This window comes from Streptomyces sp. NPDC014734, assembly GCF_043083325.1.
Lineage (GTDB): Bacteria > Actinomycetota > Actinomycetes > Streptomycetales > Streptomycetaceae > Streptomyces.
The window spans coordinates 59,748-115,861 of sequence record NZ_JBIBYN010000017.1; the positions used below are offsets into that span (position 1 = coordinate 59,748).

At 71.7% G+C, this 56,114-nt stretch carries 51 protein-coding genes (2 of these 51 cut by a window edge); 19 read left to right on the forward strand and 32 right to left on the reverse strand.

Features of this window, described 5'->3' with window-relative positions; all coding sequences use genetic code 11:
* On the reverse strand, positions 1-666 hold the 5' portion of the coding sequence (locus ACF1CT_RS24825) for a MurT ligase domain-containing protein (protein WP_391786137.1). The gene continues 573 nt to the left of window position 1, outside the view; the window shows 666 of its 1,239 coding nt (coding positions 1-666); it begins with the start codon at positions 664-666; its stop codon lies beyond the left edge, outside the window.
* 114 nt (positions 667-780) lie between these two features.
* Here ACF1CT_RS24825 and def point away from each other — a divergent pair, with 114 nt between their 5' ends.
* The gene (def, locus tag ACF1CT_RS24830; protein ID WP_391786138.1) at positions 781-1,326 is read left to right on the forward strand and encodes a peptide deformylase; all 546 of its coding nucleotides are present in this window, start codon (positions 781-783) and stop codon (positions 1,324-1,326) included.
* Positions 1,327-1,458: 132 nt separating this feature from the next.
* Here the strand turns inward: def and ACF1CT_RS24835 are convergent, their stop codons facing one another.
* On the reverse strand, positions 1,459-2,109 hold the full coding sequence (locus ACF1CT_RS24835) for a TetR family transcriptional regulator (RefSeq protein ID WP_391786139.1): 651 nt from the start codon (positions 2,107-2,109) through the stop codon (positions 1,459-1,461).
* Positions 2,110-2,283: 174 nt separating this feature from the next.
* On the opposite strand from ACF1CT_RS24835, the gene ACF1CT_RS24840 reads away from it, so the two are divergent.
* Positions 2,284-3,510 carry an acyl-CoA dehydrogenase family protein gene (locus ACF1CT_RS24840; protein WP_391786140.1) on the forward strand — a complete coding sequence of 409 codons (1,227 nt, stop codon included), beginning with the start codon at positions 2,284-2,286 and terminating at the stop codon, positions 3,508-3,510.
* Between the two features lie 59 nt (positions 3,511-3,569).
* On the opposite strand, the gene ACF1CT_RS24845 is transcribed toward ACF1CT_RS24840, so the two are convergent.
* On the reverse strand, positions 3,570-4,058 hold the full coding sequence (locus ACF1CT_RS24845; RefSeq protein ID WP_391786141.1) for a glutathione peroxidase: 489 nt from the start codon (positions 4,056-4,058) through the stop codon (positions 3,570-3,572).
* Positions 4,059-4,459: 401 nt separating this feature from the next.
* Between ACF1CT_RS24845 and ACF1CT_RS24850 the strand changes: the two genes are divergently transcribed.
* From ACF1CT_RS24850 to ACF1CT_RS24860, 3 genes are all read left to right on the forward strand, one after another.
* Positions 4,460-4,903, forward strand: coding sequence for a DUF6325 family protein (locus ACF1CT_RS24850; protein ID WP_391786142.1), 444 nt, complete (start codon positions 4,460-4,462; stop codon positions 4,901-4,903).
* 45 nt (positions 4,904-4,948) lie between these two features.
* On the forward strand, positions 4,949-5,239 hold the full coding sequence (locus tag ACF1CT_RS24855) for an SHOCT domain-containing protein (RefSeq protein WP_391786143.1): 291 nt from the start codon (positions 4,949-4,951) through the stop codon (positions 5,237-5,239).
* Positions 5,240-5,371: 132 nt separating this feature from the next.
* A complete protein-coding gene (locus tag ACF1CT_RS24860; RefSeq protein ID WP_391786144.1) occupies positions 5,372-5,614 on the forward strand; it encodes a DUF6011 domain-containing protein in 243 nt (80 codons plus the stop codon).
* A gap of 21 nt (positions 5,615-5,635) precedes the next feature.
* On the opposite strand, the gene ACF1CT_RS24865 is transcribed toward ACF1CT_RS24860, so the two are convergent.
* Both ACF1CT_RS24865 and ACF1CT_RS24870 read right to left on the reverse strand, forming a co-directional pair.
* Positions 5,636-6,508 carry an acyl-CoA thioesterase gene (locus tag ACF1CT_RS24865; protein ID WP_391786145.1) on the reverse strand — a complete coding sequence of 291 codons (873 nt, stop codon included), beginning with the start codon at positions 6,506-6,508 and terminating at the stop codon, positions 5,636-5,638.
* 49 nt (positions 6,509-6,557) lie between these two features.
* Positions 6,558-9,071 (reverse strand): DEAD/DEAH box helicase, encoded by a 2,514-nt coding sequence (locus ACF1CT_RS24870; RefSeq protein ID WP_391786146.1) that lies wholly within the window; start codon positions 9,069-9,071, stop codon positions 6,558-6,560.
* Between the two features lie 139 nt (positions 9,072-9,210).
* On the opposite strand from ACF1CT_RS24870, the gene ACF1CT_RS24875 reads away from it, so the two are divergent.
* Complete coding sequence (locus ACF1CT_RS24875) at positions 9,211-10,002, forward strand: metal-dependent hydrolase (protein ID WP_391786147.1); 792 nt, start codon at positions 9,211-9,213, stop codon at positions 10,000-10,002.
* Positions 10,003-10,261: 259 nt separating this feature from the next.
* Here the strand turns inward: ACF1CT_RS24875 and ACF1CT_RS24880 are convergent, their stop codons facing one another.
* From ACF1CT_RS24880 to ACF1CT_RS24900, 5 genes are all read right to left on the reverse strand, one after another.
* Complete coding sequence (locus ACF1CT_RS24880) at positions 10,262-12,043, reverse strand: ABC transporter ATP-binding protein (RefSeq protein WP_391786148.1); 1,782 nt, start codon at positions 12,041-12,043, stop codon at positions 10,262-10,264.
* Entirely contained in the window at positions 12,040-13,929 is a 1,890-nt protein-coding gene (locus ACF1CT_RS24885; protein WP_391786149.1) for an ABC transporter transmembrane domain-containing protein, read from the reverse strand. The genes ACF1CT_RS24880 and ACF1CT_RS24885 overlap by 4 nt, the downstream gene beginning before the upstream one ends.
* Positions 13,930-14,168: 239 nt before the next feature.
* Complete coding sequence (locus tag ACF1CT_RS24890) at positions 14,169-14,327, reverse strand: hypothetical protein (protein WP_391786257.1); 159 nt, start codon at positions 14,325-14,327, stop codon at positions 14,169-14,171.
* Positions 14,328-14,463: 136 nt separating this feature from the next.
* Positions 14,464-17,415, reverse strand: a complete 2,952-nt coding sequence (locus tag ACF1CT_RS24895; protein ID WP_391786150.1) for an FAD-binding and (Fe-S)-binding domain-containing protein — start codon at positions 17,413-17,415, stop codon at positions 14,464-14,466.
* A 95-nt stretch (positions 17,416-17,510) separates the two neighbouring features.
* Positions 17,511-17,954 (reverse strand): MarR family winged helix-turn-helix transcriptional regulator, encoded by a 444-nt coding sequence (locus ACF1CT_RS24900; protein WP_391786151.1) that lies wholly within the window; start codon positions 17,952-17,954, stop codon positions 17,511-17,513.
* A gap of 196 nt (positions 17,955-18,150) precedes the next feature.
* Here ACF1CT_RS24900 and ACF1CT_RS24905 point away from each other — a divergent pair, with 196 nt between their 5' ends.
* Complete coding sequence (locus tag ACF1CT_RS24905) at positions 18,151-19,956, forward strand: ABC transporter ATP-binding protein (protein ID WP_391786152.1); 1,806 nt, start codon at positions 18,151-18,153, stop codon at positions 19,954-19,956.
* Between the two features lie 451 nt (positions 19,957-20,407).
* Here the strand turns inward: ACF1CT_RS24905 and ACF1CT_RS24910 are convergent, their stop codons facing one another.
* Together ACF1CT_RS24910 and ACF1CT_RS24915 are read right to left on the reverse strand one after the other, a co-directional pair.
* Positions 20,408-21,532, reverse strand: coding sequence for an NAD(P)-binding domain-containing protein (locus ACF1CT_RS24910; RefSeq protein WP_391786153.1), 1,125 nt, complete (start codon positions 21,530-21,532; stop codon positions 20,408-20,410).
* A 305-nt stretch (positions 21,533-21,837) separates the two neighbouring features.
* Positions 21,838-21,960: a hypothetical protein gene (locus tag ACF1CT_RS24915; RefSeq protein ID WP_391786154.1), complete on the reverse strand. Its 123-nt coding sequence runs from the start codon at positions 21,958-21,960 to the stop codon at positions 21,838-21,840.
* A gap of 462 nt (positions 21,961-22,422) precedes the next feature.
* Between ACF1CT_RS24915 and ACF1CT_RS24920 the strand changes: the two genes are divergently transcribed.
* The 4 genes from ACF1CT_RS24920 (at position 22,423) to ACF1CT_RS24935 (ending at position 25,866) form a co-directional block, all read left to right on the forward strand.
* Positions 22,423-22,845, forward strand: a complete 423-nt coding sequence (locus ACF1CT_RS24920) for a secondary thiamine-phosphate synthase enzyme YjbQ (RefSeq protein ID WP_391786155.1) — start codon at positions 22,423-22,425, stop codon at positions 22,843-22,845.
* Between the two features lie 69 nt (positions 22,846-22,914).
* Positions 22,915-23,451, forward strand: a complete 537-nt coding sequence (locus tag ACF1CT_RS24925; protein WP_391786156.1) for an O-acetyl-ADP-ribose deacetylase — start codon at positions 22,915-22,917, stop codon at positions 23,449-23,451.
* Between the two features lie 376 nt (positions 23,452-23,827).
* Positions 23,828-25,300, forward strand: a complete 1,473-nt coding sequence (locus ACF1CT_RS24930) for an AlkA N-terminal domain-containing protein (protein ID WP_391786157.1) — start codon at positions 23,828-23,830, stop codon at positions 25,298-25,300.
* A gap of 20 nt (positions 25,301-25,320) precedes the next feature.
* Positions 25,321-25,866 carry a methylated-DNA--[protein]-cysteine S-methyltransferase gene (locus tag ACF1CT_RS24935; RefSeq protein WP_391786158.1) on the forward strand — a complete coding sequence of 182 codons (546 nt, stop codon included), beginning with the start codon at positions 25,321-25,323 and terminating at the stop codon, positions 25,864-25,866.
* Between the two features lie 176 nt (positions 25,867-26,042).
* Here ACF1CT_RS24935 and ACF1CT_RS24940 read toward each other — a convergent pair whose 3' ends face one another.
* Positions 26,043-26,627, reverse strand: a complete 585-nt coding sequence (locus tag ACF1CT_RS24940) for a TMEM165/GDT1 family protein (RefSeq protein WP_391786159.1) — start codon at positions 26,625-26,627, stop codon at positions 26,043-26,045.
* Between the two features lie 335 nt (positions 26,628-26,962).
* Here ACF1CT_RS24940 and ACF1CT_RS24945 point away from each other — a divergent pair, with 335 nt between their 5' ends.
* Positions 26,963-27,367 carry a (2Fe-2S) ferredoxin domain-containing protein gene (locus ACF1CT_RS24945; protein WP_391786160.1) on the forward strand — a complete coding sequence of 135 codons (405 nt, stop codon included), beginning with the start codon at positions 26,963-26,965 and terminating at the stop codon, positions 27,365-27,367.
* Positions 27,368-27,397: 30 nt separating this feature from the next.
* On the opposite strand, the gene ACF1CT_RS24950 is transcribed toward ACF1CT_RS24945, so the two are convergent.
* Together ACF1CT_RS24950 and ACF1CT_RS24955 are read right to left on the reverse strand one after the other, a co-directional pair.
* Positions 27,398-28,147 carry an NAD-dependent deacetylase gene (locus ACF1CT_RS24950; RefSeq protein ID WP_391786161.1) on the reverse strand — a complete coding sequence of 250 codons (750 nt, stop codon included), beginning with the start codon at positions 28,145-28,147 and terminating at the stop codon, positions 27,398-27,400.
* Positions 28,148-28,214: 67 nt separating this feature from the next.
* Positions 28,215-28,709, reverse strand: coding sequence for an NUDIX domain-containing protein (locus ACF1CT_RS24955; RefSeq protein WP_391786162.1), 495 nt, complete (start codon positions 28,707-28,709; stop codon positions 28,215-28,217).
* Between the two features lie 130 nt (positions 28,710-28,839).
* Between ACF1CT_RS24955 and ACF1CT_RS24960 the strand changes: the two genes are divergently transcribed.
* A complete protein-coding gene (locus tag ACF1CT_RS24960) occupies positions 28,840-29,955 on the forward strand; it encodes a glycerate kinase (protein ID WP_391786163.1) in 1,116 nt (371 codons plus the stop codon).
* A gap of 164 nt (positions 29,956-30,119) precedes the next feature.
* Here the strand turns inward: ACF1CT_RS24960 and ACF1CT_RS24965 are convergent, their stop codons facing one another.
* Positions 30,120-30,674 carry an SRPBCC family protein gene (locus ACF1CT_RS24965; protein ID WP_391786164.1) on the reverse strand — a complete coding sequence of 185 codons (555 nt, stop codon included), beginning with the start codon at positions 30,672-30,674 and terminating at the stop codon, positions 30,120-30,122.
* Between the two features lie 287 nt (positions 30,675-30,961).
* On the opposite strand from ACF1CT_RS24965, the gene ACF1CT_RS24970 reads away from it, so the two are divergent.
* Positions 30,962-31,993 (forward strand): zinc-binding alcohol dehydrogenase family protein, encoded by a 1,032-nt coding sequence (locus tag ACF1CT_RS24970; protein ID WP_391786165.1) that lies wholly within the window; start codon positions 30,962-30,964, stop codon positions 31,991-31,993.
* 101 nt (positions 31,994-32,094) lie between these two features.
* On the opposite strand, the gene pssA is transcribed toward ACF1CT_RS24970, so the two are convergent.
* The 10 genes from pssA to ACF1CT_RS25020 form a co-directional block, all read right to left on the reverse strand.
* On the reverse strand, positions 32,095-32,916 hold the full coding sequence (pssA, locus tag ACF1CT_RS24975; protein ID WP_391786253.1) for a CDP-diacylglycerol--serine O-phosphatidyltransferase: 822 nt from the start codon (positions 32,914-32,916) through the stop codon (positions 32,095-32,097).
* Positions 32,917-32,938: 22 nt separating this feature from the next.
* Positions 32,939-33,586 carry a phosphatidylserine decarboxylase gene (locus tag ACF1CT_RS24980; RefSeq protein ID WP_391786166.1) on the reverse strand — a complete coding sequence of 216 codons (648 nt, stop codon included), beginning with the start codon at positions 33,584-33,586 and terminating at the stop codon, positions 32,939-32,941.
* Between the two features lie 181 nt (positions 33,587-33,767).
* Entirely contained in the window at positions 33,768-34,973 is a 1,206-nt protein-coding gene (locus tag ACF1CT_RS24985) for an acyl-CoA dehydrogenase family protein (RefSeq protein ID WP_391786167.1), read from the reverse strand.
* Positions 34,970-35,503 carry a MaoC family dehydratase gene (locus ACF1CT_RS24990; protein WP_391786168.1) on the reverse strand — a complete coding sequence of 178 codons (534 nt, stop codon included), beginning with the start codon at positions 35,501-35,503 and terminating at the stop codon, positions 34,970-34,972. Before ACF1CT_RS24990 ends, ACF1CT_RS24985 begins: the two co-directional genes overlap by 4 nt.
* Before the next feature lies 1 nt (position 35,504).
* Positions 35,505-36,524, reverse strand: a complete 1,020-nt coding sequence (locus ACF1CT_RS24995) for an HpcH/HpaI aldolase/citrate lyase family protein (RefSeq protein WP_391786169.1) — start codon at positions 36,522-36,524, stop codon at positions 35,505-35,507.
* Positions 36,521-38,533 carry a protein meaA gene (locus tag ACF1CT_RS25000; RefSeq protein WP_391786170.1) on the reverse strand — a complete coding sequence of 671 codons (2,013 nt, stop codon included), beginning with the start codon at positions 38,531-38,533 and terminating at the stop codon, positions 36,521-36,523. Before ACF1CT_RS25000 ends, ACF1CT_RS24995 begins: the two co-directional genes overlap by 4 nt.
* A 9-nt stretch (positions 38,534-38,542) precedes the next feature.
* The gene (ccrA, locus tag ACF1CT_RS25005) at positions 38,543-39,940 is read right to left on the reverse strand and encodes a crotonyl-CoA carboxylase/reductase (protein WP_391786171.1); all 1,398 of its coding nucleotides are present in this window, start codon (positions 39,938-39,940) and stop codon (positions 38,543-38,545) included.
* A gap of 359 nt (positions 39,941-40,299) precedes the next feature.
* Positions 40,300-41,109 (reverse strand): GNAT family N-acetyltransferase, encoded by an 810-nt coding sequence (locus tag ACF1CT_RS25010; RefSeq protein ID WP_391786172.1) that lies wholly within the window; start codon positions 41,107-41,109, stop codon positions 40,300-40,302.
* Between the two features lie 86 nt (positions 41,110-41,195).
* On the reverse strand, positions 41,196-42,011 hold the full coding sequence (locus ACF1CT_RS25015; protein ID WP_391786173.1) for a TetR family transcriptional regulator: 816 nt from the start codon (positions 42,009-42,011) through the stop codon (positions 41,196-41,198).
* Positions 42,012-42,208: 197 nt separating this feature from the next.
* Positions 42,209-43,990 carry a 3-hydroxyacyl-CoA dehydrogenase family protein gene (locus ACF1CT_RS25020; RefSeq protein ID WP_391786174.1) on the reverse strand — a complete coding sequence of 594 codons (1,782 nt, stop codon included), beginning with the start codon at positions 43,988-43,990 and terminating at the stop codon, positions 42,209-42,211.
* A gap of 388 nt (positions 43,991-44,378) precedes the next feature.
* On the opposite strand from ACF1CT_RS25020, the gene ACF1CT_RS25025 reads away from it, so the two are divergent.
* Complete coding sequence (locus tag ACF1CT_RS25025; protein WP_391786175.1) at positions 44,379-44,960, forward strand: HEAT repeat domain-containing protein; 582 nt, start codon at positions 44,379-44,381, stop codon at positions 44,958-44,960.
* 101 nt (positions 44,961-45,061) lie between these two features.
* On the opposite strand, the gene ACF1CT_RS25030 is transcribed toward ACF1CT_RS25025, so the two are convergent.
* Together ACF1CT_RS25030 and ACF1CT_RS25035 are read right to left on the reverse strand one after the other, a co-directional pair.
* Positions 45,062-46,663: an alpha/beta hydrolase gene (locus tag ACF1CT_RS25030; RefSeq protein WP_391786176.1), complete on the reverse strand. Its 1,602-nt coding sequence runs from the start codon at positions 46,661-46,663 to the stop codon at positions 45,062-45,064.
* A 182-nt stretch (positions 46,664-46,845) separates the two neighbouring features.
* A complete protein-coding gene (locus ACF1CT_RS25035; RefSeq protein WP_391786177.1) occupies positions 46,846-47,886 on the reverse strand; it encodes an Rv2578c family radical SAM protein in 1,041 nt (346 codons plus the stop codon).
* 195 nt (positions 47,887-48,081) lie between these two features.
* On the opposite strand from ACF1CT_RS25035, the gene ACF1CT_RS25040 reads away from it, so the two are divergent.
* On the forward strand, positions 48,082-48,525 hold the full coding sequence (locus tag ACF1CT_RS25040; protein ID WP_391786178.1) for an SRPBCC family protein: 444 nt from the start codon (positions 48,082-48,084) through the stop codon (positions 48,523-48,525).
* 177 nt (positions 48,526-48,702) lie between these two features.
* Positions 48,703-51,255 (forward strand): MFS transporter, encoded by a 2,553-nt coding sequence (locus ACF1CT_RS25045; RefSeq protein ID WP_391786179.1) that lies wholly within the window; start codon positions 48,703-48,705, stop codon positions 51,253-51,255.
* A 92-nt stretch (positions 51,256-51,347) separates the two neighbouring features.
* Here the strand turns inward: ACF1CT_RS25045 and ACF1CT_RS25050 are convergent, their stop codons facing one another.
* Entirely contained in the window at positions 51,348-52,793 is a 1,446-nt protein-coding gene (locus ACF1CT_RS25050) for an amidase (RefSeq protein ID WP_391786180.1), read from the reverse strand.
* 47 nt (positions 52,794-52,840) lie between these two features.
* Here ACF1CT_RS25050 and ACF1CT_RS25055 point away from each other — a divergent pair, with 47 nt between their 5' ends.
* Together ACF1CT_RS25055 and ACF1CT_RS25060 are read left to right on the forward strand one after the other, a co-directional pair.
* Entirely contained in the window at positions 52,841-53,506 is a 666-nt protein-coding gene (locus ACF1CT_RS25055; RefSeq protein WP_391786181.1) for a TetR/AcrR family transcriptional regulator, read from the forward strand.
* The gene (locus tag ACF1CT_RS25060) at positions 53,503-54,375 is read left to right on the forward strand and encodes an alpha/beta fold hydrolase (protein WP_391786182.1); all 873 of its coding nucleotides are present in this window, start codon (positions 53,503-53,505) and stop codon (positions 54,373-54,375) included. Before ACF1CT_RS25055 ends, ACF1CT_RS25060 begins: the two co-directional genes overlap by 4 nt.
* A 263-nt stretch (positions 54,376-54,638) precedes the next feature.
* Here ACF1CT_RS25060 and ACF1CT_RS25065 read toward each other — a convergent pair whose 3' ends face one another.
* The 3 genes in view from ACF1CT_RS25065 to ACF1CT_RS25075 are tightly spaced (at most 49 nt apart) and all read right to left on the reverse strand, a layout consistent with a single transcriptional unit that may run on beyond the window.
* On the reverse strand, positions 54,639-55,052 hold the full coding sequence (locus tag ACF1CT_RS25065) for a GntR family transcriptional regulator (RefSeq protein WP_391786183.1): 414 nt from the start codon (positions 55,050-55,052) through the stop codon (positions 54,639-54,641).
* Between the two features lie 49 nt (positions 55,053-55,101).
* Positions 55,102-56,082 (reverse strand): ABC transporter permease, encoded by a 981-nt coding sequence (locus tag ACF1CT_RS25070; protein ID WP_391786184.1) that lies wholly within the window; start codon positions 56,080-56,082, stop codon positions 55,102-55,104.
* Positions 56,079-56,114, reverse strand: partial view of an ABC transporter ATP-binding protein gene (locus ACF1CT_RS25075; protein WP_391786185.1) — the end only. 909 nt of this gene lie beyond the right edge of the window; 36 of the gene's 945 nt are visible here — the last part of the coding sequence; the start codon falls outside the window, past its right edge; its stop codon occupies positions 56,079-56,081. Before ACF1CT_RS25075 ends, ACF1CT_RS25070 begins: the two co-directional genes overlap by 4 nt.

Genomic DNA, 56,114 nt, shown 5'->3' on the forward strand with positions numbered 1-56,114 from the left:
GAACCCGCACTCGCCGCAGAACCAGTCGTCACCGGGGCGCTGCATCACACCGCCGCAGGACGGGCAGGACCAGGCGTCGTCCTTCCAGGCCTGACCGGCCGCCACCCACACCACGTTGGGGGAGGAGGACGCCGCCCAGACGATCAGGGGGTCGTCGGCGTTCGCGACGATCACTGCCTTCGAGCCGGACAGTCCCTCGCGCCACTTCTCGGCGAGCATCCGGGTCTCCGCGGCGCGGTCCAGCTGGTCCCGGGAGAGGTTGAGGAGCGCGATCACCTTGGGCGTCGTGTCGCGGGCGACCCCGGCGAGGTACTTCTCGTCGACCTCTATGACCCCGTACTGCGCGTCCGAGCCGCCCGCGAGCGCGGAGGTGATGCCCGCCGGCATGTTCGCGCCGAGCGCGTTGGACACGACCGGGCCCGCCGCGCGCAGCGCCTCGGCGATCAGCCGGGTCGTCGTCGTCTTGCCGTTCGTCGCCGACACGAGGATCACGTCCAGGTGTTGCGCCAGCCGCCCCAGCAGGTCGGGGTCGAGCTTGAGCGCCACCCGGCCGCCGATCACCGATCCGCTGCCGCGCCCCGCGGCGCGCGACACCGCCGCCGCGGCCTTACCCGCCGTCACGGCCAGCTTGGCCCGCGGCGACAGCGGCTCCGTGTTGCCTGCCATCGTCCTAGATCCTCCTTGCATCGGTCCACGCCCAGCCTATCGATGTCCGGCGGGGCGACCGCACCGCGGCACCTCCGGGGAGGGCGAGGGCCTGCGGAACGTACGATTACCACCATGCGAAACCGCCCGATCCCCGGCAGTTCCGGACTGATTCGTGCCATGAGTCTGCTCGGAGATCCGGTGCTGCACGATGCCTGTGAACCGGTCACGGACTTCGGCCCCGCCCTCGCCCGGCTCGTCGAGGACATGTACGCCACCATGTACGCGGCCGGGGGCGTGGGTCTCGCGGCCAATCAGATCGGCGTCCCGCTGCGGGTGTTCGTGTACGACTGCCCGGACGACGAGGACGTCCGGCACCTCGGTCATCTCGTCAACCCGGAGCTGGTCGAGGCGGACGGGGTCGTCGTGCGCGGCCCGGAGGGCTGTCTCTCGCTCCCCGGCATCGAGGCGGGCACCCCGCGCTTCGACCGGGCCGTCGTCGAGGGCGCGACCGTCACGGGCGAGCCGGTCCGGATCACCGGGACCGGTTTCTTCGCCCGCTGCCTCCAGCACGAGTGCGACCACCTGGAGGGCAGGGTCTACACGGACCGGCTGACCGGGCTGCGCCGGAGCAGGGCGCTGCGCGCGGCCCGCCGGGCCCCCTGGGCGCGGAGCGGCTGAGAGCCCGTCGCCGTGGTCCGGCGCAGCCCTCGGCGCGTCGCGCGACGGCACGGCCGGCGTCGCCGGTGCCGGGCCCCGTCCGGCACATCCCGCCCGGCCTCCGGCCGGACGGCGCCGCCTCCGGAACACGTGTCAGAACCCCGGACCGCCGGGCCGGTCGCCCGCGGCGGCCAGCCTGCCCCACAGCAGATCCGCCAGGCTGCGCACCAACTGCTCGCGGGAACAGGGGCGTTCGCCCAGCCACCAGTCACCCGCCGCGTGCATCATGCCGACGATGCCATGTCCCCAGATGCGGGCCGAGGCCTCGCCGTCCGGGCCCAGGTCCACCCGCTCGGCGATCACCGTGGCGAGTTCCTCTCCCAGGCGCCGGAGCAACGGGGCGGAATGCCGCCCGACGTCGAAGCCCTGCTCGGCGGAGTGGGCCGAATCGTCGGACGGGTGCATCAGGAAGCGGTAGACCTGCGGCCGGGCCTCGATCGCCGCGAGGTAGGTGTCGAGCGTGGATTCCACTCGTCGGCGGCGCTCCGCGGGCGCGTCGAGTGCGGCCCGCAGCGCGACCAGCAGGGCGTCGGTGTGGCGTTTGGCGAGAGCGCGGTAGAGGCCGCCCTTGTCGCCGAAGTGCCGGTAGAGGATGGGTTTGGTGATTCCGGCCTCCGCCGCGATGGCGTTCATCGAGGCGCCCGGACCGTCCCGGAGCACCACGCGGTCGGCGGCCTCCAGCAGTTCGCGCCGGCGGTTCTCGGCCGCTGTCCGCTGCCGTTCGGCCTGTTGTGTGGTCTGCATGTCGCCTCTCCCCGCCCTGCCCGTGCCCGTGCGTCCTGCCTGCGCAACGTAACACCCTGCCCGCGCGGTGCGCGGATCGGTGCCGGGCCGGTTGACATGGGCTACTTGTCGGTAACAGACTGCCGTTACCGCAAGTAACCAGTGGTTTTTTCAGGGCAGTACCTGGAGGGGACGATGGCCGAGTTCACGCTCGAACTCAACGACGACCAGAAGCAGGTCCGTGACTGGCTCCACGGCTTCGCCGCGGATGTGATCCGTCCGGCGGCTTCGGAGTGGGACGAGCGCGAGGAAACGCCGTGGCCCGTCATACAGGAGGCCGCCAAGGTCGGCATCTATTCCCTCGACTTCTACGCCCAGCAGTTCTTCGACCCGACGGGGCTCGGCATCCCGATGGCGATGGAGGAGCTGTTCTGGGGCGACGCGGGCATCGCGCTGTCGATCGTCGGCACGGGCCTGGCGGCCGTGGGCGTCCTCGCCAACGGCACCGAGGAGCAGATCGGCACCTGGATTCCGCAGATGTACGGCGACGTCGACGACGTCAAGGTCGCGGCCTTCTGCTCCTCCGAGCCGGACGCGGGCTCCGACGTCGCCTCGATGCGCACCCGCGCGGTGTACGACGGGGCGAAGGACGAGTGGGTGCTCAACGGGACCAAGACCTGGGCCACCAACGGCGGCATAGCCAACGTCCACGTGGTCGTCGCCGTGGTCGACCCGGAGCTCGGGTCCAAGGGGCACGCCTCGTTCATCGTCCCGCCGGACACGCCCGGTCTCTCCCAGGGCCAGAAGTTCAAGAAGCACGGAATCCGTGCCTCGCACACCGCCGAGGTCGTCCTGGAGGACGTGCGGATCCCCGGCCACTGCCTGCTCGGCGGCAAGGAGAAGCTCGACCAGCGTCTGGCAAGGGCCCGGGAACGCGCCGCCTCCGGCGGGGAGCGGGTGAAGAACGCGGCGATGGCCACCTTCGAGGCGTCCCGTCCCGCGGTCGGCGCCATGGCGGTCGGCACCGCCCGCGCCGCCTACGAGGTCGCGCTGGACTACGCGAAGACCCGTACCCAGTTCGGCCGCCCGATCATCGACAACCAGGGCGTCGCCTTCCAGCTGGCGGACATGCGCACACAGATCGACGCGGCCCGGCTGCTGGTCTGGCGCGCCTCCTGGATGGCCGCCACCGGCAAGCCGTTCACCTCGGCCGAGGGCTCCATGTCCAAGCTGTACGCGAGCGAGACGGCGAAGAAGGTCACCGCCCAGGCCGTGCAGATTCTCGGCGGCAACGGCTTCACGCGGGAGTACCCGGTGGAGCGGATGCACCGGGACGCCGCGATCTACACCATCTTCGAGGGCACGAGCGAGATCCAGCGCCTGGTGATCGCCCGCACCCTCTCGGGCATGCAGATCCGCTGACACCTGGGACGGGACGCGGCCCGTGGGGGGCGGCGTCCCGCACGCCACCCCCGGTCCGGTCAGGCGGGCAGTTGGGCCTCGATGGCGGCGACGAGCTCCGGGGCCTCCGGATCCGTGCCGGGCCGCAGCCGGGCGACCGGCTCGCCGGCCGACGAGATGAGGAACTTCTCGAAGTTCCACTGGACGTCACCGGCCTCGCCGTCCGCGTCCGCCAGTCCGGTCAGTTCGGCGTAGAGGGGGTGGCGCGCCTCCCCGTTCACGTCGGTCTTCTCCAGCAGCGGGAAGGTGACCCCGTACGTCGTCGAGCAGAACGTCCGGATCTCCTCCGCACCGCCCGGCTCCTGTCCGGCGAACTGGTTGCAGGGCACGCCGAGGACCGTGAAGCCGCGGTCCGCGTACGTCTTCTGGAGTCGTTCCAGGCCCGCGTACTGCGGAGTGAGTCCGCACTGGGACGCGACGTTCACCAACAGGACGGCACGGCCGCGGTAGTCGGCCAGGGACGTGGGCTCGCCGGAGAGAGTGCGCAGCGGAATGTCGTACAGCGTCATGAGGCGCTCCTTGTGAGGGTCGGCTTCCAACAGCCATTGTCCTGCCCGCGGGTTGACCTGTGCGAACTCGAACGCCCGGCCGCCCGCCGCCGTTGACCGTGACGTACCCCGATGGCGGCGCCGAGCGCTTGTCCGGGGCGTGTTCTCTGCCGGCCGCCCCGGTGGCGATAACCGGCGGGCGGCGGGACGGTGCCGCACGGCCGTGCGGGCGGATCGCCGACCGGACCGGCCGTGGACGGCCCGCGGCAGCGGGCCGCGGGGCGCGCCGTCCGCCGGATGGAGCAACCGGCCCGATTACCCGCCGCGGCCACGACCGAGATGCGTTCCGCCGTGCCCGCTGCTGCAATGGCGAGGGCGTGGCCCCGGCGGACCGGGGCGGGTCGAGATGCTGAGGAGCTGGCGTGAGCGGCGAGAGCGACGAGACGGGACCGATCGACTACCTGGTGGTGGAGTTCCCGGCGGGCAGCCGGACGGGGGAGGGGCTGCCCCTGCTGGTCGATCTGGTCGACCGGGGCATCATCCGGATCCTGGACCTGGCCTTTGTCAGGAAGCATCCGGACGGCACGGTCGAAGGCGTGGAACTCTCCGAAGTGGCCGCGGACGGCGGCACCGACATCGCCGTGTTCGAAGGAGCCTCGTCGGGCCTGCTCGGCCGTGACGACATCGGCGAGGCGAGCGAGGTTCTCGAACCGGGCAGCACCGCCGGGATCCTCGTCTACGAGAACGTGTGGGCGGGCCCGTTCGCCGCGGCCCTGCGCCGTTCGGGCGGACGCGTCGTCGCCGACGGGCGCATTCCGCTCCAGGAGGTCCTGGCCTCGCTCGACGCCGCAGAGGCAGGCGTCTGAACAGGTCGGCCCCGTTCCGCAGTGTCAGTCGAAAGGAGATGCACCATGCCGGGTCTGCTTCGCGGCGTCGCCCGTACGGCGGAGAGCACCGACACCCCCACCGCCGTGTCCGACCGGGTGTCCCGGCGCCAGGCGGGCCGCTGGGCGCGACAGGACACCGCCGGGACGCCACAGGCCGCCGGCCCCACGTCCGCGCCGCCCCCGACGACGCTCGCACCGGAGGAGGAGATGAGCAACAAGATCGCCCACCTCAAGGAACTCGGTGACCTCAGAAGCCGGGGCGTCCTGACCGGCGGCGAGTTCGAGGCCCAGAAGGCCAGGCTCCTCGCCTCCTGACCGGTCGCGGCTCCACCGCGCGGCTCCGCGCGCCGCGTCGCCGCCGTTCGGCACGCCGCCCGTCCGCGGACTCCACCGTCGTGCGCCGTCCGGCAGTCGCGGAGCGGACGGACGGCCTGAGACGATCGTGGCGTGGACCCCGCCGACTCCCTCTTCGCCCCGGAAACCGACGACGGGCCCGACGACGCCCCGCCCGACGACCGGACGCCCCGGCGGCCGATGGTGCGCTGTCGCCTGTGCGGCCGCCCGCTCACCGGGACGGAGTCGCGCCGCACCGGCCTCGGCCCCGCCTGTGACGCCAAACTCCATCCGGCGCCCCCGGACATCCGCACCCGCCGCCACGAGGCCGCGCAGGACCCACTGCCCGGCCTCTGAGGACACCCGGGCCTGCCCCGGCTACCCGTCCAGACGGCGGAACAGCCCCTCCTGCACCACGGACACCAGCAGATTGCCCGCGCGGTCGTAGATCCGGCCGCGCGCCAGCCCCCGTCCACCGGTTGCGATCGGCGACTCCTGGTCGTAGAGGAACCACTCGTCCGCCCTGAACGGCCTGTGAAACCACATGGCGTGATCCAGGGAGGCCATGTCGAAACCGCGCGGACCCCACAGCGGCTCGACCGGGATGCGGACCGCGTCGAGCAGCGTCATGTCACTCGCGTACGTCAACGCGCAGGTGTGAACCAGCGGATCATCGCCCAGCGGTCCGACCGCCCGCATCCAGACCGCACTGCGCGGATCCGCCCCCTTCACCTCGTCCCGCGTCCAGCGCAACCGGTCGACGTAGCGAATGTCGAAGGGCTGACGGCGGGCCATCCGCTCCAGCGCCTCCGGGAGCACCCCGAGATGCTCACGCACCTCATCGGCAACGGCCGGCAGCTCATCGGGGCCGGGAACCTCCCGGGCAGGCGGCAGCTGATGCTCGAAACCTGCCTCCTCCGGCCGGTGGAACGACGCCGTCAGGCTGAAGACCGTCCGCCCCTGCTGGACGGCCGTGACCCTGCGCGTGGTGAACGACCGCCCGTCCCGGATGCGCTCCACCTGGTAGACGATCGGCACCCCCGGACGACCCGGACGCAGGAAGTACGCGTGCAGCGAATGGACCGGCCGGTCCCCGTCGGTGGTCCGGCCGGCCGCGACCAGCGCCTGCCCGGCGACCTGCCCGCCGAACACGCGTTGCAGCGACTCCTGGGGACTGCGGCCCCGGAAGATGTCGACCTCGATCCGTTCCAGATCGAGCAGGTCCACCAGGCGCTCGGCGGGATTCGTCATGAGGCTCGTCTCCCCTCTCGCAACGGCGCCGCCCGCACGGCGTACGCCCTCACAGCTGACCGACGGAGGTGACCCGGACCACGGCCCGGCCCTCCTCGTCGGAGGCGGCAAGATCGACCTCCGCGTCGATGCCCCAGTCGTGGTCGCCGTTCGGGTCGGCGAACGCCTGCCGGACCCGCCACAGCCCGTGCGCCGCGTCCTCTTCGATCCTCAGCAGCTTCGGCCCGCGGGCGTCCGGACCGGTGCCCAGCTCGTCGTACTCGTCCCAGTAGGCGTCCATCGCCTCGCCCCACGCGTCCTCGTCCCAGCCCGCGTCGCCGTCCAGCTCGCCCAGCTCGGCGACCCTGTCCAGCGCGGCCAGCTCGACCCGGCGGAACATCGCGTTGCGCACCAGCACCCGGAACGCGCGGGCGTTGGCCGTGACCGGCTTCACCTCGTCGGCCTTCTCCTGCGCCTCCTCGGCGGTCTCCAGCTCCGGGTTGGCGAGCTGCTCCCACTCGTCGAGCAGACTGGAGTCCACCTGGCGCACCATCTCGCCGAGCCAGGCGATCAGGTCCTGGAGGTCCTCCGACTTGAGATCGTCCGGGACGGTGTGCTCCAGCGCCTTGTACGCGCTCGCGAGGTAGCGCAGCACGATGCCCTCGGTGCGGGCCAGCTCGTAGTGGGAGGTGAACTCCGTGAACGTCATGGCGCGTTCGTACATGTCCCGGATCACGGACTTCGGCGACACCGGATGGTCGCCGACCCACGGGTGGCTCCTGCGGTAGACGTCGTACGCGTGCCACAGCAGCTCGCTCAGCGGCTTCGGGTACGTGACCTCCTGGAGCAGCTCCATGCGCTCCTCGTACTCGACACCGTCCGCCTTCATCCGCCCGACCGCCTCGCCGCGCGCCTTGTTCTGCTGCGCGGCGAGGATCTGGCGAGGATCGTCCAGCGTCGACTCCACGACCGAGACCATGTCCAGGGCGTACGAGGGAGACTCGGGGTCCAGCAGGTCGAACGCGGCGAGCGCGAAGGTCGACAGCGGCTGGTTGAGCGCGAAGTGCTGCTGGAGATCGACGGTGAGCCGGACGATGCGGCCCTCCGCGTCCGGAGCGTCGAGCCGCTCCACCACACCGCCGTCCAGCAGCGAGCGGTAGATCGCGATGGCCCGGCGGATGTGCCGCAGCTGAGCCCTGCGCGGCTCGTGGTTGTCCTCCAGCAGGCGCCGCATCGCCTCGAAGGCGTTGCCGGGACGCGCGATCACGGACAGCAGCATGGTGTGAGTGACCCGGAACCGGGAGGTCAGCGGCTCGGGATCGGACTGGATCAGCTTGTCGAAGGTGGTCTCCGACCAGGCGACGAAGCCCTCCGGGGCCTTCTTGCGGACCACCTTCCGCTTCTTCTTGGGATCGTCGCCGGCCTTCCTGACCGCCTTCTCGTTCTCGATGACGTGCTCGGGGGCCTGCGCCACGACGAAGCCCGCCGTGTCGAAACCGGCCCGCCCCGCGCGGCCCGCGATCTGGTGGAACTCCCGGGCCCGCAGGGTGCGCACGCGGGTGCCGTCGTACTTGGTGAGGGCCGTGAACAGCACCGTGCGGATGGGCACGTTGACGCCGACGCCGAGGGTGTCCGTACCGCAGATCACCTTCAGCAGGCCGGCCTGGGCGAGCTTCTCCACCAGGCGCCGGTACTTCGGGAGCATGCCCGCGTGGTGCACCCCGATGCCGTGCCGGACGTAGCGGGAGAGGTTCTTGCCGAACTTGGTGGTGAAGCGGAAGCTGCCGATCAGATCGGCGATCTTCTCCTTCTCCTCCTTGGTGCACATGTTGATGCTCATCAGCGACTGCGCCCGCTCGACGGCCGCGGCCTGGGTGAAGTGCACGATGTAGACCGGCGACTGCCGGGTGTCCAGGAGCTCGGTGAGGGTCTCGGTGATCGGCGTCAGCCGGTACTCGTAACTGAGCGGGACCGGCCGGGTCGCCGAGCGGACCACGGAGGTGGGGCGGCCGGTGCGCCGGGTCAGATCCTCCTCGAACATCCTGACGTCGCCGAGCGTGGCCGACATCAGGACGAACTGGGCCTGGGGGAGCTCCAGCAACGGGATCTGCCAGGCCCAGCCGCGGTCCGGCTCGGCGTAGAAGTGGAACTCGTCCATCACGACCTGGCCGATGTCCGCGTACTTGCCGTCGCGCAGGGCGATGGAGGCCAGCACCTCGGCGGTGCAGCAGATCACCGGGGCGTCGGCGTTGACCGAGGCGTCGCCGGTGAGCATGCCGACGTTCTCCGTACCGAACAGTTTGCACAGGTCGAAGAACTTCTCCGAGACCAGCGCCTTGATCGGCGCGGTGTAGAACGTGACCTTGTCCTGCGCCAGGGCGGTGAAGTGCGCACCCGCCGCGACCAGGCTCTTCCCGGAGCCGGTCGGGGTGGAGAGGATCACGTTCGCGCCGGACACCACCTCGATCAGCGCCTCCTCCTGAGCCGGATAGAGGGTGATGCCCCGGGTCTCGGTCCATGACGAGAATGCCTCGAACAGGGCGTCGGGGTCGTCGGTCGGGGGCAGCTGATCGATAAGGGTCACGCCCCCCATCTTGCCTGTCTTCCGCCCGGATGAGGGAACCGGACGACCGTATGAAGATCATGGGCGATACGCTGCCCACTCAACTCGGCCGCCCCTGGGCGGTCATGGCGGCAGGACGACTCCGGGGGCGGGAAGCACCATGATGGGACCGGCACACTCACTGTCAGGGGCGGCGGCCTGGCTGGGGGTGGGGGCGGTGGCCGCGGCCACCGACCACGCGATGCCCTGGCCCGTCCTCGTCGTCGGGGCGCTGATCACCGCGGGGGCGGCGCTCGCCCCCGACCTCGACCACAAGTCGGCGACCATCTCGCGCGCCTTCGGACCGGTGTCCCGGGGGCTCTGCGAGATCGTCGACAAGCTCTCGCACGCCGTCTACAAGGCGACCCGGATGCGCGGCGACTCGCACCGCAACGGCGGCCACCGGACCCTGACACACACCTGGCTGTGGGCGGTCCTGATCGGAGCCGGGGCCTCGGCCGCCGCCGTCCTCGGCGGCCGGTGGGCGGTCCTGGGAATTCTCTTCGTCCACATGGTGCTGGCCGTCGAAGGGCTGCTGTGGCGGGCCGCCCGGATGTCCAGCGACGTCCTGGTGTGGCTGCTCGGAGCGACCAGCGCCTGGACACTCGCGGGCATCCTGGACCAGCCGGGGCACGGATCGGGCTGGCTGTTCACCGATCCCGGCCAGGAGTACCTGTGGCTCGGTCTGCCGATCGTGCTCGGCGCCCTCGTCCACGACATCGGCGACGCGCTGACCGTCTCCGGCTGCCCGATCCTGTGGCCGATCCCGGTGGGACGCAAGCGCTGGTACCCGATCGGTCCGCCGAAGGCCATGCGGTTCCGCGCCGGGAGCTGGGTGGAGCTGAAGGTGCTGATGCCCGCCTTCATGGTCCTCGGCGGCCTGGGCGGAGCGGTGGCGCTGAACGTCATCTGACCCGCCGCCCCGGGGCGGCCCGGGCGGTCGGCCGCGGGGGAAGGACCGACGCGGCGGCCCCTGTGCCGGTGGCATCCGGCGACGACCGCGCCGGGCGGACGCGCTGCACGGTGGCCCGGGCGCGGATCGCGTCCGGGCCACCGGCGTACGCCACGGCGGACGGGCGCGACGCCCGTCCGCCACCCGCCGCCACCACGCACACGCGGTGCCGGTGCGGCGGCCGACCGACGCGCACCACACACGTCCGACGGAATCGTCCTCAGCCGTGCCAGGACCGCCACAGCGCCGCGTACGCGCCGTCCGCGGCCACCAGCTCGTCGTGGCTGCCCAGTTCGCTGATCCGGCCGTCCTCCACCACCGCGATCACATCCGCGTCGTGCGCGGTGTGCAACCGGTGGGCGATCGCCACGACCGTCCGTCCGTCCAGCACCCGGGCCAGTGACCGCTCCAGATGCCTGGCGGCCCGAGGATCCAGCAGCGACGTCGCCTCGTCCAGCACCAGTGTGTGCGGATCGGCAAGGACCAGCCGGGCCAGGGCGATCTGCTGCGCCTGGGCCGGAGTCAGCGCCAGACCACCGGAACCGACCTCGGCGTCGAGCCCCTTCTCCAGCTCCCTCGCCCAGCCGTCCGCGTCGACCGCCGCGAGGGACGCCCACAGCTCGGCGTCCTCGGCGGTCGTCCGGGCCAGCAGCAGGTTGTCCCGCAACGACCCGGCGAACACATGGTGCTCCTGGTTGACCAGCGCCACGTGCGTGCGTACGTCCTCCGCCTTCATCCGAGACAACTCGGCGCCGCCGAGCGTGACCTCTCCCATGCGCGGAGCGTAGATCCCGGCCAGCAACCGGCCCAGCGTGGACTTGCCGGCCCCGGACGGGCCGACCAGCGCGATACGCGTACCCGGTGGGACGTCCAACGACACCTCGTGCAGGACGTCCAGCCCGGCACGGTAGCCGAAGCGCACCTCGTCGGCCCGGACGTCCCGGCCGTCCGGGACGATCCGCGCGTCGCCCGCCTCCGGCTCGATGTCCCGCACACCGACCAGCCGGGCCAGCGACACCTGTGCCACCTGCAACTCGTCGTACCAGCGCAGGATCAGTCCGATGGGATCGACCATCATCTGCGCCAGCAACGCGCCCGTCGTCAGTTGCCCGACCGTCAGCCAGCCCTCGATGACGAACCAGCCGCCGAGCATCAGTACCGCGCCGAGGATGACCACATAAGTGGTGTTGATGACGGGGAAGAGCACGGAACGCAGGAAGAGCGTGTACCGCTCCCACGCGGTCCACTCCTTGATCCGCCGGTCCGACAGCGCGACCCGGCGCGCACCCAGGCGGTGGGCCTCGACCGTCCGCCCCGCGTCCACGGTCTCCGCGAGCGTCGCCGCGACCGCCGCGTACCCGGCGGCCTCCGAACGGTACGCGGACGGCGCCCGCCGGAAATACCAGCGGCAGCCCAGGATCAGGACGGGCAGGGCGAGCAGGACCGCCAGGGCCAGGGGCGGGGCCGTCGCCGTGAGCGCGGCGACCAGCAGCCCGGCCCAGACCACGCCGATCGCCAGCTGCGGCACGGCCTCGCGCATCGCGTTGGCCAGCCGGTCGATGTCCGTGGTGATCCTGGACAGCAGGTCACCCGTCCCGGCCCGCTCCAGCACGCCCGGCGGCAACGCGACCGACCGTACGAGGAAGTCCTCGCGCAGATCGGCCAGCATCTCCTCGCCGAGCATCGCGCTGCGCAGCCGCATCATCCGGGTGAACACGGTCTGCACGACCAGCGCGAGCGCGAACACCGCGGCGGTGCGCCCCAGATGGAGGTCCTCGACGCCGTCGGAGAGGTCCTCGACCAGGCCGCCCAGCAGATACGGGCCGACGATCGAGGCGATCACCGCTGTCGCGTTGAACGCGATCAGCACGGTGAACGGTCTGCGGTGACGCCGCAGCAGCTCCCGCACATAGCTCCGTACGGTGGTGCGGGTGCCCACCGGCAATGTCGTCGCCGACTCCGGCGCCGCCGGGTCGTACGTCGGTTCCGCGACGCCGATCATGCCCGTTCCTCGACTTCCTCGATCGTCCTGGGCGCGTTCCCGCCGTTCGGGTCCGCGATCTCCTCGTCCGTCTCGCGCGTCACCACCGCCCGGTAGCGCGGTTCCCCGCGCAGCAGTTCCCGGTGGGTTCCGACCGCGACGACCGTGCCCCGGTGCACCAGAGCCACCCGGTCCGCCAGGTCGAGCAGCAGTGGCGAGGAGGCGAACACCACGGTGGTGCGGCCCCGGCGCAGCTCCTTGATCCCGGCGGCGACCCGCGACTCCGTGTGCGAGTCGACGGCCGAGGTCGGCTCGTCGAGAACCAGCGCCTCGGGGTCGGTCACCAGTGAGCGGGCCAGTGCGAGCCGCTGACGTTGGCCGCCGGAGAGCGAGCGGCCACGCTCGGTGATGCGCGCGGACATGGGGTCGCCGTCCGTGGCGACGGACGCCCGTGCCAACGAGGCCAGCACATCGCCGCACCGGGCGGCGGACAGGGCCTCCTCGGCGGACACCCGGCCGGACGACGGCACGTCCAGCAGGTCCCGCAGTGTGCCGGAGAGCAGTACCGGGTCCTTGTCCTGCACCAGGACCGCGGTGCGGGCGGAGGCCAGCCGGAGCTCGTCCAGCGGAACGCCACCGAGCAGCACGGACGGCGGTTGGTGTCCCGCCGCACCGCTCGCGTTCCGCTCGGCGCCGGTGCTGCCGCCGGTCGTGGTGCCGGCCGTGGTGTCGGAGCCCGTATGCGGGTCCGTGTCGTTGTGCGCGTGTCCGCCGAGGCGTTCGGCCAGCCGGCCCGCCTCGTCCGGATCGCCGCAGACCACCGCGGTGAACAGGCCCGCCGGTGCGAGCAGCCCGGTGGCCGGGTCGTACAGATCGCCGGTCGGTGCGGCGTCGACGGTCGACGGCCGGTCGGTGCGGCGCAGCGACAGCACCCGGACCGCGCGCCGGGCGGAGGGCCGGGAGAAGGAGTACGCCATCGCGATCTCCTCGACGTGGCGCAGAGGGAACAGCAGCAGCGTCGCCGCGCTGTAGACCGTGACCAGCTGACCGACCCCGATCCGGCCGTCGCGGGCCAGCACCGCCCCGTACACGACCAACGAGATGAGCAGTACACCGGGCAGCAGTACCTGGATCGCCGAGATCAGCGACCACATCCGGGCGCTGTGCACCGCTGCCGTACGGACCTCCTGCGAGGCACGCCGGTAGCGGCCGAGAAACAGCTCCTCGCCGCCGATCCCGCGCAGCACCCGCAGTCCGGCGACGGTGTCCGAGGCCAGTTCGGTCGCCTTGCCCGCCTTCTCGCGCTGCAGGTCGGCGCGCCGGGTGGCCCGGGGGAGCAGGGGCAGTACCGCGAGGGCCAGCAACGGCACCGCGAGCGCCACCAGGATGCCCAGCGACGGGAGGTAGAGGACGAGCCCGGCACAGATCAGTACGAGGGCGGCGACCGCCGCTGCGAAGCGGGAGAGCGCCTCGACGAACCAGCCGATCTTCTCGACGTCACCGGTGGACACCGCGACGACCTCACCCGCGGCGACCCGGCGGGTGAGTGCCGAACCGAGTTCCGCGGTCTTGCGCGCCAGCAGTTGCTGAAGGCGGGCGGCCGCAGTGATCCAGTTGGTGATGGCGGCCCTGTGGAGCATGGTGTCGCCGACGGCCATCAGGATGCCCAGCGCGGCGATCAGACCGCCCGCCCACGCGAGCCGGCTGCCGGAACGGTCGACGACTGCCTGTACGGCGAGGCCGACGGCGGGGGGAAAGCCTGCCAGGGAGCACTGGTGCAACAGGCCCCAGGACATGGCCTTGAGCTGGCCGCGGAGCTGGTTGCGGCCCAGCCAGAGCAGGAGATGGGGGCCCGACCGTACATCGGGATCGCCGGGGTCCGAGTACGGAAGATCGCGAATTTGCATGACGTCCCATGGTTCGGTGTGCTGAATTGATCAGCGAATGTCGCAAACTGTCCAAGGCTCGCCCTAATGGGTTCACCTGGGCAATTGGATTTTTCCATGATGACGTCGGGGAGCAGCGGGATCCGGCCGCGGAACCTCTGCGTCCGGGAGCGAGAACCCGCGGGTGAGCGCCCTGCCGCGGTGCCTGCGGGAACCGGGCCTGCCCCGGTTCGACGGAGCCTTTCCGCAGCCCGGTCCCCTCATCCCTGTGTGCGGATGGGGCAGGACTCCTCCGGATCCTCCGAATCCATCCCGGAACGGGCCTTCTCCCACTCGCCGCGAGTGAAGTCCGGAATCTGCTGCGGCGCGTACTTCGCCGTGATGGAGAGATGACTGAGCGGCACGGATGCCGCGCCCACGGGTGCGGGGTGGACACGTCCTGCTCCAGTACCGGGACGTCCGGGGCCGCCGGGACACTCAGGACCGGCGGGACACCGAGGACCGTCGGGGCCGTCCGGCGAACGTGGCGGGCCGGTCGCCGGACGGCCCCGGCGATCACCGCGTAACGGGCCCCGGCCGGGTGGCCCGCTCCAGCTCCATCAGCACGGAGTAGTACGAGTGGCCCGTGGCCCGGTCCATACCGATCTCGCACATGCGGTTGGCGGAGAGGTGGGCGTCGTATTCCCGGGTGTTCACCTCCGCGGCCTCCTTCGCCGTGGCGGACTCCGTCAACTCCTTGTGCAGCATGCCGCGGTCGCCCGCGAAGGCACAGCATCCGGCGTCGTCGGGAATCACCACCTCGTGCGCGCACGCCTCCGCGACCGTGCGCAGCTGGTCCACATCGCCCAGGTGCTGCATGGAACACGTCGGATGCAGTACCGCCGAATCGATTTTCCGGAGCACCGTCAGCTCGGGGAGCAGCTCGTCGGCCGCCCAGACCAGGGAGTCGACGACGGTCAGCTCCTGGTGCAACTCCTTGTTGTCGTCGGTGAGATAGGGCACCACCTCGTGGGCGATGCCCAGCGTGCACGACGACGCGTCGACGACCAGCGGCAGCTTTCCACCCGCCGTCCAGCCCCAGGCCGCCTCCACGATGCGGTTGGCCATCACGGCGTTGCCCTCGTCGTACCCCTTCGAGTGCCAGATCGTCGCGCAGCAGGTACCCGCGACGTCGTCCGGAATCCATACCGGCTTCCCGGCGCGGGCGGAAACGGCGACGACGGCCTGCGGCAGCGACGGGCCGCGATGGCCCTCGGGGCCACCGAAGATGCGGTTCACGCACGCCGGGTAGTAGACGGCGCTCGCCCCGGCACGGGAGGTACGGGGCAGCTTCCGGGCGGCGGCGCCGGGAAGCTCGGGCAGCCACTCGGGGACCAGATCGGGGCGCACGGCCTTGCGGGCGAGCCCGGTGATGGTCTCCAGCGGCCCGTCGCCGAGGCGGTCCCCGATCCGGTCGGCCGCCGCGACCGCGAGCCGTGCCGCCGCCTCCACCGCCTTGAAGTTCTTCGCGGTGAGCGCCGCAACCCGCTCCTCGCGGGCGGAGTGCCGCTGGTGGCGGAAGTCCTTCATCATGGCGCCCGTGTCGATGCCGACCGGGCAGGCCAGCTTGCAGGTCGAGTCACCCGCGCAGGTGTCGACGGCGTCGTAGCCGTACGCGTCCAGCAGGCGTGACTCGACCGGCGCGCCGCCCGGCTGCCGCATCATCTCCCGACGCAGCACGATGCGCTGGCGGGGCGAGGTGGTGAGGTCGTGGCTGGGGCAGGTGGGCTCGCAGAATCCGCACTCGATGCAGGGGTCCGCGACCAGTTCGACCTTCGGGATCGTCTTCAGTCCGCGCAGGTGGGCCTTCGGGTCGCGGTCGAGGACGATGCGCGGGGCCAGCACCCCGTCGGGGTCGATGACCTGCTTGGTACGCCACATCAGCTCGGTCGCCCTCGGGCCCCACTCCAGCTCCAGGAACGGGGCGATGTTGCGTCCGGTGGCGTGCTCCGCCTTCAGGGAGCCGTCGAAGCGTTCCACGGTCAGTCGGCAGAAGTCGTCCATGAACGCCGCGTACCGGTCGACGTCGGACGGCTTCGCCGCGTCGAAGGCGAGCAGGAAGTGGAGGTTGCCGTGCGCCGCGTGCCCGGCGACGGCGGCGTCGAAACCGTGCTCCGCCTGGAGCGCGAGCAGCGCCTCGCAGGCGTCGGCCAGCCGCGAGGGCGGCACCGCGAAGTCCTCCGTGATCAGCGTCGTCCCCGAGGGACGGGTGCCGCCGACGGCGGTGACGAACGCCTTGCGGGCCTTCCAGTAACCCGCGATGACCTTGACGTCGCGGGTGAACTCATTGGTGACCGAGGCCACGGGCGCGACAAGGTCGAGCCCCTCGACGACGGACGCCGCGGCCCGCTCGTACGCCTCCCGGCCCGCTTCGTCCGGAGCCCGGAATTCCACCAACAGCGCCGTGGTCTCCTTGGGAAGCCCTGCCCAGTCCGCGGGCACGCCCCGGACACTCACGGATGCGCGCAGGGTGTTGCCGTCCATCAGCTCGACGGCGATCGCCCCGGCCTCGTTGAACCGGGGCACCGCGGCAGCGGCCGCGGTCAGGGAGGGGAAGAACAGCAGGGCGGTCGACACACTCCGGTCCAACGGCAGCGTGTCGAAGACGACCTCGGAGATGAAGCCGAAGGTGCCTTCCGAACCGACCATCAGACCGCGAAGGATCTCCACCGGCGTCGAGCCGTCCAGGAAGGCGTCGAGCCGGTAGCCGTTGGTGTTCTTGATCTCGTACTTGGCGCGGATCCGTGCCGTGAGCACGGGGTCCGCCTCGATGTCCGCCTTGAGCGCCATCAGCTCCTCGCAGAGCCGGGGCTCGGCCCGGGCCAGGTCCTCGTCCGCCGTGGGAGCGCCCGTGTCGACGACCGTACCGCTCGGCAGCACGAAGGTGAGTGAGGAGACGGTGCGATACGAATTGCGGGTGGTGCCCGCGGTCATGCCCGAGGCGTTGTTGGCCACGACTCCGCCGATCGTGCAGGCGATGGCGCTGGCCGGGTCGGGGCCGAGCAGGCGGCCGTACCGGGCGAGGGTGGCGTTGGCCCGCAGGATGGTCGTCCCCGGCCGGACGCGGGCCCGCGCGCCGTCGTCCAGCACCTCGATGCCCGCCCAGTGATGGCGCACGTCGACCAGGATGTCCTCGCCCTGGGCCTGGCCGTTCAGACTGGTGCCGGCGGCCCGGAACACGACCTCGCGCTCCTTGTCGTGCGCGTACGACAGGATCGCCGAGATGTCGTCGATGTCCTCCGCGACCACGACAACCCGGGGGAGGAACCGGTAGGGGCTGGCGTCGGAGGCGTACTTCACCAGGTCGGAGACCTTCCACAACACCTTCTCCGGTCCCAGCAGGCGGATCAGGTCGCCACGCAGCGGCTCGGGCGTACCGGCGGCCCGCACGTCGGGGACCCGGTCCGGGGACGGCGTACGCGCGGCTCCGGGGCGGAGTGCTTCCGGCTTCGGCTCCAGCAGTGGCATGGCGGGCTCTCCTCGGCGGTTCTGTTCTGTTCTGTTCGGTACGTCCGGCGGGTCTCGCATGTGCGCCGACCGGGCGTACACCTGTGCCCACAGGTTTAGCAGCGACGCTCCGGCATGCCGTTGACCAGGGCGGACAACAGACCACCGAGCACCTCGCGCTGATCGGTGGTCAATGGGGCAAGGATCTCCTCCGCGGCGGCCCGGCGCGCGTCGCGCAGCGACCGGAGGGTGGCGATTCCCTCCTCGGTGATCTCGATCCGGACCACCCGGCGGTTGTCCGGGTCGGGCGCGCGACGCACCCGACCGCTCGCCTCCAGGCCGTCGACCAGGCTCGTCACCGCGCGCGGGACGACGTCCAGCCGCCGGGCCAGATCCGCCATCCGGGGCGGCCCGTCGTAGTGGGCCACGGTGCGGAGCAGCCGGAACTGCGCGGGAGTGATCCCGATCGGCTCCAGTTGGCGGCTCTGGATCCGCTGGAGCCTGCGGGTCACGCGCGACAACTGCTCGGCGAGCACGCCGTCTGCGTCGGAGGATTCCATGCGGGAACGATATCAGGACCCTTGTCATTGTGAGCATAGGTAACAATGAGCTATGCTCTCGAAAGCTCGAAAGCTCGAAAGGAGCGGAGCCCCTGGGGCTCCGGGCCCGAACGGGTGTGCGGTCGGTATGCCGCCGACTTGCCGCCGGGGCCGGGGCGGCCCCGACCCGCCCGCCACGCATCTGCCGAAGGAGCCCATGAAACCCGACGAAATCACCTGGACGCCGCCGCCCCCGGACGGGGACCGCCCGCCCGCCGAGGTGCGCCGCATCCTGCGCCTGTTCCGTCCCTACCGGGGCCGGCTCGCCCTGGTGGGGCTGCTCGTCGGCGCCTCGTCCCTGGTCTCGGTCGCCTCGCCGTTCCTGTTGCGCGAGATCCTGGACACCGCCATCCCGCAGGGGCGCACCGGGCTCCTGTCGCTGCTCGCCGTCGGCATGATCCTCGCCGCCGTGATGAACGGCGTCCTCGGCGTCCTGCAGACCCTGATCTCCACCACGGTCGGCCAGCGCGTCATGCATGATCTGCGCACCGCGGTCTACGCCCAGTTGCAGCGGATGCCGCTCGCCTTCTTCACCCGTACGCGGACCGGCGAGGTCCAGTCCCGCATCGCCAACGACATCGGAGGCATGCAGGCGACCGTCACCTCCACCGCGACGTCGCTGGTCTCCAACCTCACCGCGGTCGTCGCGACCATCGTCGCGATGCTGGCGCTCGACTGGCGGCTCACGCTCGTCTCGCTCCTCCTGCTTCCCGTCTTCGTCTCGATCAGCCGGCGGGTCGGCCGTGAGCGCAAGAAGATCACCACTCGGCGTCAGAAGCAGATGGCCGCCATGGCGGCCACGGTCACCGAGTCGCTCTCCGTCAGCGGCATCCTGCTCGGCCGGACGATGGGCCGGGCGGACTCCCTCACCAAGGGCTTCGCCGAGGAGTCGGAGAAGCTCGTCGATCTCGAAGTCCGCTCCAGCATGGCCGGGCGGTGGCGGATGTCGACGATCGGCGTCGTCATGGCCGCCATGCCCGCCGTCATCTACTGGGTGGCGGGCATGGCCCTCCGGCCGGACGGCCCGGTCGTCTCCATCGGCACGCTCGTCGCCTTCGTCTCGCTCCAGCAGGCACTTTTCCGGCCCGCCGTGAGCCTGCTCTCCACCGGGGTGCAGATGCAGACGTCCCTCGCGCTGTTCCAGCGGATCTTCGAGTACCTCGATCTCGACGTGGACATCACCGAGCCCGAGAACCCCGTGCGGCTGGACCGGATCCGTGGCGAGATCCGCTTCGAGCACGTCGATTTCAGTTACGACGAGAAGAGCGGTCCGACACTCAGCGGCATTGACGTGACCGTGCCGGCCGGTGGCAGCCTGGCGGTGGTCGGCCCCACCGGGTCCGGCAAGTCCACCCTCAGCTATCTGGTGCCCAGGCTCTACGACGTCACCGGCGGCAGAGTCATGCTCGACGGTGTCGATGTCCGGGATCTGGACTTCGACACCCTGGCGCGGGCCGTGGGGGTGGTCTCGCAGGAGACCTACCTCTTCCACGCCTCGGTCGCCGACAACCTGCGCTTCGCCAAACCGGACGCGACCGATGCCGAGATCGAGGAGGCCGCCCGCGCGGCACAGATCCACGACCACATCGCCGCACTGCCCGACGGCTACGACACCTTGGTCGGCGAACGCGGCTACCGCTTCTCGGGCGGCGAGAAGCAGCGCCTCGCCATAGCCAGGACGATCCTGCGGGATCCGCCCGTGCTGGTGCTGGACGAGGCGACCAGCGCCCTCGACACGCGTACGGAGTTCGCCGTGCAGGAGGCGATCGACGCCCTCTCCGCGGGGCGCACCACCATCACCATCGCGCACCGGCTCTCCACCGTCCGCGACGCCGACCGGATCGTCGTCCTGGACGGCGGCCGGACGGAGGAGAGCGGCACCCACGACGAACTCCTGCGGCAGGACGGGCGCTACGCCGCACTCGTCCGCGGGGACACCCGGCTGGAGCCGGCGGCGAGTTGACCGGCGATGTCGCGCGGACGGTCGGGAACGCGCCGCACACGCGGCGGCGCCGCCGCTCCCGTGGGACGGGGAGCGACGGCGCCGGGCGGAACGACGGTCAGATGAGCCAACCCACGAAGTGGACGATGCCGGCGAGCAGGTTGGTGATGATGTTCATTTCGGTGGTTCTCCTTGAACACGATGCTTCTGAGGGACAGCACAGTCGCGGTCTGCAGCCCGTCGCTTGCGCCCCGTAATCATCAACCGCCACGGGGGAGCTGAGCAACGAATGGCGAAACGATCACACGTTCCAGCGAACACCCGATCCCCTGTTCGTGTGTTCTGGTCGTGGTGTGTGGACTTGGCCGGCCGGGCGGGGCCCCGCCCGGAGGGGGGCGGCCCCGGCGATCGCGCCCGTCGTCGCCCACCGGTAACGGCCCCGGGGAACGCGGCACGGCGGCGGTGGTCGCCCTCATGCCTTCGTTCCCGCCGTCTCGGCCGCGGCCTTCGTGCCGGCTCCGGCTTCGTCCAGCAGGCGTGTGATCTCGCGCACCGCGGCACGCCCCGCCCGATTGGCGCCGATGGTGCTGGCGGACGGCCCGTACCCGACGAGATGGACACGCGCGTCCCGTACCGCCCGCGTTCCCTCGACCCGGATGCCGCCGCCCGGTTCGCGCAGTCCCAGCGGCGCGAGGTGATCGAGGGCGGCCCGGAATCCGGTCGCCCAGAGGATCACGTCAGCCTCGACCTCGCGGCCGTCGTGCCAGGCGACCCCGGTCGGGGTGATCCGGTCGAACATCGGCAGCCGGTCGAGCACCCCGTTCTCGCGGGCGCGCCGCACCGCGTCGGTGAGCGGGAGCCCGGTCACGCTCACGACACTCCGCGGCGGCAGTCCGTGCCGTACGCGCTCCTCGACCATCGCCACGGCCGCCCGCCCCCGGTCCGCGTCGAACGGGCCCTCCCGGAAGACCGGCGGTCGGCGCGTCACCCAGTACGTCTCGGCCGCCACCTCGGCGATCTCCATCAGATGCTGCGTACCGAAGGCACCGCCACCGACCACCACCACGCGTCGGCCCGCGAACTCCGCGGGCCCCGGGTAGTTCGCGGTGTGCAGTTGACGCCCCCGGAAGCTCTCCCGGCCCGGGTAGTGGGGCAGGAAAGGCCTGTCCCACGTGCCGGTCGCGTTGATCAGGGCGCGGGTGGCGTACGTGCCCTCGGACGTCTCGACGCGCAGCCGCCCGCCGTCGCCCTCACGTACGGCGCTCACCTCGACCGGCCGGTGGACCCGCAGATCGAAGGCGCGCTCGTATGCGTCGAAGTACGCGCCGATCACCTCGGAGGAGGGGCGGCCCCCGTCGGCCCCGGTCAGCTCCATGCCGGGCAGCGCGTGCATACCGTGCACTTTGTCGTACGTCAGCGAGGGCCAGCGGAACTGCCAGGCTCCACCGGGGCGCGGGCCGCGGTCGAGCACGACGAAGTCCCGGTCGGGTTCGAGGCCGACCCGCCGCAGATGATGGGCGCCGGACAGTCCCGCCTGCCCGGCGCCCACCACGACGACCTCGACCGTGTGCGGCGCACCCTCCCCAGAATTGTTCATGCTTCTACTAACTTCTTCGCGGGTGAGGATCTTCCCGAGAGCGACCGCGACGCGGAGCACGGGAGCGTGATGAACCGGGGGACCACGGGGCCGCCGCACCGCGGGCAGTCCGTCGCCCCCGTTTCCCGGCCTCGACGGCCGTCGGCACAGCTGTTCGGCCGCCTTGACGATTCGCAGGAGCGGGGAGCGGGGAGCGGGGAGCGGGGAGCGGGGAGAGGAGCGGGGGAGCGGGGGAGTGGGGGAGTGGGGACGGAGGAGCAGCCGAGGAGGACGGGGGCGGGTCGCGGTCGAACCGCGTGTCGACGTCAGCGGCGAACGAGAAGGGGCAGGCCGAACGCGTCGGCGCCCCCGACGGCCAGTTCGTCCGGCAGCCGGGAACGGAGCGCGGCGAATTCCCGACTCACCGCGGCCCGCGGTCGGTCGAGCACGCCGGGAGTCCCGTAAGCGATCGCCCCGCCCCGCCTCACCGGACCGGGCTCAGGCACCCGCGCCCGGGCCGGCGAGGCGCGCCGCGACTCGTCCCCGCAGGGCGTTCCCGGCCGGGCGCGGGATCCTCCGCCTGCCCGGCCTCCACCAACGCACGGTCGGCACAAGGACGTTCGGGCCATCCGGGCAGTCCCGCCGACACGCCGCGCCGACCCGTTGACAGGCACGTGCTCCGGGGAACGGCCGACCGGACCACGCGGTCACCGTCGGCAGGTGTGGAGGAAGGGCGTCGGCAGCCGCGGCGACACGCGGCGGAGGCCACCCGCGGCAGGTAGATGTGACCGCGCGAAGCGAGCACAACCGAACGGAACATGCAGCCGGACGCGGCGATCCGCGACCGCGACGGTCAATGGGCTCCCGGCACGTGGACGCGCGATCCCGCGGTGGGAGGAGAAGATGGAGCCATGCCCCACGCCTTCACCACCAGCGTCCTGCACATCACCACAGGAGCGACGGAGTCCGTCACCGACCTGACGCACGACTGCGCAAGGTTCCTCGACCGGGCGGCCCGTGGCGCGGACGGGCTGCTGAACATCTTCGTACCGCACGCCACCGCGGGCATCGCCGTCCTCGAAACCGGTTCGGGCAGCGACGACGACCTCCTGGCCGCCCTCCATACCCTGCTTCCCGCCGACGACCGCTGGCAGCACCGCCACGGCAGCCCCGGCCATGGCCGTGACCACGTACTGCCCGCCCTGGTGCCGCCGCACGCGACACTTCCGGTGATCGCGGGCCGACTGGAACTGGGGACGTGGCAGTCGGTGTGTCTGATCGATACGAACAGGGACAATCCGGAGCGTCGGGTACGGCTGAGTTTCCTGGGCTGAGCGGGGACGAGTACCGGTCCGCTCCGCATTCGAGCGGTGCGGCCGAGGCCGGCACGGCATCATGTCCCCATGCGCACACCCGAGGCCGTTTCCGTCACGCTGGTACGCGGTGACATCAGCCGGCAGGTCGCCGATGTCATCGTGAACGCGGCCAACTCCTCCCTGCTCGGAGGCGGCGGGGTCGACGGGGCCATCCACCGGCGCGGTGGCGTCGACATCCTCGCGGCGTGCCGCGAACTCCGGGCCTCGCGTTACGGAAGGGGCCTGCCCACCGGCCAGGCCGTCGCCACGACCGCCGGGCGGCTGGACGCCCGATGGGTGGTTCACACCGTCGGCCCGGTCTGGAGCAGTGTCGAGGACCGTTCCGCCCTTCTCGCCTCCTGCTACCGCGAGTCGCTGCGGGTGGCGGCGGAGCTGGGGGCGCGCACCGTCGCCTTTCCGGCCATCTCGACCGGGATCTACGGCTGGCCGATGGACGACGGGGCGCGCATCGCCGTTCGTACGGTGCTGGAGGAGGCCGCTCCGCCCGTCGAGGAGGTGCGGTTCGTGCTTTTCGACGCGCACGCGTACGCGGAGTTCCGGGAGGCGCTGGCGGCACGCGGCTGACCTGTTCCCGGTCCGTCGAAGACCGCCGTGGTCAGCAGGCAGGGCGTGCTCACCACGGTGCCGCCCGCGGAGGGCTCGATCCATCGGAGTGTGTCCGCGGCAGGTGTCGCGCCGTGCTCGCGACCGACACCTACTCGGGTGAGCCCAGCCCAGCGCTGCCGGTCGGCGTGTCGTCCGCCGGATGCCGAGCGGCTGCGGACTGCCGCCCGAGTCGGCCGCACGGGCCCGGCGGCATCCGCGTCCCCCCGCCGGGAGCACGGACGGCGGCCCAGTCGGCAGCCGCCCATGACGAGGAGACGTCGAGAGGCCCCGGCAGCGGAACATCGATGTCGGATTCTCGCCAGTCCCGCGGTGCCCGGTGCCCCATGCTGGGGACATGCACACCGACACCGAGCGCTGCGTGCGGGCTGTCCGGTCCAAGGACGCCCGTTTCGACGGCTGGTTCTTCACGGCGGTCCTGACCACCCGGATCTACTGCCGCCCCAGCTGCCCCGTCGTGCCGCCCAAGGTCGAGAACATGACCTTCTACCCCAGTGCCGCCGCGTGTCAGCAGGCGGGTTTCCGGGCGTGCAAGCGGTGCCGGCCCGACACCAGCCCCGGCTCCCCGGAATGGAACGCCCGCGCCGACTCCGTGGCCCGCGCCATGCGCCTCATCCGGGAGGGGGTCGTCGACCGGGAGGGAGTCCCCGGACTCGCGGCCCACCTCGGCTACTCCGCCCGGCAGATCGAGCGCCAGCTGCTCGCCGAGCTGGGCGCCGGCCCACTCGCCCTGGCCCGCGCCCAACGCGCCCAGACCGCGCGCCTGCTCATCGAGACGACCGGGCTCCCCATGGCCGAGGTGGCGTTCGCCGCCGGATTCTCCTCGATCCGCACCTTCAACGAGACCGTCCGCGAGGTCTTCGCACTCGCCCCCGGCGAACTGCGCGGCCGCGCCGCCCGGTCCACGACACCGACGCCCACACCGGGGGTGGTGGTGCTGCGCCTGCCGTACCGTGCCCCACTCAACCCCTCCAACCTCTTCGGTCACCTCGCCGCGACGGCGGTACCCGGCGTCGAGGAGTGGCGCGACGGCGCGTACCGCCGCAGCCTCACCCTCCGCCACGGACACGGCATCGTCGCCCTCACTCCGCGCCCCGACCACATCGGCTGCCGTCTCCTGCTCACCGACCCGCGCGATCTCACCCTCGCGATCAGCCGCTGCCGCTGGCTGCTCGACCTGGACGCCGACCCGGTGGCCGTGGACGACCAGCTGCGCGCCGACCCGCTGCTCGCCCCCCTGGTCGACAAGGCCCCCGGGCGCCGGGTGCCGCGCACCGTCGACGGAGCGGAATTCGCCGTACGGGCGGTGCTCGGTCAGCAGGTCTCGACCGCCGCCGCGCGCACCCACGCGGCCCGCCTGGTCGCCGCGCACGGCCTGCCCGTCGACGACCCCGAGGGCGGCCTCACCCATCTGTTCCCGACCCCGGAGGCGCTCGCCGGGCTCGACCCCGAGCGGCTCGCCCTGCCGCGCAGCCGCCGCACCACCCTCACCACACTCGTCGGCGCCCTCGCCGACGGGACACTCGGGCTCGGCACCGGCACCGACTGGGAGAGGACCCGGACCGAACTCGCCGCCCTCCCCGGCTTCGGCCCCTGGACCGTGGAGGTGATCGCGATGCGGGCGCTCGGCGACCCGGACGCCTTCCTCCCCACCGACCTCGGCATCCGCCGGGCCGCCGCGGAACTCGGCCTCCCGTCGACACCCGCCGCTCTCACCGCCCGGGCGGCGGCCTGGCGTCCCTGGCGGGCCTACGCGGTCCAGTACCTCTGGACCGTCGACGACCACGCCATCAACCACCTGCCCGCATGAACCAGTTGGGAAGTACCGCCATGACCGCCACGCCCATGCGCGAGACCCGGCAGCAGGCCACCGACAGCCACCGACGACACACCGTCGTCGACAGCCCGTACGGTCCACTGACCCTCGTCGCCACCGACGGCACCCTCTCGGGCCTCTACATGACCGGACAACGCCACCGCCCGCCGGAGGAGACCTTCGGCGAGCCCGACCCGGAGCCGTTCACCGAGGCGACCCGCCAGCTCGACGCCTACTTCGCGGGCGAACTGCGCGCGTTCGACCTGCCGTTGCGCCTGGACGGCACCCCGTTCCAACGTGCCGTCTGGGCACAGCTCCAGCGCATCCCGTACGGCGAGACCCGCTCGTACGGCGAACTGGCGGAATGTCTCGGCAAACCGGGGGCCTCACGTGCGGTGGGCCTCGCCAACGGCAAGAACCCGGTGGGCATCATCGTCCCCTGCCACCGTGTCATCGGCGCCTCCGGCGGCCTCACCGGCTACGGCGGCGGGCTCGACCGCAAACAGCGACTGCTGGCCTTCGAGAAGAGCGGGCGGGACGACACCACGACCCTCTTCTGACACACCCGGGCACGCCCCCGCACCCCGGCCGGCGCTCTGCGGCCCGTCCCGCCGGGGGAGGGGGCCGCGGTGACGGGCCCGGCGAGCCGGGCGTCCGTGAACGGGCCGGGAGCGCCGGCCGCCACCCGCCCCGTCCGGCGACGGCGGCCGGTGGCGGTCCGCGGCGGCGTGCGACGTCAGCCGACGAAGATCTCCGCCACGGTCCAGACCGCCAGGCCCAGCATGCAGATGCCGCCGATCCGCTGAACGGTCTTGAGCGGCACCCGCTTCGCGATGAACTGCCCCGCCAGCAGCGCCAGCGCCGAGACCGACATCAGCGCGGCGGCGGACCCGATCGCCGTGGACCAGGTGCCGTTGCTCGCCGCCAGGTTGGCCGTGGTGATCTGGGTCAGGTCACCCCACTCGCTGATGAAGACCGCCATGAACGCCGTCGAATAGACGGGCCAGAACCCGGTCACCGTCCGGGTGCCGCCCTCCTCCTCGTCATCGCCGCCACCGGCCCGCAGCAGCATGAACGCCCCGAACGCGAACAGGGAGGCGGAGACGACCTTGACGAGCCAGCCCGGCAGCAGCCCGATGAGGCTGCCCGCACCGACGGCGATGGCGACGTGCACGATGAACGCGGACGACGTACCGAACCAGACGTACAACGGTTTCATGCGCGTGCCCATGGCGAGGGACGCGAACATGGTCTTGTCCGGGAGTTCGGCGAGGAAGATCAGCCCGAAGGCGGTGAAGATCGCCAGGGGGTCGAGGTGCATTCCGGGTGGCTTTCTGTGAGAGCCGGGCCCCGGGCCTTCGCGAAGCGCCACTCGGGCTCCCGGAGGACCACTCGGCCCGGCACGACATCGACACCCACGGGGCGCGGGCGCGTCATACCTGACCGAAGGTCTCGCCCGCCCGCGGAAATCCACGGGCCCGGCCACCGGGAACCCGGGGGTTCCAGTGTGTCGACGACCGGTTCGCGGGGCTACTCCCCTTCGCAGCGCACCACTCTACCCCACCGGCCACCGGTGGAGCGCAGATGTTCGAGCCGGGGACGGGATCGGTACAGTCCCCGCGTGATCGTCAGAACCACCACCCGGAGCCGTCCCGCATGAGCCGCCGCACCCTCGACGCCGCCCCCGCCCGGGGCACATCCCGGCCCACCGTCAGCGTCTGCCGCGGCTGCTGCTGCGGAACGCCGAAGATCCCGGACGTGGATCACGCCGGTCAGCTCTCCGGACTGCGCCGGGCACTCGACACGGTGGCCACGGTCCGCGCCGTGGAATGCCTGGACGCCTGCGAGCAGGCCAATGTCATCGTCGTCCAGCCCTCGGCGCGGGGGCGCGGCGCCGGGGGCCGCCCGGTCTGGCTCGGCCTGGTCAACGATCCGGACGCGGTGCGGGACATCGCGGCCTGGGTCGAGGCGGGCGGTCCCGGACTGGCCGATCCGCCGGAGATCCTCGACCTGTACACCTTCCGCCCCTCCCGCCGCGTACAGCGGGAACTCGATCGCTGAGGGCCTCGCCCGTACCGGACCGCCGCCCGCTCAGCCGCGCGCGCCCACGCCCGCGTCCGGGGGCGCGGCAAGCCGCTTCAGCAACGCCGGAAGAGCGGTTCCGATGGGTTCACGGACGATCTCCTCGGCAAGTTCGTCGTACGGCGTGGGTTCGGCGTTCACCACGATCAGTCGCGCCCCGTGATCGGCCGCGATCCCGGCCAGCGAGGCGGCGGGCTGCACCCGGAGCGTCGTACCGACGGCGACGAAGACCTCACACGCCTCGGCGATCGCCATCGCCTCGCCCAGCACCACCGGATCGAGCCGCTCACCGAACATGACCGTCGCCGACTTCAGGACGCCCCCGCAGACCGTGCACGAGGGGTCGGCCTCGCCCGCCTCGACGCGGGCCAGCGCCTCGGCCATGGGCGCGCGGGCACGGCAGGAGGTACAGACCGTCTCGCGGGCCGTGCCGTGCAGTTCGAGAACCTTGCGGGAGGACAGCCCCGCCAGTTGGTGCAGCCCGTCGACGTTCTGCGTGATCACCCGCACCGGGGTGCCGGATCGCTCCAGCTCCACCACCGCACGGTGCGCCGCGTTCGGTTCCGCGCCCCAGGCCGCGCTCGTGCGACGCATCTGCCAGGAACGGCGACGGATCTCCGGGTCGGCCATGTAGAAGTCGTACGTGACGAGCTTCTCGGCCTCCGGGTCCTTGCGCCAAAGCCCCTGGGGGCCGCGGTAGTCGGGAATGCCGGAATCGGTGGAGATCCCGGCGCCGCTGAGGATCGCGACGAGTGTCATGGCCCGAGCGTACGCAGCGGCGCGGGCACTCGCGAGGCCGTTTCGGCGGGGTGCGACCGGCAGGACGTCAGCCGGTGACCGGGCGGCCGTCCTCCAGTTCCACCGGGCCGCCGCCGGAGTCCAGAACGTCCAGAGCCGCCCCCAGGCGCAGCGCGAGACCGCTGCGCAGATAGCGGTCGAAGTCGTCGCGCCCGACGAGCTCCCAGGACAGCAACTCCTCCTCCTGGAGCCGGATCTCCTTCAGTGCCGCCTCGTCCAGCACACCGCCGTCGTAGAGGTACGCCGCGATGGGCGGGCGCCGCGGGCCGCGTGACCAGTCGATCGCGAGCAGCCGTCCCGGCGGCAGATCGAGGCCGATCTCCTCGGCCGTCTCACGCCGTGCCGCCTGCCTGGGGCTCTCCCCCTCGTCGGACTCGACGGTTCCGCCCGGCAGGGCCCAGCCCTCGCGGTAGTTCGGCTCGACGAGCAGGACGCGGCCGCGGGCGTCCCGGAACACGGTGGCCGCGGCGGCCAGGACGCGGGGCAGCCCCGCGATGTAGGTGGCGTAGTCAGTGGTGGTCACGGGGGCAGCGTAGCCGGGGGCGGCGACCGTGAGACGGCCCTGGGCAGCGGGTATCCGCTGCGGATAGGGTCGGGGGCGGCGCGACTGCCTGTTCGAGAGCAAGGGATGCAAAGTGGCGGACGGAGCAGTGATGGAGACCGCACGCGTACTCGTCGCGGCGGACAAGTTCAAGGGGTCTCTCACGGCCGTACAGGTCGCGGAGCGCGTGACGGCAGGGCTGCGGCGGGTCGTTCCCGGAGCACGGGTCGAGACCCTGCCGGTCGCGGACGGCGGTGACGGCACGGTGGCGGCGGCGGTGGCCGCCGGATTCGAGCACCGCACGGCACGGGTGACCGGACCGCTCGGGGAACCGGTGACCGCCGCGTACGCGCTGCGCGGCACCACAGCGGTGGTGGAGATGGCCGAGGCGTCAGGTCTCCAGCTCCTCCCCGCCGGGGAATTCGCCCCACTCACGGCCACCACGTACGGCTCCGGCGAACTCCTGGCCGCGGCGCTCGACGCGGGCGCCCGCACGATCGTGTTCGGAGTGGGGGGAAGCGCCACCACGGACGGCGGCGCGGGCATGCTGACCGCGCTCGGCGCCCGCTTCCTGGACGCGGACGGCAAACCCGTCGGCCCCGGCGGCGGCGGGCTCCGCGACCTCGCCGAGGCGGATCTGTCCGGCCTCGACCCGCGGCTGGCCGATGTGGACCTGATCCTCGCCAGCGACGTCGACAACCCGCTGACCGGGCCCAAGGGGGCCCCCGAGGTCTACGGCCGGCAGAAGGGCGCCACCGACGCGGACATCGCGCTCCTCGATGCCGCGCTCGCCCACTACGCGTCCCTTCTGGGCCCGGACCACGCCCGGCTGCCCGGAGCGGGCGCGGCGGGCGGCATCGGCTACGGGGCGCTCGTCGCCCTCGGAGCCCGGTTCCGTCCCGGGATCGAGGTCATGCTGGACGTCCTCGGCTTCGCCCCCGCGCTGGCACGGGCCGACCTGGTGATCACCGGAGAGGGCTCGCTCGACGAGCAGACCCTGCACGGCAAGGCCCCGGCGGGCGTCGCCGCGGCGGCCCGCGCGGCGGGCATCGAGGTCGTGGCGGTCTGCGGTCGCCTGGCCCTGCCGCCCGAGGCCCTGGCCGGTGCGGGGATCCGCCGCGCCTACGCGCTCGCGGACCTGGAGCCGGACCCGGCGGTCTCGATGGCCCAGGCGGGTCCGCTGCTGGAGCGAGCGGCCGAGTCGATCGCACGCGACTTCCTGCGGTAGCGGGCCCGGCCCGAGCGGGACGGGCCGCCACGGGCCGTGGTCGCCGCTCCACCGAGTGCCATGCCCGCCCGGCCCTCCGGGTGCCGGGCGGGCGCCCCGTCCCTTCCACCTCAACCGTCCCGACCGGCTCAACCTCCCCAACGGGTTCAACCGGTTCAACCGGTTCAACCGGGGAAGGATGCCGTGCCGTGACCGCCGCCCGTGTCGGCGTCCGACCGTCGGAGCCCGGGCTCCTCGGTCCCGGACCGTTCGCCCTCGGTATCTTCGCCCCCGGTCTGCTCGCCGCCGGTCAGCAACTCCGACAGACACCGCAACTCCACCGGCAGGTCACGACGCCACGCCATCGTCACGAACGGGGCGAGGATGATCATCCCGCCGTCCAGGTGGGGCTTGACCGACACCTGCACCAGCGTTCCCCGTCGGCCGGGACGCAGCCGGAACTCCAGTTCCGGCGAGTGCCGGCCCAGCGGGGTCCACATCCGCGCCCCCCGGAAGGCCAGGTACTCGACCGGTGCGCTCGCGGTGCACGTGAGACGGTGCGCCCTCCGTCTGCCCGGGAACTTGCAGGTGTACGTGGAGCCGACCTCCGTGGCGACCGGGCCCTCGATCACGCGATCGATGCTCGACGACCACACGGCCAGATTCCGCGGATCCCGGAGGAACGCGAATATCTCGTCGGCGGGACGGGACACATGGACATGCGCAGACACACGGGGCATGACTCCACCTCTTACGGTGTCCGGCCGCCCGGGTTCCGGCGTCCGGTCACCCTCGTCGCGGTGCCGTCGTCCCTCAGCCTGCTGCGCGGGGCGGAGCCGCGCACTCCTCGCGCGACCGATGGAGTGATTCCCGGCGCCTCGTCCGCCGCTTCCGCGGAGCGTCGCGCACGCGAGGCCGCCTTCTCCTGATAGAAGCGCCCCGACGCGGAGGGCGCCACACCGCTGCCGGGCTCGTCCGCCCCGTCGGACGGTTTGCCCCCGCGCCCCGGCCGCCGCACGCTGGAGGCGTGGCTGCTTCCCGTTCCGCCCCGGCCGATCGGACCGCCTGGGCCGTCCGGACACCAGGTCCGATCGGCACCGGCCCCCTGGTACGCGTGTGCCGCGAGACACCCGTCCCCGGCCCGGGGGAACTGCTGCTGGAGATCGAGGCCTGCGGCGTCTGCCGCACCGACCTCCACCTCGCCGAGGGCGACCTCCCGCCCCACAGACCGGGCACCGTCCCCGGCCACGAGATCGTGGGCAGGGTGACGTCCGCCGGCGGCGGGACGGGCCGGTTCCGGACCGGTGACCGGGTCGGCGGGGCATGGCTGCGCGGCACGTGCGGGAGCTGTCGGTACTGCCGCGGCGGGCGGGAGAACCTCTGCCCGCGGTCCGTCTACACCGGCTGGGACGCGGACGGCGGCTTCGCCGGCACGGCGCTGCTCCCGGAGGACTTCGCCTACCGGCTCCCCGACGACCAGGACCCGGTCCGGCTCGCGCCGCTGCTCTGCGCGGGCATCATCGGGTACCGCTCCCTGCGACGGAGCGCGCTGCCCCCGGGCGGGCGGCTCGGTATCTACGGCTTCGGCGCCTCGGCCCACCTCGCGGCCCAGGTGGCCCTCGCCGAGGGGGCCACCGTCCATGTGCTGACCCGGTCGGAACAGGCACGCGCACTCGCGCTGGAGCTGGGCGCCGCCTCGGCGGGGGACGCGTACGGCCGTCCGCCGGAACCGCTGGACTCGGCGATCCTGTTCGCCCCGGTCGGAGACCTGGTGCCGGTGGCGATGGAGGCACTGGACCGGTCGGGGACGCTGGCGATCGCCGGTATCCACCTGTCCGACATTCCCGTGCTGAACTACCGGCGCCATCTCTTCCAGGAACGCGAGCTGCGCAGTGTCACGTCCAACACCCGTGAGGACGGTCGCGCGTTTCTCGCGCTGGCCCGGCGCATCGGCATCCGGGTCACGGTGAGTCCGTACCCGTTGGACGCGGCCGACCGCGCGCTCGCCGACCTGTCGGCCGACCGGGTGCACGGGGCCGCCGTGCTCGTGCCCGGCTGAGCTCCCGCCGCCCCGGAGTTTCTCCCGCGCGCATGCGAGAGGGCCCCGGAAGCTCTGGTGAGCTTCCGGGGCCCTCTCGCATGCGCTGAGCCGCGACACCGCTACGGCAGCTGGGCCGCCCTCGCCTCGCGCCGGTTGCCGCGGAAGGTGTTCACCCGCCGCGCCGTCGCGAAGAGCGGGATGACCGCACCGAGGACCACCTGGAGCGCGCAGCCGGTCTGCAGGAGCAGCTGCCCGCCCGGGGCGTCCAGCGCCCATGCGGCCAGCAGCCCCATCGCGGCGACGATCCAGCTGAGCATCGCCACCGCCAGGATGCCCCGCGGCTTCGGGTACTCGACGCGGCTCACCATCAGCCACGCCACCCCGATGATCGCCAGGAGCGTCGGAACGAAGTACAGCTCCAGAAGCACGATCGAGACGATGGTGAGCGCTCCGAAGGGGCTCGGCATGCCCTGGAACATGCCGTCCTTCATGGTCACGCAGGAGAATCTGGCAAGCCTCAGCACCACCGCCAGCAGCACCACCACCGCCGCCAGCGCCGACACCCGCTGATGTGCGTCGTCCGCGACCATGCCGTAGACGAGGACGAAGTACGCCGGCGCCAGCCCGAAGCTGATCAGGTCCGAGAGGTTGTCCAGCTCGGCCCCCATCGGGGAGGAGCGCAGCTTGCGCGCCACGAGCCCGTCGAAGAGGTCGAACACCGCGGCCAGGAGCATCAGGATCACGGCGGTGGCCGCGGAGTGCCGGGCCATGCCGCTCTCGTCGCTGCCCGTGAGGTGCGGGATGAGGATTCCGGTGGTGGTGAAGTACACCGCCATGAAACCGCACGTGGCGTTGCCGAGAGTGAGGGTGTCGGCTATCGACAGCCGCAGCGAGAGAGGCATGTCCTCGCCGGCGTCCTCCTCGGACTCCGCCTCGGGCACCCAGCCCGCCTGGGTCTCGGGATCAATCACGGTCAATTCGAGTCACCCCCGCGGTGGTGGCCTGCCCGACCTCGACCGCGACCTCGACACCTTCCGGCAGGTAGATGTCGACCCGGGAGCCGAAGCGGATCAGACCGATGCGTTCGCCCTGTTCCACCTTCGTGCCCTGGGGAACGTAGGGGACGATGCGTCGTGCGACCGCGCCCGCGATCTGCACCATCTCGATGTCGCCGAGCTCGGTGTCGAAGTGCCAGACGACGCGCTCGTTGTTCTCGCTCTCCTTGTTGAACGCCGGAACGAACCCACCCGGGACGTGTTCGACCGAGGTCACCGTACCGGCCAGGGGCGCACGGTTCACATGGACGTTCAGCGGGCTCATGAAGATCGCGACGCGGGTGCGCCCGTCCTTCCACGGCATGATGCTCTGCACCACGCCGTCGGCCGGTGAGATGACCCGGCCCTGCGTGATCTCGCGCTCGGGGTCCCGGAAGAACCACAGCATGCCCGCCGCGAGCGCGGTGGTGGGCACGGCCACCGCGGCCCAGCGCCCGGACTTGCGTGCCCGGGTGAGGCTGAGCGCTGCGGTGGCGACAGTCGGGAGGAGCCACGGCGAAGCTCCGCGCGCGAGGCGGACGCCACCGCGCGGTGCAGAGGTTTGGCTGTCGGGCATGGATGACCTTCGTAGCGGATGATGCCGCGCTGGCAACGGGGGACGGCGGCTTTTCCGGCGATGTTATCGGTTGCGAGCCGCAACTGGGCAAGCCAGCAGCCGAGTCGGACGGCGGGAAGGCACTGACTGAGGATGACAGGGTGTGATCTTCTTCGCTACCAAATCGGCTTTAAAGGGACAATCACCCCTGGAACCGGTACTCCTCAAGGAGTCGGCGCCCAATGATCATTTTCTGGATCTCGGCGGTACCTTCGCCGATCAGCAGCATCGGGGCCTCCCGGTAGAGGCGCTCGATCTCGTACTCCTTGGAGAAGCCGTAGCCGCCATGGATCCGGAAGGCGTCCTCGACGACTTCCTTGCAGTACTCGGAGGCGAGGTACTTCGCCATCCCTGCCTCCAGGTCATTTCGTTCGCCGGAGTCCTTTTTGCGTGCCGCATTCACCATCATGGCATGGGCGGCCTCGACCTTGGTGGCCATTTCGGCCAGTTTGAACTGGATCGCCTGATGCTGTGCGATCGGCTTTCCGAAGGTCTGGCGCTGCTGGGCGTACGAAACACCCAGCTCGAACGCACGCTGCGCGACACCGCAGCCACGCGCGGCCACATTTACCCGGCCGACCTCGACCCCGTCCATCATGTGGTAAAAACCCCGGCCGGTGGTGCCGCCCAGTACGCGATTGGCCGGAATTCGTAGGCCGTCCATGATGAGTTCGGTCGTATCGACGCCCTTGTAGCCCATTTTGTCTATTTTGCCGGGAATGGTGAGTCCGGGACGCACCTCGCCGAAGCCGGGCTCCTTCTCGACCAGGAACGTCGTCATCGACTTGTGCGGAGGGGTGCCCTCGGGGTGGCCTTCGTCACTCCGGCACAGGACGGCCACGAGCGAGGACGTGCCCCCATTCGTCAGCCACATCTTCTGGCCGTTCAGGACGTACTCCTCGCCGTCCCTGACGCCCTTGGAAGTGATCGCCGAGACATCCGAACCGAGCGCGGGCTCGGACATCGAGAAGGCGCCCCTGATCTCGCCCAGGGCCATCCGCGGCAGGAATGCGTCCTTCTGTTCCCGGGTGCCGTGCTGTTTCAGCATGTACGCCACGATGAAGTGCGTGTTGATGATTCCGGAGACGCTCATCCAGCCCCGGGCGATTTCCTCCACACACAGCGCGTAGGTGAGAAGCGACTCGCCCAGACCCCCGTACTCCTCGGGAATCATCAGACCGAAGAGACCCAGTTCCTTGAGCCCTTCGACGATCTCGGTCGGGTACTCGTCGCGGTGCTCCAGACCGGTCGCGACCGGAATGATCTCCTTGTCGACGAAATCCCGGACCGTGGCGAGGATTTCCTGCTGGACATCGGTGAGACCGGAAGTCCGGGCGAGTCGTGTCATGACTTCTTCTCCACGTTCTTCTGCGAGGGCCGGCTCGGCTCGGGGCGGCCGGGCTGCTCACCGCCGCGCTCCTTGATGTACGTCTCGGTGGGAACCATCACCTTGCGGCGGAACACGCAGACCAGCGTCCCGTCCTGCTTGTGGCCCCGGGTCTCCACGTGGACGATCCCGCGGTCGCTGCGGGACTTCGAGGCCCGTTTGTCCAGAACGGTGGTCTCGCCGTAGATCGTGTCGCCGTGGAAGGTCGGCGCGACGTGCTTCAGCGACTCGATCTCCAGGTTGGCGATCGCCTTTCCGGAGACGTCCGGGACCGACATCCCGAGCAGCAGGGAATAGATGTAGTTGCCGACGACGACGTTCTTTCCGAAATCGGTCGTCGTCTCCGCGTAATTGCTGTCCATGTGCAGCGGGTGGTGGTTCATGGTCAGCAGGCAGAAGAGGTGGTCGTCGTATTCGGTGACCGTCTTTCCGGGCCAGTGCTTGTAGACCGCGCCGACCTCGAACTCCTCGTAGGTGCGTCCGAACTGCATGTCAGGCCTCCGGGGCTTCGAACTTCGAGGTGCGCCGCATGCCGGCCGCGCGTCCCTTGCCCGCGACGACCAGGGCCATCTTGCGGCTCGCCTCGTCGATCATCTCGTCGCCGAGCATCGCCGAGCCCTTCTTGCCGCCCTCCTCCGAGGTGCACCACTCGTAGGCGTCGAGGATCAGTTCGGCGTGGTCGTAGTCCTCCTGCGACGGCGAGAACACCTCGTTGGCCGCCTCGACCTGGCCCGGGTGGAGCACCCACTTGCCGTCGAAGCCCAGGGCCGCGGCACGGCCGGCGACCTCGCGGTACGCGTCCACGTCCCGGATCTGGAGGAAGGGGCCGTCGATCGCCTGGAGGTCGTGCGCGCGGGCCGCCATCAGGATCCGCATCAGGATGTAGTGGTAGGCGTCCGCGTCGTAGCCGGGCGGCTGCTGGCCGACGACCAGGGTCTTCATGTTGATCGACGCCATGAAGTCGGCGGGGCCGAAGATCAGGGTCTCCAGCCGGGGCGAGGCGGCGGCGATGTCGTCGATGTTCACCAGACCCCTGGCGTTCTCGATCTGCGCCTCGATGCCGATCCTCCCGACCTCGAAGCCCATCGTCTTCTCGATCTGGGTCAGCAGCAGGTCGAGCGCGATCACCTGCTGGGCGTCCTGGACCTTCGGCAGCATGACGCAGTCGAGGTTCTGCCCGGCGCCCTCGACGACGGTGACGACGTCCCGGTACGTCCAGTGCGTGGTCCAGTCGTTGACCCGTACGACCCGGGTCCTTCCCGTCCAGTCGCCCTTGTTCAGGGCGTCGACGATGGTGTGCCGCGCCCCCTCCTTGGCGAGCGGGGCGCAGGCGTCCTCCAGGTCGAGGAAGACCTGGTCGGCCGGGAGGCCCTGGGCCTTCTCCAGGAACCGCGGGTTCGAGCCCGGCACGGCCAGGCAGGAGCGGCGCGGGCGCAGGCGGGAGGTGCCGTCCCCCGGGGACGTCGTTTGAGGGTGGTGGTGGGAGACGGACGGGCGGTTGACGGCAGTCATGCGGGGACCTCCAGAGGGTCGAGCTTGTTCGCTTTCCGGATCTCGTCGACGATACGGCCGATGATCTCCGTGATACCGAAGTCCTTCGGGGTGAACACGGCGGCGACGCCCGCCCCGAGCAGGGCCTCGGCGTCGGCGGGCGGGATGATCCCGCCGGCGATGACCGGGATGTCCGGGGCGCCCGCCTCGCGCAGCCGGGTCAGCACGTCCGGGACGAGCTCGGCGTGCGAACCGGAGAGGATCGACAGGCCGACGCAGTGCACGTCCTCGGCCAGGGCGGCCGACACGATCTGCTCGGGCGTCAGCCTGATCCCCTGGTAGACCACTTCGAACCCGGCGTCACGGGCCCGCACGGCGATCTGCTCGGCGCCGTTGGAGTGCCCGTCCAGGCCGGGCTTGCCCACCAGCAGCCGCAGCCGCCCGGATCCCAGGTCGGCCGCGGTCCGGGCGACCTTCTCGCGGACCAGGGCGAGCGGGGTCCCGGCCTCCGCGGTCACCGCGACGGGGGCCGAGGACACGCCCGTCGGCGCCCGGAACTCGCCGAAGACGTCGCGCAGGGCCCAGGACCATTCCCCGGTGGTGACACCCGCCCGGGCGCACTCCACGGTCGCCCCCATCAGGTTCCCGGTGCCCGCGGCGGCCTTCTTCAGCGAGGCAAGTGCCTCGGTGGCGCGCGCCTCGTCACGGTTGTCGCGCCATTCGTGCAGGGCGGCGACGACCCGGGCCTCGTTGGCGGGGTCGACCGTCATGATCGCTCCGTCGAGGTCGGCGGTGAGCGGGTTCGGCTCCGTCGTCTCGTGGATGTTGACGCCGACGATCCTCTCCTCGCCGCTCTCGATCCGGGCCCGGCGGGCGGCGTGCGAGGAGACCAGCTCGGACTTCAGATAACCGGACTCGACGGCTGCCATGGCGCCGCCCATCCGTTCGATCCGGTCCATCTCGGCAAGCGACTCGGTGACCAACTGGTCCACCTTCGCCTCGACGACATGCGATCCGGCGAAGATGTCCTCGTACTCCAGCAGATCGCTCTCGTGCGCGAGCACCTGCTGGATGCGGAGCGACCACTGCTGGTCCCAGGGCCGGGGGAGTCCGAGCGCCTCGTTCCAGGCGGGCAGCTGGACGGCCCGTGCGCGGGCGTCCTTGGACAGGGTGACGGCCAGCATCTCCAGGACGATGCGCTGGACGTTGTTCTCCGGCTGCGCCTCGGTCAGCCCGAGCGAGTTGACCTGGACGCCGTAGCGGAAGCGGCGCTGCCTGGGGTTCTCGATGCCGTACCGCTCGCGGGCGATCCGGTCCCAGATGCGGCCGAAGGCGCGCATCTTGCACATCTCCTCGATGAAGCGGACGCCCGCGTTCACGAAGAAGGAGATCCGGGCGACCACATCGCCGAACCGTTCCCCGGGCACCTGACCGGAGTCCCGTACGGCGTCCAGGACGGCCACGGCCGTCGACATCGCGTAGGCGATCTCCTGGACCGGGGTGGCTCCCGCCTCCTGGAGGTGGTAGCTGCAGATGTTGATCGGGTTCCACTTCGGGATGCGGCTGACCGTGTACGCGATCATGTCGGTGGTCAGCCGCAGCGAGGGACCGGGCGGGAAGACATGCGTCCCGCGCGAGAGGTACTCCTTCACGATGTCGTTCTGCGTCGTGCCCTGGAGGGTGGTGACGTCGGCGCCCTGTTCCTCCGCGACCACCTGGTAGAGGGCCAGCAGCCACATCGCGGTGGCGTTGATCGTCATCGAGGTGTTCATCCGCTCCAGGGGGATGTCCTGGAACAGCCGCCGCATGTCACCGAGGTGCGAGACGGGCACACCGACCCGGCCGACCTCGCCGCGGGCGAGGACGTGATCGGGGTCGTACCCGGTCTGGGTCGGCAGGTCGAAGGCGACGGACAGGCCTGTCTGGCCCTTGGCGAGGTTGCGGCGGTAGAGCTCGTTGGACGCCTCGGCGGTGGAGTGGCCGGCGTACGTCCGCATGAGCCACGGGCGGTCCTTCTGGCGTTCGCTCATCGGGGGACCTCAGCCGTTCAGGCCGGCTCGGACGGGCTGCCGCGCGGGCGTGTCCCGGAACAGGTTGATGGCGTCGAGGTGCTTCTCGCGCAGCTCGTGGTCGCGCACGCCCAGACCCTCCCGCGGGGCGAGCGCCAGCACGCCGACCTTGCCCTGGTGCAGGTTGCGGTGGACGTCGTACGCGGCCTGGCCGGTCTGCTCCAGCGGGTAGACCTTCGACAGCGTCGGATGGATCTTCCCCTTGGCCACCAGACGGTTGGCCTCCCATGCCTCGCGGTAGTTGGCGAAGTGCGAGCCCACGATCCGTTTCAGCGACATCCACAGGTAGCGGTTGTCGTACTCGTGGGTGTAGCCGGAGGTCGAGGCGCAGGTGACGATCGTGCCGCCCTTGCGGGTCACGTACACGCTCGCGCCGAAGGTCTCGCGGCCCGGGTGCTCGAAGACGATGTCCACGTCCTCGCCGCCGGTGAGTTCGCGGATGCGCTTGCCGAACCGCTTCCACTCGCGCGGGTCCTGCTCGTGCTCGTCCCTCCAGAACCGGTAGCCCTCGGCGTTGCGGTCGATGATCGCCTCGGCGCCCATCCGCCGGCAGATGTCCGCCTTCTGGTCGCTGGAGACGACGCAGATCGGGTTGGCGCCGCCCGCCAGGGCGAACTGCGTGGCGTACGACCCGAGGCCGCCGCTGGCGCCCCAGATCAGCACGTTGTCGCCCTGCTTCATCCCGGCGCCGTTGCGCGACACGAGCTGCCGGTACGCGGTGGAGTTGACCAGGCCCGGCGCTGCGGCCTCCTCCCAGCTGAGGTGGTCGGGCTTCGGCATGAGCTGGTTGGACTTGACGAGGGCGAGTTCGGCCAGGCCGCCGAAGTTGGTCTCGAAGCCCCAGATGCGCTGCTCGGGGTCGAGCATCGTGTCGTTGTGGCCGTCCGAGGACTCCAGCTCGACGGAGAGGCAGTGTGCGACGACCTCGTCGCCGGGGCGCCAGGCGTTGACGCCGGGACCGGTGCGCAGCACGACACCGGCCAGGTCGGAGCCGATGACGTGGTACGGCAGGTCGTGGCGCCGGGTGAGCTCGCTGAGCTTTCCGTAGCGTTCCAGGAAGCCGAACGTGGACAGCGGTTCGAAGATCGAGGTCCAGACGGAGTTGTAGTTCACCGAGCTCGCCATGACGGCGACCAGCGCCTCGCCGGGCCCGAGTTCGGGCACCGGGACCTCGTCCAGGTGCAGCGACACGCGAGGGTCCTTGTCGCGGGTGGCGAGCCCGGCGAACATCTCCGTCTCGTCCTTGTGCACGGTCACCGCGCGGTACGACTCGGGCACGGACAGGGCCGCGAACCGCGCGGCCCTGTCCGTGGCGGAACCGCCCTTCGATTCCGACTGCGATTGGATCGCGTCCAGGATTTCCTTCACGGGTGCCTCCGGCGTATGGGGGCGCTCGCGGGGACGCCGGGGCGTCCCCGCGGGCAGAGGGGGAGCTGGGTGGTGTGGAGGGTGCCGTCGGGTTCGGCTGGTGGTGCTTCGGCTTGCTCGGTGGAGCGGAAGGTTTCGCCTGTGACGCAGGCGCCCGGGCGCGTGGGCACGTTGCCCGCGGGGACAACCGGTGTACGCGAGATCTCGGTACGCCGGCCGCCCGGACAACTTCAACGTATGGCACTCCGTGACAGGTGACAAGGCACTCGGTGCCAACAATTTCTCTCACTTGTCGTGCGCTGGGCACGCATGAGCGTCGAGAGGGGTGTTCTGTGGGGAAATGCCCGGTGAATGATCGATCAGTGGGACCGGTGGGGGCGGGCCCGGAACACGAACGGAGTCGTGGTGCTCAGGTCCAGGAATCCGAGCCGTCGCAGGATGGGGCGGCTCTGCTCGGAGGCGTCGACCTGGAGGAAGCCGAAACCGCGCTCCGCAGCGATCCGGGCGCGGTGGGCGACCAGCGCCCGGTAGATGCCCCTGCCGCGCCATTGCGGGGCCGTGCCACCGCCCCACAGACCGGCGAAGGCGGTGCCGGGGCACGTCTCCATCCGCGCCGAGCTCACCGGCTCGTCGCCCGCCATGGCGAGAACGCCCACGAAACCGTCCGGGTCCCCGGCCAGCAGGGTCGACGCCCGGTGCCGCAGCCATGACGCGTCCGAGCCGAACGCCCGCTCATGGGCGCGGGCCATCAGCTCCACGTCGTCCGCGTCGCGTACCCGGCGCAGCCGGACGCCCTCGGGGAGCTCCACCGCCGCCGACAGGTCGGCCACCCGGGCCACCATCACGGTCTCCGGCTCCTGCGCCTCGAAACCGCCCGCGAGCAGCCGCTCCGCAAGGCAGGCGGGCCGGTCGTGCGCGTAGAGCTTCCACTCGAACTCGGTGTGCCCGAGGGCCGTGAAGTGGTCCACCTGCGACGCGATCACGGCATCGACCCGTGCGGGATCGATATCCGGGGCGGACCAGACGACCCCGTTCCAGTCGTCGCCGGCGCCGACCTGCCGTACCACGTCGGCGGTGCGCTCCACCCGTACGCCGGGGCTGTCGGGACGTGCGCGCTCGCGCAGTTCCCGGTCGAACAGGGCCGTCAGTGCTTCGCGATCGGAGTTCATCCGCACATCACAGCCCGCGGGCCGTGTGCGCGGCAAACCGGTTCGGTCCGAGCGGGTGGGGGCGCGGCGGAACGGCCCGCGTCCGGTCAGCGGTCCTCCAGAGCCTGCCGGATGGTGCGCATCACCTCGTCGAGCGGCGCGTCGGTACGGGCCACCGCGACCAGCACCTCGCCCTCGGACTCCACCGAGGCGGCGGGCCGCCTCGCCGGTTCCCCGCCCGTGATCCGGCTCGCCCCGATGCCGGTCCCGAACGTGTCGCGGACGATCGCGAAGGCGTGGTCGAGCTGGGCCTCCACATCGCCCTCGCCGCCCGCTCGCAGCCAGCGCCGCAGCACATGGTTGTGCGCGGTGACGACGGCGGACGCGGCGACCTCGGCGAGCAGCGGGTCGTCGTTGCCGACCTCGTGGTCGCGCTCGTCGAAATGGCCCAGCAGATAACGTGTGAACAGCCGTTCGTAGCGGGCCACCGAGGCGATCTCGGCCTCCCGCAGTGTGGGGACCTCCCGCGTCAGCTTGTAACGGGCCACGGAGACCGCGGGCTTCGCCGCGTACATCTTCATGACCTCCTTGATGCCGCGGCAGACGGTGTCGAGCGGATGCTCGTGCGCCGGGGCGGCGTTGAGGACGGCCTCGGCCCGGACCAGGGTGTCGTCGTGGTCCGGGAAGATCGCCTCCTCCTTGGAGCGGAAGTGCCGGAAGAAGGTGCGCCGGGCGACTCCCGCGGCCCCCGCGATCTCGTCGACCGTCGTGGCCTCGTACCCCTTCGTCGCGAAGAGTTCCATCGCCGCGGCGGCCAGTTCGCGGCGCATTTTGAGCCGTTGGGCGGCGGCGCGGGTGCCGGTGGCACTTTCCTGCGGATCGGGCGCGGCGGTGGCACGGGAGGACCGGGCGGGCTGGGACATGGTGTGAACGTACTGCATCGGCGCGGGTGAATGTGCCCGCGGGTGCGGTCCGCCCGGAGGATCGAGCAGACCGCCCCATCCGGCTCCCGGCCCGGGGGGCCCGGAGCGGTGCCCCGTCGCGCCGCGGGGTCCGTGCCCCGCGGCGCCGTCGTCCGTCACCGGCGCTCCCGCACCGTGCCGTTCGCCGCCGGCCCCGCTCAGCGCCGGGTGTACTCGCGGAAGCCGCGCCCCGTCTTGCGGCCGAGGCAGCCCGCCGCCACCAGGTGTTCGAGCAGCGGCGCCGGGGCCAGGCCCGGGTCGCGGAACTCGTCGTGCAGCACCTTCTCGATGGCGAGCGAGACGTCGAGTCCCACGACGTCGAGGAGTTCGAACGGGCCCATCGGGTACCCGCCGCCCAGCTTCATCGCCGCGTCGATGTCGTCGAGGCTCGCGTAGTGCTCCTCGACCATCTTGATCGCGTTGTTGAGGTACGGGAACAGCAGGGCGTTCACGATGAATCCGGCCCGGTCCCCGCAGTCCACCGGATGCTTGCGGATCTCGGCGCACACCTCGCGGACGGTGGCGTGGACATCGTCGGCGGTGAGCACCGTACGGACGACCTCGACCAGCTTCATCGCGGGCGCCGGGTTGAAGAAGTGCATCCCGACCACATCCTGCGGGCGCGAGGTGGCCCGCGCGATCGCCACGACCGGCAGCGACGACGTGGTGGTGGCGAGCACCGCCCCGGGCCTGCAGACCTCGTCCAGCGTCCGGAACAACTGCCGCTTGACCGCCAGGTCCTCGGCGACCGCCTCGACCACGAGATCGACATCGGCCAGCGCGTCCGGGGAACCGGCCGGGGTGATCCGGGCCAGCGCCGCGTCCCGGGCGTCGGCCGTCAGCCGCCCCTTGGCCACCGAACGCTCCAGGGACGTGGCGATCCGGCCCTTCGCCGTGTCCGCCTTCTCCCGGCCTCGGGCGACCAGCACCACGTCGTAGCCGCCCTTCGCGAACACCTCGGCGATCCCCGAGGCCATCGTGCCGGAGCCCGCGACCCCCACCGAACGCACCGGACGCCCGGCGACCGGCGAGGCGCTCCCGCCCGGGGCCGGTGCGTCCGGCACCACGGTCCTGCTCCCGGGCTCCGCGTACGTGTAGAAACCGCGGCCCGCCTTGCGGCCCGTCAGCCCGGCCTCGCTGAGCTGACGCAGCACGGGCGCGGGAGCGTGCAGCCGGTCGTGCGACGAGGAGTACATGGCCTCCAGGACGGTGCGCGCGGTGTCGACACCGATCAGGTCGAGGAGGGCGAGCGGCCCCATCGGCAGACCGCAGCCCAGCTTCATCGCCGCGTCGATGTCCTCGCGGGAGGCGTAGTTCGCCTCGTACATCGCGGCGGCCTGGTTGAGGTAGCCGAACAGCAGTCCGTCCGCGACGAACCCCGGCCGGTCGCCGACCGCGACCGGCTCCTTGCCCAGGCCGCGGGCGAGCGCCGTGACCGCCTCGACGGCCGGGGGCGCGGTCAGCACCGAGGAGACCACCTCGACCAGCTTCATCGCGGGCGCCGGGTTGAAGAAGTGCAGACCGAGCACGCGTTCGGGGTGCAGCGACTCGGCGGCCAGCCGGGTCACCGACAGGGCGTTGGTCCCGGTCGCCAGGACCGCGGTCGGGGAGACGACCGCGTCGAGCTCCCGGAACACCTGCTGCTTGATCTCGTACGACTCCGGCACGACCTCGACGACCAGCTCCGCGTCGGCCGCCGCCCGGAGATCGTCGTGGACCCGGAACCGGGCGAGGGCCTCGCCCCGCTCCTTCTCCGTGATCCGCCCGCGCCGCACGGCGCGGGCGGTCGCGGCCTCCAGGGCGGCGACGGCACGGCGGGCCGCCGCGTCGCTGATGTCGATGCCGACGACCTCGTGACCGGCGAGGGCCAGGACCTCGACGATGCCGGTGCCCATGGTGCCGAGGCCGATGACGGCGATGGTGTGGAACGGGGTGTCCATCACGGGACTCCAGATGATGAGTGACGACTGAGAGGGGGCACGGCGCGCGCGGGGCACACGGAGGACGTGCGCGACCGGAGCGGTGCGTGCGGGAGTTGCGTGTCGTGGTGCCCGGAACGGGGCCGAAGGCGCCCGGAACCGGAGGGGGTGACGGACTCTGTCCCGGAGTCGCGTCTCGCGAAGTTGCCGAACCGACAGGCACTCCGGTCGGCTGCGTCACCAGGCCACCGGAGTCGGCGGGATCGTGTCCCGCTCACCTGAGCTTAACTTCCGGGTAACGAGCGCGCCAGACCCGTGCGGCCGTGCCCCACGTCACATCCGCCCGGTTCCCCGGCGATGCCGGACCGGGCCCTCGATACAGGGAGTTCCCGAGGATACGCTGAGCGTCATGGACGAGGAATACCGGTCCGTGGCCGACCGGCTGGCGGGCGAGGCGGAGGCGGCGGGGGAGTCGCCGGCCTTCCGCGGGCTGCTGGCCACCGACGACGACGAGGAACTGGCCCGCGTCCTGGTGGAACCCGAACGCCCGCTCTGGGCGCGGGAGATCGCCGCCTTCCGGCTGGGCTGCGCCGGTGACCGACGGGCCTTCGAGACGCTGATCCTGTTGCTCAACCACCGTGACCCGGAACGCTGCGTCGGCGCCGCGCACGCCCTGGCACGCCTCGCCGATCCCCGTACCCCCCGGGCGGCCGCCGCGCTGGCGACCAACACCCTGCGCACCGCCTACGCCCTGCACCCGGTACGGCTGCTCACCGTGCTCCGGGCGCCGGAGTCCGTGCCCGCGCTGATGGCGACCCTCGAACACCTGCTGGCCCCCGCCGATCCGTACTGGCGGGTGGCGCTCGCCTGCGTGGAGGGGCTCGGACGGCTCGCGGACGAGCGGGCCCGGCCGCTCCTGGAAGCGGCCCTGCCGCACCCGAGGCTCGGGGGCGCGGCGCGGGAGGCGCTGGCCCGGCTGGAGAAGGGCTGACCGCGGGCCGCCTTCGCGCTGTCACGACGGTCGGCGGATCCGGCGCGGGGCGGGCGGACCCGCTCCGCGCCGGACTGCCCGCGGCGGAGGCTTGACGGGCGTCAGCCGCGGAAGCCGAGCAGCCGGTGCAGGACGCCGCCCCGGCCCGCCGACTCCGCCGACCGGGCCGACTTCGCCGTCCTCCCGGTCGCGGGCGTCGGATCGGGCGACTTGGCGCAGACCGCGTCCGCCTCGGACCGGCTTCCCCCGTCGCGCGGGACGACGCCGTCGGCCAGGTAGTCGGCAAGGTAGGTGTCCAGGCAGTCGTTGCCGCTCAGGGTGACGCCGTGATTGCCGCCGCCCTGTTCCACGACCAGCCGGGACCCGCGCAGTCTGCGGTGCATGGCGACACCGCCCTCGTAGGGAGTCGCCGCGTCGTCGGTGGCCTGGAAGAGCAGCGCCGGCGGGAGGTTCCGGCCGGAGATCCGTACCGGGTTCAGCGGCTCCACCGGCCAGTCGGCGCACGGTGCGTTGTACCAGGTGTTGTTCCAGGTCGAGAAGGGGGCCTTGGCCTGGACGCGAACGGCGTCGTTGTGCCAGGTGTTCCACCGACGCGGCCACGAGCCGTCCCGGCACTGCACGGCCGTGTACACCGAGTACCCGTTGTCGCCCTCCGCGTCGACGGCGCCGAACCTCTCGTACGCCTTCACCAGCGCGCCCTCGTCGTGGTCGTTCACGTACCCGGCGAACGCCTCGGCCAGGCGCGGCCAGTAGCCGTTGTAGTAGCCGCCCGGCAGGAAGGTGTCCTCCAGCTCGGCCGCCCCGACCCGCCCGCCCGCGGGGTGCGCCGCGACGGCGGAGCGCATCGCGTACCAGGCGCGCTCCACCCGTGCCGGATCGCCGCCCAGCCCGTAGGCGCTGTCGTGCTTCGCCACCCAGGCGGCGAACGCCTTGTGGCGGGCGTCGAAGGCGTAGTTCTGGCCGATGTTGTCGTCGTACCAGACGCCCTCCGGGTCCACGTTCGAGTCGAGCACCAGGCGTCGCACCCGCTCCGGGAACAGCTTGGCGTACACCGCGCCGAGATAGGTCCCGTACGAGTAGCCGAAGTAGTTGAGACGGGCGGCCCCGGTCGCCCGGCGGATCACGTCGAGGTCCTTGGCGGCGCTGACGGTGTCCATGTGGGGCAGCAGGTCCGGATACTTCTCCCCGCACGCCTTCGCGAAGGAACGGGCGCGGTTCCGGTTGGCCTGTTCGACGCCGGACGCGTCGGGGACCGAGCCGGGGCGGGGCGGGTCGAAGTACTGGGGCACGCAGTCGAGCGCCGGCCTGCTCCGTCCGACGCCGCGCGGATCGAACCCGATCACGTCGTACTGCGAGGCCACCGCCGTCGGCAGCGTCGACGCGACGAAGCCCGCCAGCGACCGGCCGCTGCCCCCGGGACCGCCCGGATTGACGAGCAGGGGGCCCTGGAAGGTCTTCGCGGTGTGCGGGACCCGGGTCAGCGCGAGGGTGATGTGCCGGCCCGACGGGTCGTCATGGTCCAGCGGCGTGCTGACCGAAGCGCACTGCAGTCGCGGGTGGGCATCGGTGCCGCAGTCGGTCCAGCGGAGCGGGGCGGCGGCCGGCCCGGCCCCGGTGCCGGCGGCCGCCGGTGGCGGGGCGGCGGTCACCAGACCGGCGACCGCCGCACCCACGGCGATGAGAACTCCCGGACGTTTCGTCATATGGCCTCCCGTGGTGGGGGAACACGGTTGCGCGCGGCGCAGTCCCCGCCGGATGCTCCCCGCATTCGTGCCGGGAGGGACGGGGAGGGCCGAGAGTTGACCCGTTTGCCTCCACCGGTACGGGTGTGAAGGCAAATCCGCGCACGCGATTCCCCGGCCGGGGCGGGCCGGGAGGGGGCGGGTCAGAGCAGGGTCAGCTGGGTCGGCCCCGGGTCCTCGGGCGACGGTGTGTCCTGCGGCAGGGCGTGCGGACGGCGGGCCGCGCCCCGGTGCGACGGCCCGATGCCGAACTCGGCCGCCAGTTCGTGGACGCGACGGGTGATGCGTCGCTGGTACCACCTGGGCGCGTAGGCCCCCTCCGCGTACATCCGCTCGTACCGGCGCACCAGGTGCGGGTGGTGCTTCCCGAGCCACTGCATGTACCACTCGCGGGCGCCGGGGCGCAGATGGAGCACGAGCGGGGTGACCGAGGTGGCCCCGGCGTCGGCGATCGCCCGGACCGTGGCGCGCAGCTGGTCCGGACGGTCGCCGAGGAACGGGACGACGGGCGCCATCAGCACGCCGCAGTCGATGCCGTGCCCGCTCAGCGCGCGCACGACGTCCAGACGGCGTTCGGGCGAGGGGGTGCCGGGTTCGACGGTGCGCCACAGTCCGGCGTCGACGAAGCCGACCGACACGCAGACGCCGATGTCGGTGACCTCGGCCGCCTGCCGCAGCAGCTCCAGATCGCGCAGGATCAGGGTTCCCTTGGTCAGGATCGAGAAGGGATTGGCGTGATCGCGCAGGGCCGCGATGATGCCGGGCATCAACCGGTAGCGGCCCTCGGCCCGCTGGTAGCAGTCGACGTTGGTGCCCATGGCGATGTGCGCGCCGTGCCAGCGGGCGGACGCGAGATGGCCGCGCAGCAGTTCCGCGGCGTTGGTCTTGACGACGATCTGCGAGTCGAAGCCGACGCCGGTGTCCAGGTCCAGGTAGCCGTGGGTGCTGCGGGCGAAGCAGTACACGCACGCGTGCGTGCAGCCACGGTACGGATTCACCGTCCATTCGAACGGCATCCGGGACGCGCCCGGCACGCGGTTCACGATCGAGCGGGCCCTGATCTCGTGGAAGGTGATCCCCCGGAACTCCGGGGTGTCGAAGGTGCGCGTGGTCACCGCGTCCGCGGCGAAGAGCGCGCCGTTCCCGGCCGTGGCGGGTCGTTCGACCAGATGGTCCCAGCGCATGGACGCCTCCTCGGTAGTACTCGGGGGGAGAATAGAACATTTGTTCCCTTGATCGTTTTCTCCCCTTCGTCCAGGAAGCGGATCCTGCCGGTGACCGGCCCGTTTCGGGCCGGGTGCCACCCCGGATTTTGAGCGGGGTCCGGGAGGTGGTTGGCTCGGCACACCCCCCGTAAACCGAGTGCTGGAGGAACAGCCATGGCGCAGGTCGAGGCCACCACGGAACGAGTCATCGCGGCGGACGCGGAGACGGTGTTCGACGCGCTGGCCGACTACGAGCGGACCCGCGGCAAGGTGCTGCCCGCGCAGTACAGCGAGTACGAGGTGCGCGAGGGCGGTGACGGCGAGGGCACCCTCGTGCACTGGAAGCTCCAGGCCACCAGCAAGCGGGTGCGCGACTGCCTGCTGGAGGTCACCGAACCCACCGACGGCCGGCTCGTGGAGAAGGACCGCAACTCCTCGATGGTGACCACGTGGACCGTCACCCCGGCCGGGGAGGGGCGGTCGAAGGCGGTCGTCTCGACCGTCTGGAACGGGGCCGGCGGCATCGGCGGGTTCTTCGAGCGGACGTTCGCCCCCAAGGGGCTCGCACGGATTTACGACGAGCTGTTGAACAACCTCGCCGCCGAGGTCGAGAAGTAGGGCCGACGGGCCTCACCGGTTCGAGTGGTTTTTCTGACCCGTCGGTAGTGCGCCGTAGCGGCTCTCACCGGGGACGAAACCTGCGGTGCGCCGTCCACGCCCCCTCGTCGGCATTTGCTCTGCCTCGTCGCGCGATGCGAGAAAAGGGCGGCGCAGACGCGACGAGGGGAGCGGGACGTGGTGGGTGGGACGACTCTGCTGGGGGACGAGCCGGACGGTAGGGAGACCACCGGGACGTCGGACGTGTTACCCCCGGCGCGGTCCGCGCCACCCGCGGCCGCGGAGGAGCCGGCGCGGACCGCGCCACCGGAGGCGCCGGGGTCCGGGGAACGGCGGCAGGCCGGGGCGCCCGGTTCCGAGGACACCGGGGCGGTCTTCGCCGCACCGCTCGCCGTGCCGGAGACGAGCCCCCGCCGCATCCGCCTGATCTTCCTCGGGCTGATGCTGACGCTGCTGCTCGCCGCGCTCGACCAGATGATCGTCGCCACCGCGCTGCCGAAGATCGTCGGAGAGCTGCACGGCCTGGAGAAGATGTCCTGGGCCGTCACCGCTTACCTCCTCGCGTCCACCATCGGCCTCCCGATCTACGGCAAGCTCGGCGATCTCTTCGGCCGCAAGAGCGTGTTCCAGTTCGCGATCGTCGTCTTCGTCATCGGCTCCGCGCTGGCCGGCTGGTCGCGCACCATGGACGAACTCATCGCCTTCCGGGCCGTCCAGGGCATCGGCGGCGGCGGACTCATGATCGGCGTCCAGGCGATCATCGCGGACGTCGTGCCGCCCAGGGAGCGCGGGCGCTTCATGGGGCTCATCGGTGCCGCCTTCGGCCTGGCCTCCGTGGCCGGCCCGCTGCTCGGAGGGTTCTTCACCGACCACGCCTCCTGGCGCTGGTGCTTCTACATCAACGTTCCGTTCGGCCTGGTCACCCTGGCCGTCATCACCGTCGTCCTGAAACTGCCCCGGCCCACCGTCCGGCCCCGGCTCGACGTCCTCGGCGCGGTGCTGCTCGCGGCGTCGTCCACCTGCCTGGTGCTGCTGACCAGTTGGGGCGGGACGGAGTACGCGTGGGGGTCGCGCACCATCCTGGGACTGGGCGCCGGGGCGATCGGTACCGCCCTGCTGTTCCTCGTCGTCGAGCGTCGAGCGGCCGAACCGATCATTCCGTTGCGGTTGTTCCGCGACTCGATCTTCAACGTCACCGCCCTCGTCGGCGCGGTCGTCGGAGTCGCGCTGTTCGGTGCCGCCAGCTATCTGCCGACCTTCCTGCAGATGGTCGACGGCGCCACGGCCACCGAATCGGGGCTGCTGATGCTTCCCATGATGGGCGGCATCGTCGTGGCGTCCGTCGTCTCCGGCCAGCTGATCTCGCGCACCGGCCGCTACCGCGTCCACCCCATCGTCGGCACGGCCCTCTCCACGGTGGGCATGTGGCTGCTCTCCCGGCTCGACACGGACACTCCGTGGCTCGAATACAGCATCGCGCAGGCCGTGCTCGGTGTCGGGATCGGCCTGATCATGCCGGTGCTGGTGCTTGCCGTGCAGAACTCCGTGCGGCCCGCCGACCTCGGTACCGCCACCAGCGCCAACAACTACTTCCGGCAGATCGGCGGCAGCGTCGGTGCCGCCGTCTTCGGCACGCTCTTCGCGGGCCGGCTCGCCGACGCGCTCGCCGTACGGCTGCCCGCCCACGCCGACCTCCCCGACCCCGCGTCGATCACCCCGCAGCTTGTCCATGCCATGGAGCCCGCGCTGCGCGACAGCTACATCCGGGCCTACGCCGACGCGATGCCGCGGATCTTCCTGTACCTCGTGCCGGTGCTCGTACTCGGCCTGATCCTCGCCCTCTTCCTCAAGGAGAAACCGCTGGTGTCCCACAACAGTCCCGAGAGCGACGCCGAACCGTCCGTCGGTACCGCCCCGATCCCCGCCCCGCGCGCCCTCGCCCCCGCCACCCCGCCCGCGTCCGTGCACCCGTCCGGTGTGCCGGTGCGCGGAAGCGTCCAGCACCCGGACGGCACGAAGGTCCCGCGCGCCGCGCTCACCCTCATCGACGTCCAGGGGCGGCAGGTCGGCCGGGGAGCGAGCGACGACGACGGGCGGTACGCGCTGAGCGTCCCCGGCGCCGGCGGCTATGTGCTCATCGCGGCGGCCGGCGGCCACCAGCCGCAGGCCGTCAGCGTCACCGTGGGCGAACGGCCGGTCGAACTCGATGTGGTGCTCGGCGGCGCGGGCCGGCTCGCCGGGACCGTCGTCACCGCCGACGGTCTCCCGGTGCGCGACGCCGCCGTCACCCTCACCGATGTGCGCGGCGAGGTGGTGGCGTCCACCCGCAGCGGACGGGAGGGTGGTTACGTGATCAAGGAACTGGTCGCGGGGGAGTACACGCTCGCCGCCAGCGCCCCCGCCTTCCGGCCCGCCGCGCTGCCGGTGAGCGTGCAGGCGGCCCGGGAGACCCGGCAGGACATCGAACTCGCCGGCGGGGCGGTGCTGCGCGGGGTGGTCCGGGCGAGCGGGGGCCGACCCGTGGAGGACGCCCGGGTCACCCTGCTGGACGCGGCGGGCAACGTGGTCGACACGCTCACCACCGGGTCCGACGGGGCGTTCCGGTTCGTCGACCTGTCCACGGGCGAGTACACGGTGATCGCGGCCGGGTACCCTCCGGTGGCCACCGTCCTCCAGGTCGCCGGAGGCGGACGCACCGAACGCGACCTCCAACTGGGCCACGAGGACTGATCGTTCGACGGGGAGCGGGAGGGCCGGGCACGTCCGGATCGCCCTTCCCGCCCCCGGTTCGGGCCGCAGGAGGTGCGCGACGACGGCTGACGTCAGGAGGCCGGGGGCGCCGTCGACGCGTGCGCCCCAGCCCGGCCGGGATACCGGTCGGCCCAGGGCAGGGCCTCCTCCAGCGCCGCGGAGACGCCGAACAGGAGGTCCTCGCGGCCCCAGCCGGCCGTGAGCGAGACCCCGAGCGGCAGTCCCCCGGAACTCCAGCCCAGCGGAAGGCTGATGGCAGGACACCCGGTGGCGTTCCCGATCACGGTGTTCCCGGTGAACGCGGTCATCGCGGCAAGTTCGGCGGCCGGATCGGCGTCGTCGCGAAGCTGCCCGACGAGCGTCGGGGGAGCGGTCACGGTGGGTGTGATGACGATGTCGGCGTCCGCGTGGCCGAGGATCCAGGCCCGAGCGCGGGACTGGACGACACCGATCGACGAGGCGAGCTCGGCGGCGGTCAACCGCTGCGCGACGGACCGGAGATGACGGACCATCGGCCGCATCGCCGACCCGTCGAACGCGGCGGTCCTGGCGCCTACCAGCGCGGTGAACATCACGCGGAAGTTCTCGGTGAGCTCGGGGTCCGGAGCCTGGTCGCGGGCGAACACGTCGTGGCCGAGCCCGGCGAGCACCCGACCGGTGCGCTCGACGGCGGCGGCGACCTCGGCGTCCACGGGCGCGCCCGACACCGAACCCTGGGCGATCGCCACCCGCAGTCGCGGGACCGGGGCGTCGCAGGCGCGTTCGTAGCCGTCCGCACCGTGCGCACGGGGAGGGTGGACGAGGCCGGCACCGGTTCGCGTGGTCAGCGCGTCAAGGAAGGCCGCGGTGTCGCGCACCGTGCGGGCGAGCGGTCCCTTCACGGAGAGCCCCATTCCGTCGTCGCCCGGCCCCCCGGGGACGAGCCCGCGGCTCGGCTTCAGCCCGACCACACCGCAGGCACTCGCGGGGGAGCGCACGGAACCGGCGGTGTCGCTGCCCTGGGCGATCGGCACCAGCATCGCGCCGACCGCAGCGGCGGCGCCGCCGCTGCTGCCGGCCGCGCTGCGGGTGAGGTCGAACGGGCTGCGCGCGGGCGCCGCGACCTCCGGCTCGGTGTAGCAGGCGGCCCCGAACTCGGGAACGGTCGTCTTGCCGAGACTGATCAGCCCGGCGTCGGCCATCACGCCCACGATCTCGTCGTCGTGGTCCGGCACCCAGTCCCGGAACAGTGCGGAGCCCAGCGTGGTGCGCACCCCCGCGGTGGCCTCCAGGTCCTTGACGGCCGTGGGCACGCCGAACAGGCGCGGCAGCCCGGCGCGGTCCGCGGTGCGCAGCACGCGCCCCGCCCCGGCCGCCGCCGCACGGGCCCGGTCGGCCGACACGGTGGTGAACGCGCCCACCCGGTCGCCGTCCTCGATCCGGGCCAGCAGGTGGTCCACGACCTCGGCGGGTGTGGTGTCGCCGCGCTCGTAGGCGTCGGCCAGCTGGAGAGCCGTGAGTTCGTGAAGTTGCGTCATGGATGCTCCCGCTGTCGTTTCGTTACGCGTATCGATATGGTGGACGCATGAGTGCCGACAAAGCAAGCGCCGACAAGGCGGGCACTGCGCGGGGCGGCCGTCCCCGGGCGGTCTCGCACGACGCGATCCTGGAGGCCGCGACCCGGATCGCCGACGACGGGGGGCTGGAGGCGGTGACCTTCCGCGCGGTCGCCGACCGGCTGGGGGTGTCCCCGATGGCGATCCACCGGACGACGGGCGGTGTCGACGCGCTCCGGCACGCGCTGGTCTCCCGGATCGTCGGCGAGGCGACCCGTTCGGTGAACTGGCCCGAGGACTGGCCGGCCGTCCTGCGCACCTTCGCGAACGAGCTCCACGACCTGCTCATGCGCCACCCCGTCGTGCTGGAGGCGCACCGCCGCGCCCCCCTCGTGGGCCCCGGCGCGGACGACGCCGCGCTCCGGGTCGTCGCGTCCCTGCGCGCCGCCGGGCTCGACGAGCGGGCCGCGGTGTACGCGTACGGCGCCCTGCACGACTTCGTCACCGGACACGTGGCGATCCGGCTCGGTCGCGACGGTCCGGAGCGGCTCCCGCTGCCACCCGAACGCCGGGCCATGTCGGTCTTCGTCGAACACCACGACTACGACCGCCGGTTCGCCTACGGCCTCGACCTCGTCATCGGCGGGATCGCCGCCGCTGCCGCCGCCCCTGTACCGCACGAGGAGCAGAGATGACGCACGATTTGCCCGAACCGCCCGAGACGGTCCACATCGAAGCCCCCGGTGGACGCCGCATCGCCTACTGCTCGTACGGCGACCCCGCCGCCGAGCCCGTGATCGTGCTGCACGGCACTCCCGGGAGCCGTTACGAAGGCGTCGCGCTGCTGCGGGCGGTGACGGACGCGGGTGTCCGCCTGGTCTTCCCGGACCGCCCCGGGTACGGCGAGACCGATCCGGTCCCCGGACGCGGCTTCCACCGCTGGAACGACGACTTCCTGGCCCTGCTCGACCACCTCGGCCGGGAACGGGCGACGCTCGTGGCGATCTCCGGCGGCGGCGGATACGCGCTGTCCGCGGCCCGGGCCCACCCGGGGCGGGTGAAGAAGCTGATCCTCGCCTCCGCCGCCGTCCCCGGAGCGCCCAAGGAGACCTACGCGCGCCGGATCCCGATCGTGAAGTGGCTGAACCACATCATCCGCTGGGCCCCACCGGTCGGCGGCGCGATGCTCGCGGGAACGGGGGTCTTCAGGCCGATGCGCAGCAGGGAGGCGAACCTCGACGCCTGGCCCCGCGCCGACCGGCTGATCATGAGCACCCCCGAGTTCCGGGCGCTGTCCGAACTGGACACGGCCGAGGGGCGCCGCCAGGGCATGGACGCGGCACTGACCGACCTGGCCGGGTACGCCCGCCCGCTGCCGCACGCGCTGGACTCGGTCCGCGTGCCGACCGTGTTCATCCACGGCGACGCGGACGGCAACGTTCCGGTGGAGGTGGCGCGTTGGGCGCACGCGCGGATCGACGGGGCCGAGCTGCGGATCGTCCCCGACGGCGGCCACCTGTTCCTGGTGGAGGACCCGGAAACACTCCTGCGGGAACTCGACTGAACGGGGCGGGGCCTCGCCGAGACCTTCCGGCCGGTCACCCGCGGCCGTCTTGTCGGCCTTCACCGGTGTAGCTGGTGACGATTGCAGGAGTACGTCCCGCCGCAACGGCCACGCCGACCCGCTGCGCGAGCGGACCGACGGTGTCCCCGGCGACTGCCCGGTGGCATGAGAACGGCCGGGCACACCTCGCTGGAGGTGTGCCCGGCCGTCCGCGGTCTCCGGCGCCGTCCCGGGGCCTGTCGGGGGGCCGTGCCGACCGTCCCTCAGCCGGCCGGCCGGGCCGACTCGACCGGATACACCGCCGCGTGGACCGACTCGAAGAGCGCGCTCGCCTCCTGGGCGCTGAGGCCCTGGGAGCGCGCCTCGTCCAGCCACACGGCGAGCGACGCGCGCAACGGCGATTCGGAGCCCGTCTGCGCCGGTACGAGGGAGCGGGTGATGAAGGTGCCCGCTCCCTGCCGCACCTCGGCGAGGCCCGCACGTTCCAGCTCGCGGTAGGCCTTGAGCGTGGTGTTGGGGTTCACCCTGGTGTCCGCCGCGACCTGAGCGGCCGTCGGCAACCGGTCGCCCTCCTCCAGCGCCCCCATCCGCAGGGCCTGTTCCACCTGCCGCACGATCTGGAGGTACGTAGCCACTCCGCTGCGCTTGTCGATGCGGAATACGACCACTGTCTTCACCTCCGTCGGACTGCCGAAACCATATGTGACCACACTGTGGAGGCGTGCCTCAGAGCGGGCGACGCGAGACCCGCCACAGGGCGAACGCGGTGAGCGCGGCGGTGGCCACGAGCAGGATGCCCGCCCCGGTCCACTGCATCGCCGGCATCTGGTCGAATCCGACGTACTCGAACACGTTGTTGACGATCCCGTGCTCCTTCACGCAGGCGTCCGAGGCCGCCTCGGAGGTCTTGGAGCACAACCCCCAGCCGTAGAGGTGGCCGTCGGCCGAGCCGATCCAGCGGTCCAGTTCGTACGACTCGTTCAGCTGTGCGGGCTGGTCCGCCTCCAGCGGGTAGGCCAGCGTGCGCGACGGCGCCAGGTACATGCGCACCTCGCCCCAGGCGACCTCGAAGAACACCGCGAAGAGGAAGGTGACCGCCATCGACATGAGGACACGGCGCAGCAGCAGACCGATGACGATGCCGGCGGCGGTGAGGAACAGACAGAACGCGGGCAGCATCGGGCCGGTGTTGTCGAAGATCGTCCCCTCCGACCACCGGCTGGAGAACACCGAGCGGTACGGCTTCCACCACCAGGTGAAGATCACCGAGAGCACGACACCGGCCAGGAGCACGGCCGAGTAGCACCAGACGAACTTGGCCGCGAGCCAGCGGCGCCCGGACACCGACTGGGTCGTGACGAGCTGCGCGGTGCCGTGCTCCTGGTCGCCCGCGATCAGCGGTGCGCCGAGGAAGACGGCGAGGATCACCGGCAGGGTCCCCAGCGCGCTGAGGGTGAGGCTGACCCCTCCGGAAGAGAACGTCGGCTGTGCGAGCTCCTTGTCCGGCCAGCCCGCCGCTTCGAGCACCTGGATCATCTTGCCGCGCTGGTAGAGGAGCCAGCCCGCGCCGACGACCGCCACCGCGAGGATGCCGAGCAGCGCGGTCCGGTGCTGGCGTGCGACGAGCCAGTTCAGCCCGCCCAGCAGGCGGCGTCCGGGCTCCCGGTCCGTCCTGGAGCTCTCGGTGTCGGTGAGGGTGGAGCTCATGAGGTGTGGATCCCTTCGGCGTCGACGCGGGC

Excerpts from the sequence above, each read along its gene's own strand:
- ACF1CT_RS25055 (WP_391786181.1), top strand. The coding sequence starts at position 52,841 with ATGAGTGCCGACAAAGCAAGCGCCGACAAGGCGGGCACTGCGCGGGGC.
- ACF1CT_RS25010 (WP_391786172.1), bottom strand. The coding sequence starts at position 41,109 with ATGAACTCCGATCGCGAAGCACTGACGGCCCTGTTCGACCGGGAACTG.
- ACF1CT_RS24885 (WP_391786149.1), bottom strand. The coding sequence starts at position 13,929 with ATGCAAATTCGCGATCTTCCGTACTCGGACCCCGGCGATCCCGATGTA.
- ACF1CT_RS24960 (WP_391786163.1), top strand. The coding sequence starts at position 28,840 with ATGGAGACCGCACGCGTACTCGTCGCGGCGGACAAGTTCAAGGGGTCT.
- ACF1CT_RS24950 (WP_391786161.1), bottom strand. The coding sequence starts at position 28,147 with ATGACACTCGTCGCGATCCTCAGCGGCGCCGGGATCTCCACCGATTCC.
- ACF1CT_RS24905 (WP_391786152.1), top strand. The coding sequence starts at position 18,151 with ATGAAACCCGACGAAATCACCTGGACGCCGCCGCCCCCGGACGGGGAC.
- ACF1CT_RS24945 (WP_391786160.1), top strand. The coding sequence starts at position 26,963 with ATGAGCCGCCGCACCCTCGACGCCGCCCCCGCCCGGGGCACATCCCGG.
- ACF1CT_RS24875 (WP_391786147.1), top strand. The coding sequence starts at position 9,211 with ATGATGGGACCGGCACACTCACTGTCAGGGGCGGCGGCCTGGCTGGGG.
- ACF1CT_RS25070 (WP_391786184.1), bottom strand. The coding sequence starts at position 56,082 with ATGAGCTCCACCCTCACCGACACCGAGAGCTCCAGGACGGACCGGGAG.
- ACF1CT_RS25020 (WP_391786174.1), bottom strand. The coding sequence starts at position 43,990 with ATGGACACCCCGTTCCACACCATCGCCGTCATCGGCCTCGGCACCATG.
- ACF1CT_RS25035 (WP_391786177.1), bottom strand. The coding sequence starts at position 47,886 with ATGCGCTGGGACCATCTGGTCGAACGACCCGCCACGGCCGGGAACGGC.
- ACF1CT_RS25015 (WP_391786173.1), bottom strand. The coding sequence starts at position 42,011 with ATGTCCCAGCCCGCCCGGTCCTCCCGTGCCACCGCCGCGCCCGATCCG.
- ACF1CT_RS24980 (WP_391786166.1), bottom strand. The coding sequence starts at position 33,586 with ATGCCCGACAGCCAAACCTCTGCACCGCGCGGTGGCGTCCGCCTCGCG.
- ACF1CT_RS24840 (WP_391786140.1), top strand. The coding sequence starts at position 2,284 with ATGGCCGAGTTCACGCTCGAACTCAACGACGACCAGAAGCAGGTCCGT.
- ACF1CT_RS24910 (WP_391786153.1), bottom strand. The coding sequence starts at position 21,532 with ATGAACAATTCTGGGGAGGGTGCGCCGCACACGGTCGAGGTCGTCGTG.
- ACF1CT_RS25030 (WP_391786176.1), bottom strand. The coding sequence starts at position 46,663 with ATGACGAAACGTCCGGGAGTTCTCATCGCCGTGGGTGCGGCGGTCGCC.
- ACF1CT_RS24925 (WP_391786156.1), top strand. The coding sequence starts at position 22,915 with ATGCGCACACCCGAGGCCGTTTCCGTCACGCTGGTACGCGGTGACATC.
- ACF1CT_RS24935 (WP_391786158.1), top strand. The coding sequence starts at position 25,321 with ATGACCGCCACGCCCATGCGCGAGACCCGGCAGCAGGCCACCGACAGC.
- ACF1CT_RS25060 (WP_391786182.1), top strand. The coding sequence starts at position 53,503 with ATGACGCACGATTTGCCCGAACCGCCCGAGACGGTCCACATCGAAGCC.
- ACF1CT_RS24990 (WP_391786168.1), bottom strand. The coding sequence starts at position 35,503 with ATGCAGTTCGGACGCACCTACGAGGAGTTCGAGGTCGGCGCGGTCTAC.
- ACF1CT_RS24900 (WP_391786151.1), bottom strand. The coding sequence starts at position 17,954 with ATGGAATCCTCCGACGCAGACGGCGTGCTCGCCGAGCAGTTGTCGCGC.
- ACF1CT_RS24995 (WP_391786169.1), bottom strand. The coding sequence starts at position 36,524 with ATGACTGCCGTCAACCGCCCGTCCGTCTCCCACCACCACCCTCAAACG.
- ACF1CT_RS24835 (WP_391786139.1), bottom strand. The coding sequence starts at position 2,109 with ATGCAGACCACACAACAGGCCGAACGGCAGCGGACAGCGGCCGAGAAC.
- ACF1CT_RS24865 (WP_391786145.1), bottom strand. The coding sequence starts at position 6,508 with ATGACGAATCCCGCCGAGCGCCTGGTGGACCTGCTCGATCTGGAACGG.
- ACF1CT_RS25000 (WP_391786170.1), bottom strand. The coding sequence starts at position 38,533 with ATGAGCGAACGCCAGAAGGACCGCCCGTGGCTCATGCGGACGTACGCC.
- ACF1CT_RS25040 (WP_391786178.1), top strand. The coding sequence starts at position 48,082 with ATGGCGCAGGTCGAGGCCACCACGGAACGAGTCATCGCGGCGGACGCG.
- def (WP_391786138.1), top strand. The coding sequence starts at position 781 with ATGCGAAACCGCCCGATCCCCGGCAGTTCCGGACTGATTCGTGCCATG.
- ACF1CT_RS24880 (WP_391786148.1), bottom strand. The coding sequence starts at position 12,043 with ATGATCGGCGTCGCGGAACCGACGTACGACCCGGCGGCGCCGGAGTCG.
- ACF1CT_RS24920 (WP_391786155.1), top strand. The coding sequence starts at position 22,423 with ATGCCCCACGCCTTCACCACCAGCGTCCTGCACATCACCACAGGAGCG.
- ACF1CT_RS24940 (WP_391786159.1), bottom strand. The coding sequence starts at position 26,627 with ATGCACCTCGACCCCCTGGCGATCTTCACCGCCTTCGGGCTGATCTTC.
- ACF1CT_RS25050 (WP_391786180.1), bottom strand. The coding sequence starts at position 52,793 with ATGACGCAACTTCACGAACTCACGGCTCTCCAGCTGGCCGACGCCTAC.
- ACF1CT_RS25025 (WP_391786175.1), top strand. The coding sequence starts at position 44,379 with ATGGACGAGGAATACCGGTCCGTGGCCGACCGGCTGGCGGGCGAGGCG.
- ACF1CT_RS24895 (WP_391786150.1), bottom strand. The coding sequence starts at position 17,415 with ATGCCACTGCTGGAGCCGAAGCCGGAAGCACTCCGCCCCGGAGCCGCG.
- ACF1CT_RS24845 (WP_391786141.1), bottom strand. The coding sequence starts at position 4,058 with ATGACGCTGTACGACATTCCGCTGCGCACTCTCTCCGGCGAGCCCACG.
- ACF1CT_RS24855 (WP_391786143.1), top strand. The coding sequence starts at position 4,949 with ATGCCGGGTCTGCTTCGCGGCGTCGCCCGTACGGCGGAGAGCACCGAC.
- ACF1CT_RS24985 (WP_391786167.1), bottom strand. The coding sequence starts at position 34,973 with ATGACACGACTCGCCCGGACTTCCGGTCTCACCGATGTCCAGCAGGAA.
- ACF1CT_RS24930 (WP_391786157.1), top strand. The coding sequence starts at position 23,828 with ATGCACACCGACACCGAGCGCTGCGTGCGGGCTGTCCGGTCCAAGGAC.
- ACF1CT_RS24965 (WP_391786164.1), bottom strand. The coding sequence starts at position 30,674 with ATGCCCCGTGTGTCTGCGCATGTCCATGTGTCCCGTCCCGCCGACGAG.